The organism is Dyella sp. (genome assembly GCF_036384435.1).
In the GTDB taxonomy this organism is placed as follows: Bacteria; Pseudomonadota; Gammaproteobacteria; order Xanthomonadales; family Rhodanobacteraceae; genus GSA-30.
In genome coordinates this window covers 1-57495 of record NZ_DASVMI010000174.1, presented here as the reverse complement: position 1 = coordinate 57495, position 57495 = coordinate 1, and the positions used below count along the sequence as shown (strand labels likewise).

55 protein-coding genes (1 of these 55 only partly in view) are annotated in these 57495 nt (G+C 61.5%); 45 read left to right on the top strand and 10 right to left on the bottom strand.

Going from position 1 to position 57495, the window contains the following annotated elements; all coding sequences use genetic code 11:
- Positions 1-96 carry the beginning of a signal recognition particle-docking protein FtsY gene (ftsY, locus tag VF436_RS18540; protein WP_330905526.1) on the bottom strand. It extends 1053 nt beyond the left edge of the window, so 96 of the gene's 1149 nt are visible here — the first part of the coding sequence; the start codon lies at positions 94-96; its stop codon lies off the left edge, out of view.
- Positions 97-185: 89 nt separating this feature from the next.
- Between ftsY and rsmD the strand changes: the two genes are divergently transcribed.
- The 7 genes from rsmD (at position 186) to VF436_RS18505 (ending at position 6366) form a co-directional block, all read left to right on the top strand.
- Complete coding sequence (gene rsmD / locus VF436_RS18535) at positions 186-755, top strand: 16S rRNA (guanine(966)-N(2))-methyltransferase RsmD (protein ID WP_330905525.1); 570 nt, start codon at positions 186-188, stop codon at positions 753-755.
- Between the two features lie 135 nt (positions 756-890).
- Positions 891-1415 carry a pantetheine-phosphate adenylyltransferase gene (gene coaD / locus VF436_RS18530; RefSeq protein ID WP_330905524.1) on the top strand — a complete coding sequence of 175 codons (525 nt, stop codon included), beginning with the start codon at positions 891-893 and terminating at the stop codon, positions 1413-1415.
- Between the two features lie 36 nt (positions 1416-1451).
- Positions 1452-1958, top strand: a complete 507-nt coding sequence (locus VF436_RS18525) for a hypothetical protein (RefSeq protein ID WP_330905523.1) — start codon at positions 1452-1454, stop codon at positions 1956-1958.
- Between the two features lie 313 nt (positions 1959-2271).
- Complete coding sequence (locus VF436_RS18520; RefSeq protein ID WP_330905522.1) at positions 2272-2532, top strand: YfhL family 4Fe-4S dicluster ferredoxin; 261 nt, start codon at positions 2272-2274, stop codon at positions 2530-2532.
- Positions 2529-4247, top strand: coding sequence for a gamma-glutamyltransferase (gene ggt, locus VF436_RS18515; protein ID WP_330905521.1), 1719 nt, complete (start codon positions 2529-2531; stop codon positions 4245-4247). The genes VF436_RS18520 and ggt overlap by 4 nt, the downstream gene beginning before the upstream one ends.
- A 230-nt stretch (positions 4248-4477) precedes the next feature.
- Complete coding sequence (locus tag VF436_RS18510; RefSeq protein WP_330905520.1) at positions 4478-5332, top strand: MBL fold metallo-hydrolase; 855 nt, start codon at positions 4478-4480, stop codon at positions 5330-5332.
- On the top strand, positions 5329-6366 hold the full coding sequence (locus VF436_RS18505; protein ID WP_330905519.1) for a TMEM43 family protein: 1038 nt from the start codon (positions 5329-5331) through the stop codon (positions 6364-6366). Before VF436_RS18510 ends, VF436_RS18505 begins: the two co-directional genes overlap by 4 nt.
- 193 nt (positions 6367-6559) lie before the next feature.
- Here VF436_RS18505 and VF436_RS18500 read toward each other — a convergent pair whose 3' ends face one another.
- The 5 genes from VF436_RS18500 to VF436_RS18480 form a co-directional block, all read right to left on the bottom strand.
- Positions 6560-7834 carry an EAL and HDOD domain-containing protein gene (locus VF436_RS18500; protein ID WP_330905518.1) on the bottom strand — a complete coding sequence of 425 codons (1275 nt, stop codon included), beginning with the start codon at positions 7832-7834 and terminating at the stop codon, positions 6560-6562.
- 117 nt (positions 7835-7951) lie between these two features.
- Positions 7952-8398 (bottom strand): flagellar protein FlgN, encoded by a 447-nt coding sequence (locus VF436_RS18495; protein WP_330905517.1) that lies wholly within the window; start codon positions 8396-8398, stop codon positions 7952-7954.
- Positions 8399-8401: 3 nt separating this feature from the next.
- Positions 8402-8716, bottom strand: coding sequence for a flagellar biosynthesis anti-sigma factor FlgM (gene flgM / locus VF436_RS18490; RefSeq protein WP_330905516.1), 315 nt, complete (start codon positions 8714-8716; stop codon positions 8402-8404).
- A gap of 120 nt (positions 8717-8836) precedes the next feature.
- Complete coding sequence (gene flgA, locus VF436_RS18485) at positions 8837-9562, bottom strand: flagellar basal body P-ring formation chaperone FlgA (RefSeq protein ID WP_330905515.1); 726 nt, start codon at positions 9560-9562, stop codon at positions 8837-8839.
- Complete coding sequence (locus VF436_RS18480; RefSeq protein ID WP_330905514.1) at positions 9559-10869, bottom strand: methyl-accepting chemotaxis protein; 1311 nt, start codon at positions 10867-10869, stop codon at positions 9559-9561. Before VF436_RS18480 ends, flgA begins: the two co-directional genes overlap by 4 nt.
- A 435-nt stretch (positions 10870-11304) precedes the next feature.
- Between VF436_RS18480 and flgB the strand changes: the two genes are divergently transcribed.
- The 11 genes from flgB to flgL all read left to right on the top strand — a co-directional run bounded on the left by flgB (position 11305) and on the right by flgL (position 21793).
- Positions 11305-11700, top strand: coding sequence for a flagellar basal body rod protein FlgB (gene flgB, locus VF436_RS18475; protein ID WP_330905513.1), 396 nt, complete (start codon positions 11305-11307; stop codon positions 11698-11700).
- On the top strand, positions 11700-12137 hold the full coding sequence (gene flgC / locus VF436_RS18470) for a flagellar basal body rod protein FlgC (RefSeq protein ID WP_330905512.1): 438 nt from the start codon (positions 11700-11702) through the stop codon (positions 12135-12137). The genes flgB and flgC overlap by 1 nt, the downstream gene beginning before the upstream one ends.
- A 13-nt stretch (positions 12138-12150) precedes the next feature.
- Positions 12151-12846, top strand: a complete 696-nt coding sequence (locus VF436_RS18465) for a flagellar hook assembly protein FlgD (protein WP_330905511.1) — start codon at positions 12151-12153, stop codon at positions 12844-12846.
- A gap of 42 nt (positions 12847-12888) precedes the next feature.
- Complete coding sequence (gene flgE, locus VF436_RS18460) at positions 12889-14118, top strand: flagellar hook protein FlgE (RefSeq protein WP_330905510.1); 1230 nt, start codon at positions 12889-12891, stop codon at positions 14116-14118.
- Between the two features lie 22 nt (positions 14119-14140).
- Entirely contained in the window at positions 14141-14881 is a 741-nt protein-coding gene (gene flgF, locus VF436_RS18455) for a flagellar basal-body rod protein FlgF (protein ID WP_330905509.1), read from the top strand.
- 134 nt (positions 14882-15015) lie between these two features.
- Positions 15016-15801: a flagellar basal-body rod protein FlgG gene (gene flgG / locus VF436_RS18450; RefSeq protein ID WP_330905508.1), complete on the top strand. Its 786-nt coding sequence runs from the start codon at positions 15016-15018 to the stop codon at positions 15799-15801.
- The gene (flgH, locus tag VF436_RS18445; RefSeq protein WP_330905507.1) at positions 15798-16484 is read left to right on the top strand and encodes a flagellar basal body L-ring protein FlgH; all 687 of its coding nucleotides are present in this window, start codon (positions 15798-15800) and stop codon (positions 16482-16484) included. The genes flgG and flgH overlap by 4 nt, the downstream gene beginning before the upstream one ends.
- A complete protein-coding gene (locus VF436_RS18440) occupies positions 16484-17617 on the top strand; it encodes a flagellar basal body P-ring protein FlgI (RefSeq protein ID WP_330905506.1) in 1134 nt (377 codons plus the stop codon). The genes flgH and VF436_RS18440 overlap by 1 nt, the downstream gene beginning before the upstream one ends.
- Before the next feature lies 1 nt (position 17618).
- Positions 17619-18662: a flagellar assembly peptidoglycan hydrolase FlgJ gene (gene flgJ, locus VF436_RS18435; RefSeq protein WP_330905505.1), complete on the top strand. Its 1044-nt coding sequence runs from the start codon at positions 17619-17621 to the stop codon at positions 18660-18662.
- A 20-nt stretch (positions 18663-18682) separates the two neighbouring features.
- On the top strand, positions 18683-20563 hold the full coding sequence (gene flgK / locus VF436_RS18430; protein WP_330905504.1) for a flagellar hook-associated protein FlgK: 1881 nt from the start codon (positions 18683-18685) through the stop codon (positions 20561-20563).
- A gap of 3 nt (positions 20564-20566) precedes the next feature.
- On the top strand, positions 20567-21793 hold the full coding sequence (gene flgL / locus VF436_RS18425; RefSeq protein WP_330905503.1) for a flagellar hook-associated protein FlgL: 1227 nt from the start codon (positions 20567-20569) through the stop codon (positions 21791-21793).
- Between the two features lie 303 nt (positions 21794-22096).
- Here the strand turns inward: flgL and VF436_RS18420 are convergent, their stop codons facing one another.
- From VF436_RS18420 to VF436_RS18410, 3 genes are read right to left on the bottom strand one after another with little or no spacing between them, the layout of a single operon-like run.
- Positions 22097-25633: a glycosyltransferase gene (locus VF436_RS18420; protein WP_330905502.1), complete on the bottom strand. Its 3537-nt coding sequence runs from the start codon at positions 25631-25633 to the stop codon at positions 22097-22099.
- A 30-nt stretch (positions 25634-25663) separates the two neighbouring features.
- Complete coding sequence (locus VF436_RS18415; protein WP_330905501.1) at positions 25664-26236, bottom strand: acyltransferase; 573 nt, start codon at positions 26234-26236, stop codon at positions 25664-25666.
- Positions 26233-27372 (bottom strand): DegT/DnrJ/EryC1/StrS family aminotransferase, encoded by a 1140-nt coding sequence (locus VF436_RS18410; RefSeq protein ID WP_330905500.1) that lies wholly within the window; start codon positions 27370-27372, stop codon positions 26233-26235. The genes VF436_RS18415 and VF436_RS18410 overlap by 4 nt, the downstream gene beginning before the upstream one ends.
- A 380-nt stretch (positions 27373-27752) precedes the next feature.
- Here VF436_RS18410 and VF436_RS18405 point away from each other — a divergent pair, with 380 nt between their 5' ends.
- The 13 genes from VF436_RS18405 (at position 27753) to VF436_RS18345 (ending at position 41238) form a co-directional block, all read left to right on the top strand.
- Positions 27753-28955, top strand: coding sequence for a flagellin (locus VF436_RS18405; RefSeq protein WP_330905499.1), 1203 nt, complete (start codon positions 27753-27755; stop codon positions 28953-28955).
- A gap of 646 nt (positions 28956-29601) precedes the next feature.
- Complete coding sequence (gene fliD, locus VF436_RS18400; protein WP_330905498.1) at positions 29602-31068, top strand: flagellar filament capping protein FliD; 1467 nt, start codon at positions 29602-29604, stop codon at positions 31066-31068.
- Between the two features lie 18 nt (positions 31069-31086).
- Complete coding sequence (fliS, locus tag VF436_RS18395) at positions 31087-31530, top strand: flagellar export chaperone FliS (protein ID WP_330905497.1); 444 nt, start codon at positions 31087-31089, stop codon at positions 31528-31530.
- Complete coding sequence (locus VF436_RS18390; protein WP_330905496.1) at positions 31530-31832, top strand: flagellar protein FliT; 303 nt, start codon at positions 31530-31532, stop codon at positions 31830-31832. The genes fliS and VF436_RS18390 overlap by 1 nt, the downstream gene beginning before the upstream one ends.
- 100 nt (positions 31833-31932) lie before the next feature.
- On the top strand, positions 31933-32484 hold the full coding sequence (locus tag VF436_RS18385; RefSeq protein WP_330905495.1) for a PilZ domain-containing protein: 552 nt from the start codon (positions 31933-31935) through the stop codon (positions 32482-32484).
- A 384-nt stretch (positions 32485-32868) separates the two neighbouring features.
- Complete coding sequence (locus VF436_RS18380; RefSeq protein WP_330905494.1) at positions 32869-34305, top strand: sigma-54 dependent transcriptional regulator; 1437 nt, start codon at positions 32869-32871, stop codon at positions 34303-34305.
- A 139-nt stretch (positions 34306-34444) separates the two neighbouring features.
- Entirely contained in the window at positions 34445-34780 is a 336-nt protein-coding gene (gene fliE, locus VF436_RS18375; RefSeq protein WP_330905493.1) for a flagellar hook-basal body complex protein FliE, read from the top strand.
- A 54-nt stretch (positions 34781-34834) separates the two neighbouring features.
- Positions 34835-36532, top strand: coding sequence for a flagellar basal-body MS-ring/collar protein FliF (gene fliF, locus VF436_RS18370; RefSeq protein WP_330905492.1), 1698 nt, complete (start codon positions 34835-34837; stop codon positions 36530-36532).
- Positions 36522-37532, top strand: a complete 1011-nt coding sequence (gene fliG / locus VF436_RS18365; RefSeq protein WP_330905491.1) for a flagellar motor switch protein FliG — start codon at positions 36522-36524, stop codon at positions 37530-37532. Before fliF ends, fliG begins: the two co-directional genes overlap by 11 nt.
- A complete protein-coding gene (locus VF436_RS18360) occupies positions 37532-38182 on the top strand; it encodes a FliH/SctL family protein (RefSeq protein ID WP_330905490.1) in 651 nt (216 codons plus the stop codon). The genes fliG and VF436_RS18360 overlap by 1 nt, the downstream gene beginning before the upstream one ends.
- On the top strand, positions 38182-39537 hold the full coding sequence (gene fliI, locus VF436_RS18355) for a flagellar protein export ATPase FliI (RefSeq protein WP_330905489.1): 1356 nt from the start codon (positions 38182-38184) through the stop codon (positions 39535-39537). Before VF436_RS18360 ends, fliI begins: the two co-directional genes overlap by 1 nt.
- Positions 39534-39956, top strand: coding sequence for a flagellar export protein FliJ (gene fliJ / locus VF436_RS18350; protein ID WP_330905488.1), 423 nt, complete (start codon positions 39534-39536; stop codon positions 39954-39956). Before fliI ends, fliJ begins: the two co-directional genes overlap by 4 nt.
- 61 nt (positions 39957-40017) lie before the next feature.
- Entirely contained in the window at positions 40018-41238 is a 1221-nt protein-coding gene (locus VF436_RS18345) for a flagellar hook-length control protein FliK (RefSeq protein ID WP_330905487.1), read from the top strand.
- 84 nt (positions 41239-41322) lie between these two features.
- Here VF436_RS18345 and VF436_RS18340 read toward each other — a convergent pair whose 3' ends face one another.
- Entirely contained in the window at positions 41323-45417 is a 4095-nt protein-coding gene (locus tag VF436_RS18340) for a dermonecrotic toxin domain-containing protein (RefSeq protein WP_330905486.1), read from the bottom strand.
- Between the two features lie 537 nt (positions 45418-45954).
- Here VF436_RS18340 and VF436_RS18335 point away from each other — a divergent pair.
- From VF436_RS18335 to VF436_RS18270, 14 genes are all read left to right on the top strand, one after another.
- The gene (locus tag VF436_RS18335) at positions 45955-46455 is read left to right on the top strand and encodes a flagellar basal body-associated FliL family protein (protein WP_330905485.1); all 501 of its coding nucleotides are present in this window, start codon (positions 45955-45957) and stop codon (positions 46453-46455) included.
- 13 nt (positions 46456-46468) lie between these two features.
- The gene (gene fliM / locus VF436_RS18330) at positions 46469-47488 is read left to right on the top strand and encodes a flagellar motor switch protein FliM (RefSeq protein WP_330905484.1); all 1020 of its coding nucleotides are present in this window, start codon (positions 46469-46471) and stop codon (positions 47486-47488) included.
- A gap of 26 nt (positions 47489-47514) precedes the next feature.
- Entirely contained in the window at positions 47515-47823 is a 309-nt protein-coding gene (fliN, locus tag VF436_RS18325; protein WP_330905533.1) for a flagellar motor switch protein FliN, read from the top strand.
- 27 nt (positions 47824-47850) lie between these two features.
- Complete coding sequence (locus tag VF436_RS18320; RefSeq protein ID WP_330905483.1) at positions 47851-48228, top strand: FliO/MopB family protein; 378 nt, start codon at positions 47851-47853, stop codon at positions 48226-48228.
- Positions 48228-48971 (top strand): flagellar type III secretion system pore protein FliP, encoded by a 744-nt coding sequence (gene fliP / locus VF436_RS18315; RefSeq protein ID WP_330905482.1) that lies wholly within the window; start codon positions 48228-48230, stop codon positions 48969-48971. The genes VF436_RS18320 and fliP overlap by 1 nt, the downstream gene beginning before the upstream one ends.
- Before the next feature lie 222 nt (positions 48972-49193).
- Positions 49194-49463: a flagellar biosynthesis protein FliQ gene (fliQ, locus tag VF436_RS18310; protein ID WP_330905481.1), complete on the top strand. Its 270-nt coding sequence runs from the start codon at positions 49194-49196 to the stop codon at positions 49461-49463.
- Positions 49460-50230: a flagellar biosynthetic protein FliR gene (gene fliR, locus VF436_RS18305; RefSeq protein ID WP_330905480.1), complete on the top strand. Its 771-nt coding sequence runs from the start codon at positions 49460-49462 to the stop codon at positions 50228-50230. Before fliQ ends, fliR begins: the two co-directional genes overlap by 4 nt.
- A 4-nt stretch (positions 50231-50234) precedes the next feature.
- Positions 50235-51374 carry a flagellar biosynthesis protein FlhB gene (flhB, locus tag VF436_RS18300; protein WP_330905479.1) on the top strand — a complete coding sequence of 380 codons (1140 nt, stop codon included), beginning with the start codon at positions 50235-50237 and terminating at the stop codon, positions 51372-51374.
- 14 nt (positions 51375-51388) lie between these two features.
- The gene (flhA, locus tag VF436_RS18295) at positions 51389-53479 is read left to right on the top strand and encodes a flagellar biosynthesis protein FlhA (RefSeq protein WP_330905478.1); all 2091 of its coding nucleotides are present in this window, start codon (positions 51389-51391) and stop codon (positions 53477-53479) included.
- A gap of 19 nt (positions 53480-53498) precedes the next feature.
- Positions 53499-53624: a hypothetical protein gene (locus tag VF436_RS18290; RefSeq protein ID WP_330905477.1), complete on the top strand. Its 126-nt coding sequence runs from the start codon at positions 53499-53501 to the stop codon at positions 53622-53624.
- Entirely contained in the window at positions 53621-55114 is a 1494-nt protein-coding gene (gene flhF, locus VF436_RS18285; protein WP_330905476.1) for a flagellar biosynthesis protein FlhF, read from the top strand. The genes VF436_RS18290 and flhF overlap by 4 nt, the downstream gene beginning before the upstream one ends.
- Positions 55115-55133: 19 nt before the next feature.
- Positions 55134-56093 (top strand): MinD/ParA family protein, encoded by a 960-nt coding sequence (locus VF436_RS18280; protein ID WP_330905475.1) that lies wholly within the window; start codon positions 55134-55136, stop codon positions 56091-56093.
- Entirely contained in the window at positions 56090-56860 is a 771-nt protein-coding gene (locus tag VF436_RS18275; protein ID WP_330905474.1) for an RNA polymerase sigma factor FliA, read from the top strand. Before VF436_RS18280 ends, VF436_RS18275 begins: the two co-directional genes overlap by 4 nt.
- 112 nt (positions 56861-56972) lie before the next feature.
- Positions 56973-57380, top strand: coding sequence for a chemotaxis response regulator CheY (locus VF436_RS18270; protein ID WP_330905473.1), 408 nt, complete (start codon positions 56973-56975; stop codon positions 57378-57380).
- Positions 57381-57495: the final 115 nt, after the last annotated feature.

Below are 57495 nucleotides of genomic sequence, written 5' to 3'. Positions count from 1 at the left end.
GATAGCGTCGATCGGCGCATCCTCCGGCGTGGCGGGGGCTTCCTGGGACGGCGCCGCGACCGGGTCTGCTGACTTCTTCTTCCAGAACTTGAGCATCGGGGTGGGGATTCAAAGACAATAGGACGGATGTTATCACCGACACTCATACCCACCGCTGAGCGCCCGGCCATCCTCGGGAGGTGCGCATGACTTCGGCTCCCGGCAAGATTCGCGTGATTGGCGGGCGCTGGCGCAATTCGCGTATCGAGGTGCCTGAATTTCCGGGGCTGCGTCCCACCACCGAGCGTGTTCGCGAAACCTTGTTCAATTGGTTGATGCCCGTGATCGAGGGGGCTCGTTGCCTGGATCTGTGCGCTGGCACCGGGGCCCTGGGCATCGAAGCGCTTTCGCGGGGCGCCGCCAGTACCCAGTTCGTTGAACCACACGCTCGGGTCGCCCAGGCCCTGCGTGACAACCTGACTCGGTTGAAGCTACCCGGTGGCGATGTCAGTACCGCCGACGCGTCGGCCTTCCTGCACACTGCGCCACGTTCGTTCGATGTGGCGTTCCTCGATCCGCCGTTCGCATTGAATCTGTGGAGTGTCCTGGCCGACTTGCTGGAGCAGGGCCACTGGCTGGCGCCGGCGGCCTGGATTTACGTCGAGTACCCGACCGGTCAGCTTCCTTCCCTTCCGTCTACCTGGCGACTGCATCGGGAGGGAAGGGCAGGAGAGGTGGGTTATGGGTTGTTCCGGCGCCAGGCCAGCAGGGCGTAGCACCTGTTGCAAGGGCCGCCGCGTGCGCGGGCTGCCGGGGGCGGTTGGTGGATTTGCCGCTTGTTCACAACCCCTCACCCCTGGCGCCTAAACCAGCTAAGCTAGCGCTCCTTTTTCACAGAACGACGATTCTTCGTGGACAAGCCAGCGGTCAACCAGCGTCTTGCCGTCTATCCGGGGACGTTCGATCCGATCACCAATGGCCACGCCGATCTGGTGGCGCGTGCCGCGCCGCTGTTCGAGCGGGTCGTGGTGGCCGTGGCCGAAAGCCCGAACAAGGGCAAGGGGCCCGGATTCAGCCTGAACGAGCGCATCGCGCTGGCGCGTCTGGCGCTGGCGGACCTGCGTAACGTCGAAGTACGTGGTTTCGATTGCCTGCTGGCCGATTTTGTCGCCGATATCGGTGCGGGCGTGATCATTCGTGGCCTGCGCGCGGTATCGGATTTCGAATACGAGTTCCAGTTGGCGAGCATGAATCGTCATTTAATTCCGCAGACCGAGACACTGTTCCTCACGCCGGCCGAGCAGTACAGCTTCATCTCGTCCTCGCTGGTGCGCGAAATCGGCCGTCTGGGCGGCGACATCTCCGGTTTCGTGCATCCGGCGGTGCAACAAGCCATGCGCCAGCGCTGGCACAAGAGCCTGTCCGATCAGGCTTAAAGTCCAACCCACATAGAAACTCTCAAGGTGATCATCATGCGTAAGTTCGTTCTCGCTGCCATCCTCGCCCTTACCGGCGCCGTGGTCCTGACCGGTTGCAACAAACAGGGCGACGACCAGCAGGCCGCCGCGCAGCCGCAGGCGCAGAAGGTCACCAAGCCGACCGATCCGAACGATAGCGCCGCGTGGAACGCCTATCTCGGCCAGATCGTCACGCAGAACATGCAGGGCATGACGGCCGATCGTCCCTATGCCTACCTGGTCAACGCCGGTGACAGCGACGAAGACAAGGCCAAGCGTGATCGTCAATTGCAGGCCATCCAGGACGTGATCGCCCGTGGCGTGCTGCCGGGCAACATGGTGGTGTTCGCCGGTCCGGATTCGACCAAGACCGCCGACCTGGTCGTCGAAGCCTTCAAGACCGCCAAGCCGGGCTCGTTCAAGGACGTGATCGTGCTGTTCATTGGTGACAAGGCCGACCAGCAGCGCGTGACCGACGTGTTGCAGCCGACTGCGGCGCAGATTCGCTTCGTGCAGATGTAAAGAGACCGAGGGGCTCCTGGCTCTTCACAATGGGGGCGGCTTCAGCCGCGACGGGCCCTCCGAGGGGCTCTCGCGTCTGGGACCGCTCCCATTTTCTTTTTCGCCACCTGAGCATGATGTCAGTTCTCGCATCCAGCCCTGCGGCCAAGGCCGGGAGTCAGGCCATTGCGCCTCTCATGCCTTGGCCGTCGTCGTCGGGCCACAGGGCGGTTCCAGGTTGGTTGTCAGCGCTTCCTCTTGTCTGGGCCGCGCGTCGCGCCCACATCGACCATTCCGGAACGAGCACCGTCCCGCGTCATGTAAACTGAACACCATGTCCCTGAAAATCCTCGATACCTGCGTCAACTGTGACGTCTGCGAACCAGCGTGCCCCAACAAGGCCATCTCGCTCGGCGAGGAGTACTACGTCATCGATCCCGCGCTGTGCACCGAATGCATCGGCCATCACGATGAGCCGCAATGCGTGGTCGTGTGCCCGGTCGAATGCATCGAGAAAGATCCACAGCATGCCGAGACGCAGGAGCAGCTCGAACTGAAATACCAGCATCTGATGAGCAAGGAGAATCAAGCATGAGGTTGATCCATTGGCGCGCGCTCGCATTGGGCCTCGTGCTGAGCAGCAGCGCGGCGTTTGCCACCGATGCCGCTCCGCAAGCCACGCCCGCCACGTCGCATGACATGCGCGATAAGCCGGGTCATGCCGCGATCGCCAGCGCCAATTTCCATGCCACGGAAGCCGGGATGGAAGTGCTGTCCAAGGGAGGCAATGCCTTTGATGCCGCCGTGGCAGTTGCCGCGGCACTGTCGGTCACCGAACCGGAAAGCTCCGGCATCGGCGGTGGCTTCATGGGTGTGCTGCATCGGGCATCCGATGGCCGTGACATTTTCATCGATGCGCGCGAAACCGCGCCGGCGGCGGTGGACAGCAAGGATTACCTCAACCCCGATGGCTCGCCCAATCGCGACCATTCGTTGAATGGTCCCCTCTCGGCTGGCATTCCCGGTGAGCCGGCCGGTCTTGTCTGGTTGGCCGAGCACTACGGCAAGGTGTCGTTGAAGGTATCGTTGGCACCGGCGATCAAGCTGGCACGCGATGGTTTCAAGCTTGATCCGCGCTTGGCCGAGTCGATCGCCTCGCGCCAGAAAGACCTGCGTCGCTGGCCCGCTTCGACGGCAAAGTTCCTGCCCAATGGCAAGGCGCCGGCCGAGGGCGAGCTGTGGCGCGACCCGAATCAGGCGCGCACGCTGGAGAACATCGCCGAGCATGGATTGGCCGGTTTCTACACAGGTGACAACGCCAAGGCGATGGTTGATGCGGTGAAGGCCGCAGGAGGCCGCTGGACCCTCAAGGACCTGGCCGATTACCGGGTCAAGGAGCGCGATCCGATCGTCGTCAACTACCGAGGCTTTCGCATCGTCACCGCGCCGCCGCCGTCTTCCGGTGGCGTGGCGATTGCCGAGATCCTCAACATCCTCTCCGGCTACGACCTGACCCAGCTCGACGAAGCCCATCGCACGCATCTAGTGATCGAGGCAATGCGTCGCGCGTTCCGTGATCACAACGATTACCTGGGCGATCCGGATTTCGTGAAGATCCCGATGGACATGCTGCTGTCGCCCTACTATGCCGCAGGCTTGCGCCAGACCATCCTGCCGGACAAGGCAACGCCCTCGTCGATGCTGCCGTCCTCCGGTGGCAACGAGCCGGGCATGCACACCACGCATTTCTCCATCATCGACGCCGAAGGCAACATGGTGTCGATTACCTCGACGGTGAACTACGTGCTCGGTTCCACCTTCGTGGCTGGCGATACCGGCGTGCTGCTCAACGACGAGATGGATGACTTTGCGCTGGTGCCCAACAAGCCCAACGTCTACGGCCTGTTGGGCAGCAAAGCCAATGCACCCGAGCCGGGCAAGCGCATGCTGTCGTCGATGTCGCCGAGTATCGTCATCGGCCCGGATCGCGTGGGAGTGATCGGTTCGCCGGGCGGTTCAACCATTATTACCCAGGTGCTGGAGGGCATCCTTGCCTTCATCGACGGTAAGAGCGCCACGCAGATCGCCGCTCAGAAGCGTTATCACCACCAGTTCCTGCCCGATCGCGTGGATGTCGAAGACGGCGTTTTCGACAAGTCGACTGCCGATGCGCTCACCGCCATGGGCTACCAGCTCAAGCCGCGCGAGCCCTGGGGCTTCATGAACGTAGTGACCTGGGACCTGAAAACGCACAAGCTCGATGCCGCCAGTGACCCGCGCCGTCCGTCCGGACTGGGCAAGGTGCACTGAGGTCGTCCAGGGCAGCATGCGAGAGGCCAGGGACGCGCAGCGAGGGCACGATAATGCGACAGGCGTTACTGATATGCAGCAAAAGTGCACTATGACGTGGATGCTCGAAGCCATCATGCGTGTGGGTGCCCTCGCTATTCAACCCTCGCTCTTCGACGTCCTCGACGCTCGCCCTGAAACTTTCCGCCATAGCGACTGAGATCGCCCCCGCCATAGAGAGCGTTGTTGCCATGCAAATGTGGTCCCTCATCGGTAACTCCCAGCGCCTGGATGGCGGGGCAATGTTCGGCAACGCTCCCAAGGCACTGTGGTCGCGCTGGATCGCCACGGATGAGCAAAACCGCATCCCGCTGGCGTGCCGTTGCCTGCTGGTGAAGGATCTCGATGGCAGGAACGTGCTGTTCGAGACCGGCATCGGCGCATTCTTCGAGCCTGCGCTGCGCGAGCGTTATGGCGTGGTGGAAGCGCATCATGTCTTGCTCGATTCACTGGCCGAGGCCGGGCTTTCGCATGAAGACGTCGACGTCGTGGTGCTTTCGCACCTGCATTTCGACCATGCAGGCGGGTTGCTGGCCGCATGGGAGGAAGGGCAGGCGCCACGTCTGCTATTTCCCAAGGCTCGCTTCGTGGTAGGTGCCGAGCACTGGTTGCGCGCACAACATCCACATCCGCGCGATCGTGCCTCGTTCATTCCCCAGTTGGGTGCCCTGCTCGAGCAGAGCGGGCGACTGGAGCGAGTCGAGGGCGAATACTCCCAGGTCCTGGGCAAATCGGTGCGACTGAGCTACTCGCAAGGCCATACGCCTGGCCTGATGTTGGCCGAGGTCGGTGGTGTGGTGTTCTGCGCCGACCTTATTCCCGGTCGTTTCTGGGTGCACCTGCCCATCACCATGGGCTACGACCGCTGGCCGGAAATGCTCATCGACGAAAAGCAGGCTTTCCTGGACGACAAGCTGGCGCGGAACGTGCGATTGTTCTTTACCCATGACCATGATTGCGCCATGGCCCGGGTGACGCGCGATGAGCGGGGGCGTTATGGTACGACCGACGAACAACGCGAACTGAAAGGGTTGGTCATCGCATGAGTCCTGGCCGATTGGGCGAACTCAATTCCTCGCTGTGGATCCAGCGCGGCATCGCCGCGGTGCTGCTGCTTGCCGGCCTGGGGCTGGTCGCCATGACCGAAAAGCACATGGTGGCGCAGTCGGCAGCCGTCGGGCGGCATGGCGGAAAAATCCTGGACCTGGGTGGCGATGGGCGCGTCGAGGCCGGGCAATACGGTCACATGGTGCGCGTGGCCGGCAAGCCGCAGGTGATCGAGGCGCCATATGACCCGGATTTCAACCAGCACGCCAACGTGCCTGTGCTGGTGCGCCATGTCGAGATGTTCCAGTGGCGTGAGGTGCGCATCGGTGACCAGGTGCACTACGAGGTGGACTGGGTCGATCACCCGGTCGATGCCAGCAAGTTCGCCCAGCCGGGCGGCCATGCCAACCCAGGTGCGTTTCCGATCGAAGGCAAACAGTTCGACGCGGGCCTGGTGCGCATGAATGGCCTGGCGTTATCCGCGACCTTGCTGCATGCCTTGCCTGGCAGCCAGCCGCTGGAGCCGGACACGAAGAGCATGCCAGCCAACATGGCGGCCACATTCACGCTTCACGAAGGTCACCTGGTCACCAGCGCCAAGCCGGACCATCCGCGTCTGGGCGACATCCGCGTGAGTTGGGAGGTCGTACCCAGTCAGGTGGTGACGATTTTCGCGCGCGTCGATGGCGACCGCCTGGTGCCCGCCCAAGGGGCTGCCGACGGCAAGGGCTATGAGGTGCAGATCGACGACCGTAGCCTGGACGAAGTACTCCCCGATGTCCCTGAGGCCCCGGCATTCGTCTGGCCGCGCCGCATCGCCGCGTTGTTGCTGGGCATCGTGGGGGCCTTCTTCGCCTTGCAGGGCCGCCGGCGAGAACCCCTGCTGGCCCTGGGCATCGGCGTAGCCGCCGTTGCCGCGGTCGCCTGCGTGTGCTGGCTGGGCGAAGACCTGGCCGCCACCGCCGACTGGCTCGTCGCCTCCCTGGCCGGTGTGGCGCTAGCGGCGTGGCGGGTGATGAAGCCGGCTATTTAGTCGCGTGAGGTCGCCCGCTTTGCGGGCTGTGCGGTCGGCCACTGCGTAGCCTGTGAAGTCGGCGCGCTACGCGGCCTGTAGAGTCGCTCAGCGTCGTTCGCTGTAAAGCGTTGAGGAGTAAGAGCGCAGCCTGCGGAACTCCGCTCTTGCTCCTTCTGTTTACACTTTAAAGGCTGCTTAGCAGCCGACCTTGCTAACTCGGTCTTTGCTCGGCGAACGAATACACATGATCGGCCCAGCGGGTGGCTTCCAGGTAGATGCCCGCCATGCGGCGGATCTGCTGGGGCTGGGCGCCGCTATTGCGCAGGTCACCGGCTTCCCACTGGATGACCTGTTCGAGCAACGGCGCGAACGGGCCGCGGCGATCAATCAGGACAGCGCGAATTTCCGGCGCAAGCGGGACATGCTCGAGCAGGAAATCCATCGGCGCGCACATCAGCGTTTCCAACAGCGAGAACAAGCCGGCGGTGAAAGCCATCTCGCGTTCCGAGCGACTCATGCCCTGGGCCAGTTGCTCGCACATGTGTGCGCGGATCAGCGCGGCACGCAGCAGTTCCGGCGGACGATCGTTCATGCCGCTCAGCGCCATGGTGCTGATCCAGTTGCGCATGCGGGTCAGGCCGAAAAAGATCGCGGCCTGCTCGACCGACTTCAACTGCTTGGGCAGCGCGAAGTAGGCCGAGTTGACGCATCCGAGCAACTTGTAGCTGAGGATGGCGTCGTTGCGGATGACTTGGCCAAGCTCGACAGGGCCGGCCGATTCCTCTTCTAGTGCACGCAACAGGCGCAGCACGCTCAGACGATTGGCGGTCAGTACCGGCACGTCCACTTTTTCGGGAGTCAGCAGGTAACCGCCCTGGATGGCCGCGAACGGCAATTGCAGGCAAAGCTCATGGGTGGCATGTGTTTCCACGTGGCCGGCGATAACCTGCAAGCCGCGTGCATGCAATTGCTCGCAGTGCGCGCGCAACGTGCCCGCATCCAGCCGTGAGGCATCGATGCGCACGAATCGAACGAAGCTCAACAGAATGTTGGCGCCGCGATCGCCTCCTACTTGGGGTATGGGCTGGTCAGCCAGGTCCAGCAGGAGGGCGCAGCCGCGCTGCGACAGCATTTGCAGGCGAGCCATCATGGCTTCGTCGTCGGTCCAGGCCGAATCGATCACCAGGCCGATGCGCGGGTAGCGCAGAACCAATTCGGATTGCTCCATCACCAGATCGCGCGACAAGCGGATGAATACGCGATTGTCGCGGGCAAGACGGGTCACCGAGCCGTCGACAATGGTCGACAGCACGCGGCGCATCAGGTTGGCTTCGTCGTCGCCATCGCCCTGGATGATCAGTTCATAGGCCACCAGCTGGTTTTCGCGATCCAGCATGGGAACGCGGACGACCGGTAGCGGGACTTCGTTGAAGGTGGCGGCTAGATAGGCTTCAGGCACGTTGCTGGCAACAGTAGTGTCACTCATGAAAATTCATCGATGCTTGTCCGGACCGCGACGCAGCGGGCTCGCGATTCGTGCCAATCATTCCCACCGTCGCACGGGCGCATGCCGCGACGGCCCCCGATAACAACCCAGCCAGGCTCAGGCTTGCGCCAGCGACACCGAGCGGAAACCGCCGCGGACCCTACCTGTTGGGTTGTAGACGTCGACTTCATCCTTGCCGCCCGTGAGAACGGCCAGGGCGCGCCTGACGTGTTGAAGCCTTTGTTCGACAATGTCGCCATTACGCTGGTTGGCCTGTTGACAGGCCGCCAGCGACTTGAGGATGCCCGACCAGGTTTGCTGATGGATGTCACTGGGCGAATCCATGTTGTGCGACAACTGCACGCGTTCGGCATCCAGTTGTTCAAGCGCATGCATCAGGCGCTGCTTCTGCTCCCCGGCACGATTGAGTGCCTCGGCATCGGCTTGGTCCAGGGCGGCGCGCTCGTCGCTCAGCACCTGCTCCAGATCGGCGACAGCGCCTTGCATCTCAGCCAATACGGCTGACAGCGCATCGTGCATTTCGGCCAGCAGCCGGGCACCCATGGCTTACTGGCCAGAAATCTGGTTGTTGAGCGAGATCAGGCGATCGGCGATACGAGCCGGATCTGGCTTGTAACTGCCGTTGGCCAGCGCGGTGCGAATCTGATCGACTTTCTGTTGGTTGACCTCGCTGCTCTTGTCTGCTTGCGCGGCCTGGGTCAGGGCGCGGGCTGAGTCGGTCAGCTTGACGCTGTCGGTCGCGGGTGCCGAAGCGGCCGGCTTGGCGTTCGCGGACGAAGCGTCCTGCGCGCTGGCACCGTTCTGGCTGCTTTGGGCCTGCGGGAGCACCGGCAGTCCGTTGGAGGTGATCGTGGTGTTCATGGCGGTTCTCTTATGCCTGACACGAAGGGATTCGGGTCTTGCCAGTCAAAGCTATCGGCGGACTTGAGAGGAACTTTAGCCCCCTTGAGCCGCCGGTCGGACAGATTAATGCAAAGTGCGTCACGGAAGCGCCTCAACCAGCCCTGCGTCGCGCACGATAGCGTCTACGGGCTTCCCGGAGCTGTCGTTGCGCACCCGCAGGCGGGCGCCGGTGTCGCCGCTGCCAAGGGCAGTGCCGGTGGCGCGTACTTCGATGCCACTGATGCGCGCAATCATCTGCACGTGGTCACCCGCGCGAACGGTCTGGCGGCCGCCCAGGGCGGCCGGGGTGAGTACGGTATTGGCCATCACGGGGCGAGACATCGACCGATCGAGCAGCTGGTCGAGTGAGTCGATGTAACCGTAGCCCAGGCGGGTGATGTCGCGCTCTTCGCTTCGTACGTCGGCTGCCGTCACTCCGTCGCCGCGTTGCAGAGGGTGGATGGTCACCAGCACATTGCGGAACAACTGCAATTTCACCGGCACGCGGATGTGCCAGCCGCCCGCGATGGGGCAGCTGATTTCCACAGCCATGCGAGCGGACGGGCGCGCTTCATTGGCGACGCTGCCCTTGGGTGAGGAGGGGCAATCGGGCAATTGCAGGCGAGAATCGAGTTTGTCGGCCTGGACGACTGCCCGGTTGCCAGTTGCTACGAAATGTTCTCGCAGGGTTTTCTCGGCGATCTGGCGCAGGCCTTCCGACGACTGCGTGGCTCTTGCCGCTGGCGCTACGCACAGCCATGCGCCCCCGCACAGCGCGAACGCCATGGCCAGGTTGCCAGACATGGCTATCGTACGTGGCTTCATACAATCGCGTCCCCCAGCAGATGGCTCAGGTGCTGGTGAATGGTTTCGCGTTCGGCCTCGACGCGGCTGGGATAATCGGCCGCGTGTTTGAGGTCGCCCTGGCCAAGCAGGGCCACGAAGGTGTCGGTGTGTTCACGCAGCCGGCGCCCGGCGGCTACCAGTTCGTTGGCGGCAGGGTGCGTGGCGTGCTTGTCGCTGAGGCGATTCATGACGTGGTCGAGCACGCTGGTGTCGAACCAGCGGCGATCGAGCGCGGCCGGTTCGTGCAGCGCCAGCTCCATCGCTTGACGCAACCCCTGGATGGATTCGCGCAGGCTCAGGCTGAGGCCGGCCAGCGAGTGTTCGGCATCCTGGTCGAGCCAGCCCAGGCACATGCGGTGCGACAGCACGCAGGCGCGGTCGAGCGCCTCGGCTTGGCGGCGCGCCTCGACCGTACGCTTCTGCAAAGCGCCAAGCGCGGCCTGCGCGGTCGTGACGCGGGCAGCCTGGGCATCGGTACTCTGCTGCAGGCTCTGCAAGCGTGCGATAGCGCCTTGCAGCACCTCGGCGCCTTCACGCAGCGTGGTACCGGTATGATTGATGCGATCCTGCGCGCTCTCCAGGCGTTGCATGCCTTGCTGCACGTCAATGTCCAGTTGCTGGGAGAACTCGCCGATCGAGCCGGTCATGGATTCGATCTCACCGGTCGCCTGTCCGGTCTTTTCGGCCAACTGCTTGACCTCATCGGCGACCACGGCAAAGCCCTTGCCGGCTTCGCCTGCGCGCGCAGCTTCGATCGCCGCATTGAGCGCCACCAGGTTGGTCTGGTGCGCGATGTCCTTCACGCTGGTGGTCAGCTTTCGGATCTGGGCCACCTGTTCGGCCAGGCGAGCCTGGTTCCGGTTCATGGCCGATAGCGCGCTACGTAGCAGACGCAACTGGCCATCGACCTCAGTGACTGTGGCCGCGCTATGGCGCGTGGTTTCGCGCGCCTGGTCGATGCCATGCGCTGTCTGCTGCAGGCCCGACGAAATCCCGGCGCCGCTGTCCGTCAAACGTCCGACGCTGGCGCGGCTCTCGGCCGTGGCGCTTTCCAGCGCCTCATGCTCGCGCAGCAAAGCCTGGGCGGCATTCAACATCAGGCTCTGCTGTTCCACCGCTTGCAGCGCGACGGCCGCCGGCTCGACCGGCGCAGTCAGCGCCAGCAGCGGGGCCAGGGCCTGTGCCATCGCTGGGTTTTCGCGCGACAGCCGCTCGACCAGCTCCTTGTCGCCATGGGCGGCGGCCTTGGCCAGGTCGGCAAGTTGTTTGCTGCGGATGAAGCTCATGGAGAGGCACGTTCCCGATAAGAAGTCTCGACTCCCCGGATCGGCAGGGGAGGGCTGAGCTTGAGGAAGCAAGGCGCATGCCACTTGGCCGCCGAGGGTTGGCCTGTGAGGCTGGCTGCTGCGCAGCCTGTAAAAAGTTAAAGAGTCAGGACCAGGGGCGGTGGGTTGAGGAGGATGGGAAGGCGTGGTCTTTGGCTCTCCCTGTTACCTTTTGCTGTTTACAGGCCGCGCAGCGGCCGGCTTTACCTCCCTAGAGAGCTAAAGTCTTGGAGGGCGGCGCCGATAACACGTGCAGGAGTCGCGTCGGAATTTCGACTCCTGATGCTCGCCTGAGTCGGGCTCACCCCTCGCAAATCCAGCTGCCAAGCCATTTTCCAGAGCGTGGCACACATATTGCCTCAAGCCTCACGCGTAGACCGCCGTGGGGAGCTTGGTATGGCACAGATCAACGACAACTTGTTCGGACTGCATACCCAGGCCCTGGGGCTGTGGCAGAAGCGTGCCGAAGTGTTGGCGGGCAACATGGCCAATGCCGATACGCCTGATTACCTCGCGCGGGACATCGATTTTCGACAGGTCCTGAGCCAGGCCGGCAGCGGGAAGCTGGCCATGAGCACGCCGACACAAGGACAGATCGACCCGACCGCCGGCGCCGCCGACCAGCTTTCGTACCGCGTGCCCACCCAGCCGTCGATGGATGGCAACACGGTCGATACCCAGGTCGAACAGGCCGCTTTTGCCGGCAATACCGTGCACTACCAGGCTAGCCTCAGTTTCATCACGGCGCAGATTCACATGCTGCGCACAGCCATTACCGAGGGCCAGAGCTGATGTCCTCCCTGTTCAAGATTTTCGATACCGCCGGTACCGGCATGGCCGCGCAGTCGACGCGGCTCAATACGGTGGCCAGCAACCTGGCCAATGCCGACACCGTCAGCAGTACGCCCGAGGCCGCTTACCGTGCCAAGGAGCCCTTGTTCGCGACCTTGCACAGCAAGGCGTTGCAATCGGCGGGCGCGACATCGCAAAGCGACGGTACCGACGGCGTGCAGACGATCGGCGTGAGCGAAAGCCAGGCTGATATTTCCTCACGCTACGAACCGGGCAATCCCATGGCCGATGCCAACGGCTATGTCTATGGCAGCAACGTCAACCCGATCGACGAACTGGTGAACATGATTTCCGCATCGCGCTCGTACCAGAACAACGTCGAAGTCATGAATACCGCCAAGCAACTGATGCTCAAGACGCTGGATATCGGCAAGTAACCCGGACAGGCAAATGACTACCGTCAATACCAATACCTCCACACAGACTACGGGCGGCACTGGCAGCTCGAGTTCATCGTCCAGCACGGCCACTTCGGCGTCGGTAAGCCAGGCCGATTTCCTGAAGTTGCTGACCGCGCAGCTTCAGGCGCAGGACCCGACCAATCCGATGGACAACTCGCAGTTTGTGGCGCAGCTGGCGCAATTCAGCCAATTGCAGGCCACGCAGGATCTCAACACCAACCTGCAAGCGTTGAGCACCAGCGTCAACAACTCGATGCAGACCTCGCAAGTGATCAACTCGTCGTCGCTGCTCAATCGCGAAGTGCTGGTGCCGGCCACCAGTATGACGTTGGACAGCAGCGATTCGGCCGGTGGCGCGCTGAATTTCTCCGCCGCCGGCACGGCCACAGTGACTATCAGCGATGCCGCAGGCAATGCGATCCGCCACATCACGGTGACCAATGCCAGCGCGGGCTTGTCCCAGTTCACCTGGGATGGCAAGGACGACAGCGGCAACGTGGTGTCCAACGGTTCCTATTCGCTATCGGCAAAGGTCACCAACGCCGATGGCAGCAGCGGTACGGCCGACACGTATGTGGCTGGCAAGGTCTCGGGTGTCGGCTTCGGAGGGAGCAGCGTTGGCACCTATCTCCAAGTGGCTGGTGTAGGCGGTGTTCCGCTGAGCCAGGTCGCGCAAATTCTCTGACGCGACGCGTCCGAGCGCTTCACCTTTCCGAGGAACTAATGCATGGCTCTGAACCAAGCACTCAGCGGTATCAACGCCGCCCAGTCAAGCCTCAACGTCATCGCTAACAACATCTCCAACTCCGAGACGGTGGGCTTCAAAGGCTCGCGCGCGGAGTTTGCAGACGTGTACGCGGTGACCGGCCTGAATCTCAATGCCACCGCGGTCGGTGGTGGCGCGCGTCTGTCCGATGTGGCACAACAATTTACCCAGGGCGATACCCAGACTACTGGCAACAGCCTGGACATGGCGATCAACGGCAATGGTTTTTTCGTGCTCAACACGGGTGCTGGCATCGCATATACCCGCGCGGGCGACTTCAAGAAGCTCGATGACGGCACCGTGGTCAGCAACGATGGCTACAAATTGCAAGTGTACCCGCCGACCGGCAATGGCTCGTTCGACATGAGCACGTTGACCAACTTGAAGCTGGTGACCTCGCAGAGCACTGCCAGCGCTACCACCAAGGCCAGCATCGTGGCCAATCTGCCGGCCAGCGCCGCTGACCCGACGGTCACGCCGTTCAGCCCGACCGATGCCAACAGCTACACCAATGCCACCACGTTCTCGGTATTCGATTCACAGGGAGGCACGCACCAGGCGACGGTGTACTACGTCAAGACCGGCACCAATACCTGGGATACGCACCTGTACGTGGACGGCCAGTCGGCCGATACCACGCCGCCGCAGCAGCTGACCTTTGATTCGTCCGGGCAATTGGCCACGCCGACCACGGGCACGCTCGCGTACAACTCGATCAACCTCGGCAACGGTTCCAACCCGATGACGCTGACGTTGAACTTCGCCAATACTACGCAGTTCGGTACCGACTACACGCCGGGCACGATCACCAAGGATGGCTCCGAGGCCGGCACACTGACCAATATCGACATCGACAGCAAAGGTGTCGTCACCGCGCACTACTCCAACACCACCAGCTCGGTGCTGGGTCAGGTCGCCATCGCCAATTTCTCGAACGAGCAGGGGCTACGTCAGCTGGGTAACACCAACTGGGCGGCCAGCAGCGATTCGGGTACGGCGGTGATGGGCACCGCCAACACCGGGCAGTTCGGCAGTATCGAAGCCGGTCAGCTGGAGTCGTCCAATACATCCGATACCACCGCGCAGCTGGTCAACATGATCCAGGCGCAGCGTTCCTACCAGGCCAATGCGCAGGTGCTGTCGACCGACAACACGCTGTCGTCGGCGCTGTTCAACGCCGTTTCGCGCTAACCACTAGCATCGAGGGGCTGCCATGGACCGTTCCGTATATGTCGCGATGACCGGGGCCACGCAGATCATGCGTGCCCAGGATGCCGTTGCCCACAATCTGGCCAACGCATCCACGGTCGGTTTCAAGTCGCAGCTCGATGCATTCCAGAGCGTGCCCGTGCTCGGCCAGGGGCTGGGTACGCGCATCAATGCCGTGGCCCAGGGTATCGGGGCCGATACCGCGCAAGGGCCCATCAGCACGACGGGACGTTCGCTCGACGTCTCGTTGCAGGGTAGCGGCTGGATTGCCGTGCAGACCCCCGATGGCGGTGAGGGTTATACCCGGGCCGGCGACTTGCAGATGACGGCCGATGGTGGCCTGACCGACTCGCGAGGTAATCCCGTGCTGGGTAACTCCGGTCCAATCAACCTGCCTGACACGGCCAAGGTCGTTATCGGGAGTGATGGCACGATCTCCACCGTGCCGCTCGGGCAAGGACCTGAGACCATCGCTACGGTCGACAGGATCAAGCTGGTCAATCCCGATGCTGCCCAGATGCAGATGGGCAGTGATGGCCTGATGCACATGAGCGATGGTAGCCAGGCGGCGAACGACGATACGGTGCGTCTGACTTCCGGCACTCTGGAAGGCAGCAACGTCAATCCTTCGACGGAGCTGGTGAAGATGATCTCGCTGTCACGGCAGTACGAGATGCAGGTCAAGTCGATTCGCACCTCCGAGGACGATGCCGACTCGGCCAAGCAGTTGTTGCAGGCAAGCTGATAAACCCCTTTTTTGTGGTGTTTTTGCATCTTTCGAGCACTTTTTTCTCGACTCGCTACAAAGCCTTTGCCATGACCGGGCTGTATGGCATGAAGGTTGCCTAAAGCTTCATCGAACTCTTTCGGAGCGAACCCATGCTTTCTTCCCTGTGGATTGCCAAGACCGGCCTCGATGCGCAGCAGACGCGCATGGATGTGATCTCCAATAACATCGCCAACGCGAACACCACGGGATTCAAGAGCTCGCGCGCATCGTTCCAGGACCTGATCTACCAGAACAAGGGTCAGGCTGGCGGCCAGACCACCGAACAGACGCAGTCGCCTACCGGGCTGATGCTCGGTACCGGCGTGAAGATCGTCGGTACGCAGAAAATCTTCACGCAGGGCAATCCCACCCAGACTGGCAACTCGCTGGACTTGGCCATTGGTGGCAACGGCTTCCTCCAGGTAAGCATGCCCGATGGCAGCATCGCCTATACCCGCGATGGCGCATTGCACCCGGACCAGAACGGACAGCTGGTCACCAGTGACGGCTATCCGCTTGAGCCAGCGATCACGCTGCCGCCCAATGTCGGTTCGGTCACTATCGGCACCGATGGCACGGTCACCGTGACGGCTAATGGCACGACCACGCCGCAGACCATCGGCACGATCCAACTGGCCGATTTCGTCAATGCCGCCGGCTTGCAACCGATGGGCCAGAACCTCTACCTCGAAACCGCTGCCAGCGGCACGCCGCAGACCGGGCAGCCTGGTCTGAACGGCATGGGCCAGCTTAACCAGGGTTCGCTGGAATCTTCCAACGTCAACGTGGTGGAAGAGATGGTCAACATGATCGAAACCCAGCGTACCTACGAGATGAATTCCAAATCCATCAGCAGCACCGATCAGATGCTGCAGGACCTGACGGACAAACTATGAGCACGATCGTCTTTTCGCGTTTCGCTCTCGCCGCGCTGGTCATGGCCGCGCTGGCTGGCTGCGCCATGGACGCGCCGCAAAAGGACGATGCGCAATGGGCCGCGACGGCGCCGATCGCCCCGGAGGCCGCTCCACAGGCCGATGGCTCGATCTATCATGATGCGCAGAACATGGAACTGTTTTCCGACCCTCGTGCGCATCGAGTGGGTGACATTCTCACCATCACGCTGATCGAAAGCACGCAGGCCAGCAAGAAATCCGAGACCAGCACCAGCAAGACGGATAAGAGCGGCATCGACGCGCCCACCATCCTTGGCCAGTCGTTGAAGTTCGGCGGCAAGGCGGCCAACATCTCCACCAATGCCGCGCGTACCTTTGACGGCAATGGCAGCAGCAGCCAGAGCAACCAGCTTACCGGGCAGATCACCGTGACCGTAGCGCAGCGCCTGAGCAACGGCAACTTGATGGTGCGTGGCGAAAAGTGGCTGACCATCAATCAGGGCCAGGAGCTGGTGCGCATCTCCGGTATCGTGCGCGCGCAGGATATCGGCCAGGACAACAGTGTGCCGTCCACGCGCGTGGCCGATGCCCGCATCACCTATGCCGGTCGCGGCACGCTTGCCGACGCCAATACCAAGGGTTGGCTGTCGCGCTTCTTCAGCTCCAAGTGGATGCCCTACTGATGAATACGCGCCTGGTGATCGGTCTGATCAAGCACGTCCTGGCCAGTACCGCTGCCGCGGTATCGCTGTTGATCGCGGCCAATGCACATGCAGACAAGGTGCGCGACCTGGCGCAGGTCGCCGGCGTGCGTAGCAACCAGTTGATCGGTTACGGGCTGGTCGTGGGCTTGGACGGTAGCGGCGACCAGACCACGCAGGCACCCTTTACCACGCAAAGCCTGGAAAACATGTTGCAACAGTTCGGTGTGACAGTGCCTGCCAACGCCCGCCCCCAGCTTAAGAATGCCGCTGCGGTCACCATCACTGCCGACTTGCCGCCGTTCGCCAAGCCCGGTCAGGTGATCGATGTGACTGTGGCTTCCATCGGCAATGCCAAGAGTATTCGCGGTGGCGAGCTTTTGATGGCTCCGTTACGCGGCGCCGATGGCAATACCTATGCAATCGCCCAAGGCAGCGTGGTGGTCGGTGGGATCAGCGCCCAGGGCAAGAGCGGTTCCAGCGTGCAGGTGAACATCTCCGCCAGCGGCCGCATCCCCAATGGCGCCACGGTAGAGCGCAGCGTGGCCTCGGCGTTTGGCCAGAGTGCTGACCTGATGCTCAATCTCAACACGCCAGACTTCGTGACGGCGTCGCGTATCGTCGATGCGATCAACCGCATCTACGGTGCGGGCACTGCCCGTGCGCAAGATGGTGGCTCGGTGGTGGTACGTGGCCCGGTGGATCCTTCGCAGAAGGTGGCCTGGCTGGGTGCTATCCAGGGCATTGATGTGACACCGGGCGATGCACCCGCGCGCGTGGTGGTCAACTCACGCACCGGAACGGTGGTGATCGGTTCGGACGTGCGTGTCAGTGCCGCCGCAGTGGCTCATGGCGCCATCCAGGTCACCATCAGCGAACAGCCGGCGGTCAGCCAACCCAATGCCTTTGGTGGTGGGCAGACGGCCGTTGTGCAGAACAGCAGTGTCTCGGTGAGCGAAGACGGCGCCCACATGTTCAAGTTCGGCCCTGGGGTGAGCCTGGATTCGATCGTTCGCGCGGTCAACCAGGTCGGCGCGGCGCCGAGCGACCTGATCTCCATCTTGCAGGCGCTCAAGCAGGCCGGTGCGCTGCATGCCGAACTGGTCGTGATCTGACATGGCCGTCAATGACGCCACCTTGCAGAGCGTCAACACCTGGACAGACCTGTCCGGGTTCACAGGCATGCGCGCAGCCGCGCAGGGCGATGCCAAATCGGCGTTGCCGCAGGTCGCCAAGCAATTCGAATCAATCTTCACGCAGATGATGCTCAAGTCGATGCGCGATGCAGGCATGGGCGACGGGCTGACCGATAGCCAGGCCGGTGACTCGTGGCGCGACATGTTCGATCAGCAGCTGTCGATCAACCTGTCCCAGCATGGCAATGGTCTGGGTATTGCGCAGATGCTGGTCAAGCAACTGGGCGGCCTGAATGGGCACGGTAGCGGGAGCGGTGGCGTGACGTCAGCCGATGACCTGCAAAAGCGTCTCGACAATGCGGCCAGTTCTGTCCAGGCTGCGGCGAACAAAGTCGAGCCGTTCCTACCGCAGGATGCGGCCGACTTCGTTACCAAGCTTTTGCCGCATGCCCAGGAGGCAGCCAAGAAGCTCGGCGTATCCGTGCGTGCGGTGCTTGCGCAGGCTGCCCTGGAAACGCAGTGGGGCAAGCACATGCCGCACGGCGGGGGCCAGACCAGCAACAACCTGTTCGGCATCAAGGCCGGCTCCAACTGGGATGGCAAGAAGGTCGCTGTTTCGACTCTGGAGTACGAAGACGGCTTAGCGGTACGCAAGCAGGCCAATTTCCGGGCTTACGACAATGCGGGCCAGTCGTTTGCCGACTACGCGCGCATGATCGGCGAAAACCCGCGTTACGCCGGTGCCAAGGGCCATGGCGACGACGTGCTGGGTTTTGCCAAGGGCTTGGTTGCTGGCGGCTACGCTACCGATCCCAGCTACGCCCACAAAGTTGCGGCGATCGCCAATGGCCCCATCATGCGCCAGGCCTTGGCCGCCGCCGAACAGGCCGCGCAGAAGGCCGCCAGCCTGGCGGGCAAGGCCGCTTCAAGTGCGACCGACGCGGTAACCGATGCCATGGGACGGGAAATCGACCAGGCGATCGGCGTGCTCAAGAATGCCGTCAATTTGCCGACACCTCTCTAGCAAAGCCTTAGGACCGTTTCATGGCGAACATGCTCAACATCGGTGTTTCCGGCCTCAACGCGGCGCAAGTCGCTTTGAGCACGGTCGGCAACAACCTCGCCAACCTGAACACGGATGGCTACAGCCGCGAGACCGTGATTCAGTCCGAACAAATCGGCCAGCCCAATGGGCGTTACACCATCGGTGGCGGCGTCAACGTCGAGTCGGTACAGCGTGCCTATAGCAGCTACCTGACCACGGCTGTCTGGCAGCAGAATTCGAGCCTGCAACGCGCCGATACGTACAATAATCTCAATACGGCCCTCAATGGCGTGCTGACGGGTAGCGGTAACCTGCAAGGCAGCCTGGACGATTTCTACGCGGCTTTCAGTACATTGGCCAACTCGGCGGGTAATTCCTCCAGCCGCACGGCATTGCTTGGCAGTGCTGGCTCGACGGCCGCGCTGTTCAACACGCTGGGGCAGCAGCTCAACGCCCAGCAAACCCAGGTCAACAGCCAGATCAGTAATACCGTCAACAGCATCAACGACGCCGCGTCCAAGATCGCCAGTCTCAATGCGCAGATTCGCCAGACGGCGCCGGGCCAGGTGCCCAACGCCATCCTCGACCAGCGCGATAGCCTGGTGAAGTCGCTGTCCGGCTATGTGGGTATTTCCACGGTAGCCGAAGACGATGGCAGCATCAGCATCTATACGTCCAGCGGGCAGAGCCTGGTGGCCGGCAACAAGTCGTTCGCGATGTCAGCGGGTAACAATGCTTATGATCCCGGCCAGACTGATGTTTTCGATAGCGCCGGCAACGACACGACGACCAAACTGAGCGGCGGCAGCCTCGGAGCACTGCTTGATTACCGCAACAATGTGCTCAACCCGGCACAGAACCAGCTTGGTCAGGCCGCTGTCGCGCTGTCGTCCAGCATCAATGCACAGCAGGCAAAGGGCCTGGATCTGAGCGGGAATCTTGGTTCACCGATCTTCAATGCGCCCACGCCTACCGTACTTGCCTCCTCACGCAATACCGGTACGACCACGGTGTCGGCAAGCATCAGCGACGTTTCCAAGCTGACCGCCTCTGACTACACGCTCAGCTATGACGGTACGGCATGGAACCTGCGTACCAGCAGCGGCCAGAGCGTGCCGACGACGACTAACCCCGATGGCAGTTTCTCCGCCGATGGCCTGACGTTCAACGTTGGCGCCGGCACGGCCCAGGCGGGCGACAGCTTCGTCATTCAGCCGACTCGCGATGCCGCCACGTCGTTGAAGGTGGTGCAGACCGATCCCGGCAAGATTGCCGCGGCGGCGGCGCTGACCGCCACGCCGGCAAGCAGCAACAATGGCGGCGCCAAGCTCAGCTCGATCAATGTCACCGATTCGGGCAATGCCGCGTTGCTGAGCAATGCCAAGGTCACTTTTACATCGGCTAGTGCCTACCAGGTGACCGATGGCAGTGGCAACGTACTTGCGTCGGGGACGTATACGGCCGGACAGCCGATCACCGCCAATGGCTGGAGCCTGACATTGACGGGCACGCCAGCGGCCAATGACAGCTTCAACATTGCCGCCAATAGCAATGGCTTGAATGACAACTCGAACGCCTTGGCCATGGCGGCACTTGCCGACGGCGGCGTTCTCAACGGCGGCAAGACTTCCGTACTCGATTCGTATGCCAACCTCACCACCTTCATCGGCACCGCTGGTAGTCAGGCAGCGAGCAATCTGAGCACGCAGACCAGCCTGTACAACCAGGCCATGAGTGCTCAGCAGAGCGTCTCTGGCGTGAACATGGACGAGGAAGCGGCCAGCATGGTGAAGTATCAGCAGGCCTATCAAGCGTCGGCCCAGATCATCACCACGGCGCAGACCATTTTTGCCAGCCTGCTGCAAGCGGTCCAGGGGTAAGCCATGCGAATTTCCACAAGTTGGCAATATCAGCAATCGGTTACCACGATGCTCAACCAGCAAAGTTCGCTGGCCACGACGCAGAATCAGGTGACCACCGGCAAGCGCATCAACGTGGCATCGGACGATCCGGTTGGCGCGGCGCAGGTGCTGAGCCTGAATCACATTCTGGACAGCAATGCGCAGTACACCACCAACATCAATGCGGCCAATACGCGACTGACCACCGAAGGCGGCGCGCTCGATTCGGTCACCTCGCTGCTCGACCGCGCGCGCACGCTGGCACTGGGTGGTGTCAACGGTACCTTGTCCCCAACCGATCGCCAGAACATGGCGACGGAGCTGTCGCAGATACGCGACCAACTGGTGCAACTGGCCAACACCACGGACAACTACGGTTCGGCCATTTTTGCCGGCACTAGCACCACGACAGTGCCGTTCGCCAAGGCGGCGGATGGTTCGGTGACATACAACGGCAATGATGGCCAGTTGACCACCGCGGTGGGATCGAGCCTGCAAATTGCCATTGGCGACGCAGGCGACGGCATCTTCATGAACCTGCCGGCGGGCAATGGCTCGTTCGTGGCCAGCGCGGGCAGCGGCAATACGGGCACCATGATCGTCGGCGACAGCAGCGTGACCGACACTAATACCTGGAATGCAGCCAAACTTTCCACGGGCGGCGCGATCAATATCACGTTTGGGAACGGTGGCACCTGGACGGCGACCGATGCCAGCGGCAACGCGATTCTCGACAGCAGCGGCAATCCGGTCACCGGCTCCTACAGCGATGGCGGCAATGTCAGCTTCGACGGCTTTTCCATCGGCCTGAGCGGTACACCGTCCGCGGGCGACACGATTAGCGTGCAAACCAACCAGTCGCAGGACATCTTCTCGGCGTTCAATAACGTCATTTCGGCGCTTGGCGGTGGCGATAGCGATACGCAGTTGGCCAATACGATCAACCGGCAGTTGGAAACGATCGACCAGACGCAAAACGCGGTGACCAACACGCAGGTCAAGATCGGCAATCGTCTCAATACACTCGATCAGCAGAGCACCGCTTATGCCGATCTCAATGTGACCTATACTTCGGCTTTGCAGAGCGTACAGGATGTCGATCCCTACACCGCCATCAGTAACCTGTCTTTGCAGTCATCGGCCTTGCAGGCCTCGCAACAAGTCTTTGCCCAGATGAAGACGATGACCCTGTTCAACTATCTGAAGTGACGGGCAATCGCGACAGCGCTCAGAAAGCCACGCCTGCAGGAGTGACTTCAGTCGTGGAGCACGCCTTGACGAAGTCGCGGCTTGGAGGTTCAAACAACCCCAACCTGCGACAGCATCGTAGATTGCGTCGCGAATAAATTCGCTCCTGCGAACGAGGTGCTTTGCGGTTCAACCGTAGAGCGCGTCTCGTCCCTGTTAGGCGCGCTCCCGTGACTCTTGCTTGACCCGTTGTCCCGTTACAGCGCTGCGGGCACGGCTTTACAGCGAGCGAGCTCGCGCTTCCAACTCGACGTCCCCAAGCATTCAACCAGGCGTCCACGCGTCGCGCCATTCCACCAGGTTCTCGCCCGCCAGCATCCAGTTGCGCAATACCGCTTCACGCAGGCGATCGCCTGCCCAGGCCAATGCGTCGCGATCGGCCAAGTGCGCGCGAATGGCACCGATCCAATCCTTGTAGCGATTCTTCACGCGTGTGACTGGCAGGTCGTCGCGATAGCAGGCGATGTCGCTGCATACGACCGGGAAGCCGCAGATGCCGTATTCAAGAAGGCGCAAGTTGCTCTTGCAGGCGTTGAACAGGTTGTCCTCCAGCGGGGCCACGGCAAGATCGAGCTTAAGCGCGGCCAGGCGTGCCGGGTATTGGTTGATGCGTACCCCTGGATGGAATTCCTTGACGTATGGCTTGAGCTTGTCCGGGCACATGCCCATGAAGACCCAGTCCACCTCATCGGCCAGATCCCGCACGACATCAGCGATCAATTCCAGGTCGCCTCGGTGACTGATACCACCGGCCCAGCCGACGCGTGGCCTTTCACGCGGCGCGCGCGAGACGTCCAGGTTGGACCACCAATCCAGCGGCAAACGATTGCGAATGACCCGGATGTCCGAATGCAGCGAGCTGAAGGCATTGGCCAATTCGGGCGTGGACACTACGAAACGATCGACCATGCCCATCGCGCGACGCAGTGATTTCTGGATGTCCTTGGGCATGTCGCCGCGGTGTGCGCTCTTGAGTGGCAGATTAGTCAGCAGGTCGTCCAGTTCATAGACGCGGAAGGCGCCGGACATATCCGCGACCTGACCGATCGCATCCAATTGCTCGTCCGACAGCTGGCGCTGGTACACGATGACCTGGGGATCGATGCGCTCGATCGTCGTGGGCAGGTGCAACCGGTCGCTCACGCTTCCCTCAATGAGTCCCGCCTCCTGCATCGCCGTGAAAGGATGGCGGATGCGGTAATAGCCACATCCGTTGGCATCGGCGGGATGGGCCAGGATGCGCGGTGCAAGCGGCCTGGCAAATGGTTGCCAGGCCATCTCGCGTTGAGGCGAGAGCAGAAAGCCCTCATCGTGCAAGCTGAGGTTGATGTTATAGGCCGGATCGCGCGCCAGCAGCGGCAACCACTTGCGATACATGGCTCGCTGCTCGCCCCGGAACCGAGTCAACTTGGCTTCCTGCGCGGTGGTATCGACCTTGTTCTGGCTGACACTGCCTTCGTGCATCAGGCGCGCGTAAGGCGTCCAAACACTCAGGTAGCCGGCAGCACGTACCTTCAGGCAAAGGTCAACATCGTTATACGAGACCTTGAAGACTTCTTCGTCCAGGCCGCCGACTTCCTCATATACGGATCGGCGAATCATCAGGCAGGCGGCGGTGACGGCAGTGTAATTCTGGTCCACTTGCAGGCGTTGCATGTAGCCAGGCGCGTCTGGCTCGGCGCCGATGAAGGGGTGATCGGCCGGGCCACGCAACCCCAATACCACGCCGCCGTGCTGGATTCGCCCGTCCGGATAGTGCAGTTTGGCGCCGACGATGCCGACTTCGGGTCGTTGCGCGTGATGCAGCAGGGCTTCGATCCAGTCGCCTTGCAGGATGGCCGTGTCGTTGTTGAGCAGGATCAGATATTCGCCGCGTGCCTGGGCTGTGGCGAAGTTGTTGATGGCCGAATAGTTGAATGGATGCGGGTAGCGCAGTACGCGGACTTGCTGGCTGCCCAGTTTTTCGATGCCGTCCAGATAGGCGCAGGCCGCTGGATCGCGGCTGTCGTTGTCCACGATCAGCAGTTCATAGCGAGGATAGCGCGTACGGTCGATGAGGCTATCGATGAGGCCATTCAGCATAGGTAACTGGTCGCGCGTCGGTACGATAATCGACACCAGTGGCTTGTGCTCGTGGATATAACGTATGCGATTGACACCGGGAAGGCCTGCGGACTGCATTTCGTGGGCTACGCCCAGGCGGGCAAGGTGCGCCTGTACCACACGCGGCGATTGCTCAGCCACCTCGGGCTGGCTCATCCACTGCGCATGCGCCGTGCCGGCGTGATAGATCACCTCAGGGATATGCGCCACGGCCGGCAGGCCGATCTGTTCGATCACCCGGAATGCAAAATCCACGTGCGCAAGGGGGCCGTACGCATCGTTCCAGCCGCCTAACGCGACAAATAGCTCGCGTCGTACGGCCAGCGTGCGTCCTATGTATGGATAGCTACGCAACAAATCCAGATTGATGTCTGGCTTGAACAGGGGTTGTTCGTAGCCATCGCGTCCCTGCGCATCCTCGTCCACGTACCAGCAGGCCAGGTCCGGTTGCGCCTGCACGTGATCGGCCAGGATCAGAAGGGCATGTTCGTCCAGTTCGTCGCCCGCCCACAGCGGTAGCAACAGGTCGGCGGTGCTGGTGTTTGCCCATGCATCGAATGACCCTATGCCATCGCCAGCCAGGGCATGGACGCGGATGCCTTGGGCCAGTTCAGGCGCATGATTGGAGAAAACGTGGACATTGAAGGTGTGGTGCGTCTGGGCTGCCAGGCTCTCAAGGCTTCGGCGCAGTGCAGGGACATCACCGTGCGGGTCGATCACGGCTACGTCGATGGCGACCGCTGCGTTGCGCTCGGTGGCTTTCACGACCTGCGGCCGATTCAGGCGCAGTCGTGAGCGCCATTCTCGATAAGCCTCGTCAGGACTGAGCACTCGACGGGTAAATGTGATGGCACCTTCGTCGGCGACGACGTCAGCACGGAAATAGTCACCGTGATGCACCGCCGTGATGTCAGGCAAATGAGTGTGGCGTACCCCCATGTCGAGCAGGCGTTCCCACAGATCCCAGTCGCCTGGATAGAAATATTTCCAGCATCCTCCGTTGTAGCGGAAGGTCTTCAGGCCGGCGTGGTACAGGCTACCGATGCGTGAAATACCGCCATGAGCGGGCAACTCGTTGCCCACCACACCTTGCTCGCGGCCGTTGTCGTCGTAGAACTGCACTTTGCCGTGGGCCCATTCGGATCGCTGTGCTTGCGCGGTCCGCAATAGGTGGGCCAGGTGGTCGGGAAGGAATTCGTCATCGTCATCGAGATGGGCTATCCACGCACCCCGTGCGACACGCAGGCCGAAATTGACCGGCTTGGTGCCTGCGACGTACCACAGAGGTCCCTTGTTGGCCGGATACCGTCCGCGGCGCTTGAGATTATGGAAGTGTACGCGGGGATCGCCCGCCGCAGCCTCGTGTAGCAGGGCAGCCTGGTCGTCGTTCATCTGATCGCCGATGATCAGCAATTCCCAATGCCTGTAACTTTGCCGCAGCACGCTGGGCAGGGTGCGCTCGATAATGAGCCTTGCACGGTTATAGGTGGGGATGATGACCGAGATCAGCGGTTCGTCCGCATAGGCGCGCGCATAGTCTGGGTGTTGCCGGATGCGCTCCAGCCGTGCCGCATCACCGGAGCGCAGGCGCTGTTTCTCGCGAGCATGGTGCTCGCGGAAGAACTGCTGCATGAGTTCGAGGCTACGCTGGGCCTGCAACAGCTGGGATTGGAGGATGGAAGGTTCCGGTCCGCTCATGGTCTATTATCTTTTGGGTGGGCGTCGAGGTCAGGCCGCGTGTTCGAACGGATGGCTGGCCGCCAGTGCTGCCTCTTGCGCCAGAATGGCTTCACTAGGACGGTCGCGGACGCGGCGAGCCGGCGCGCCGACATAGACACCCCAGGGTTGCAGGTCGCGGTTGACCAGGCTGGCTGCCCCGACAGCTGTGCCGTCACCGATTTCCACGCCGGGCAGGACGACCGTATTGGTGCCGATCAAGGCGTGTCGCCCTACCATCACATGCGATCGCATGACGCTGCGATAACCTTCGGGAATGGTGGGATTGGTCAGGCCACCACCGAGGAAGTCGTCAGAACCGGTGATGATGCGTACGCCCGACGACAGCCCGCTGAAGTCACCCAGCACAAATTCGCCACCGCCCGTAATCGAGCAGAACGAAGCGACGTGCACGTGGCTGCCGATGACGCTCGGCGCACGGGCATAGATCATCACGAAGTCGTCAATAATGATGTTGTCGCCCAGCGTCAGGTGCTCGGCACCCAGGATCCGGGCGCCAGCGTAGATCTTCACGTTGCGGCCGATCTTGCGAAAACCCAGGGTCGAAGGATCGATAAGGTTCATGCGTATTCCTTGTGCTGCACATCAGCATGGATGAGCTCGGCAAGTGCCCGGGCAACGCGTTGCATCTGTTCTTCACTGATATCCAGGAAGAAGGGCAGGCCGATCAGGCGTTCGGCAAGCTCATGCGCGATGGGCAACGGGCCGACGGCAAAGTTGGCGAAGGCGGGGTGATGGTCGAGCGTGGGGCAATACCACTGGCGTGTCTCGATCCCTTGTGCCAGCAGGGCAGGTTGCAGATTGCGGGCGCGAATGCCCGCGGGCAGCAGACCGACCAGGATCGGATAGATGCCCTGCTCAGGGCGTTGTTGCATGCCCAACATTGCACAGTGTTGCTGGAGGATGCCCTGGTAGCGCGCCTGTACCGCCCGTCGGCGTTCGGCCACGATCGGCCACTGGTCCAGCGCGGCATGCGCGACGGCGGCGTGGTATTCGCTCAGCTTGCCGTTTTCGCCGGCAACGAAGACCTGGCTGCCGCGTTCGAGATCGATACCGAAGTTGCTCAAGCGGCGCACGCGCGTGGTGAGATCGCGGTCGTGGCTGACCACCATGCCGCCTTCGCCAGCCGCCAGCGCCTTGGTGGCGTGCAGACTGAAAACCACGTGACATCGCCGGCCGGTACGTTGATTGCCGAAGGCGCCAGCGGCATCGATGATCACCGGAATGCCGGTTTCCTCGACGAAACGATCCCATGCATCTACGTCCTGTGGGTTGCCGAACGTGGCCACCGGCATGACGGCATCGATCCGATGGCGCGATGCATAGGCGCGCGCGATCTCGGGAGTGAGTAACCAGGTGGCCGTATCCACGTCGCCGATGAGTGGGCGGTAGCCAGACCGGATCACCGAGGTGGCAGTCGCCACGAAGGTCAACGCGGGAAGCAATACGCGCGCACCTGGGGGAAGTTCCAGCGCGCACAGCGCCAATTCCAGGCCAGCGGTGCCATTTGATGCGGTGATCGCCGTGGGCGCAACCGCACTGGGCGCAAAGCTTGCCGCGAAGCGTTGTTCGAGCTGAGTCACCAGAGGGCCGAAATTCGTATACCAGCGGTTGGCGTCGATCTGGCGCAGATAGGGAATCAGCGCGTCCGTGTCCGGCAACTGCGCCACCAGCAGGGGAATGCCCGAGGTCGTGCTCATGCCGGTCTGGCCTCCCTAAGAAAGGTGGTGTCGGCGGTATTGATCTTTGGCATGTCGCGCCCTCCGAAAAGCCAAGCAAGCGTCCTGGTACAAGCCTTTCGCGTGACGGATTCCCGACACGCGACGGTTATCGAGGGTTAGGGAGCAAGCTTGATGCCAAGAAGGGCCGAGCCTCGGCAGGCAGCGGGGCAACTTGAGGGATTAAATGGATTTTTCTCGGGTGAAAAAGGCTTTGCGAGGCCAAAAAAAAGCAAGCGAGCCTCTAAAGAATGCCGGGCGGGCGCCGAAAACTTCCCTGAGGCGGATGGCATCCCATCGGAACCCCGCCGGATCGGCATTCAAAATTTGACCGGCGTGCCCGGTTCGCAGGAGTCCTACCCATGTCTCTCGTTATCAATACCAACGTTTCCTCGCTGACCGCGCAGAACAACCTGTCCAAGTCGCAGAGCGCCCTGGCCACCGCTACCCAGCGCCTGTCCTCGGGTCTGAAGATCAACAGCGCCAAGGACAACGCCGCCGGTTTCGCCATTTCCACCCGTTTCTCCACCCAGATCGGCGGTATCGGCCAGGCCAGCTCCAATGCGTCGGACGCCATCTCGCTGGCCCAGACCACCGAGTCGGCTCTGGACGAAGTGACGTCCAATCTGCAGGCCATTCGTGACCTGGCAGTACAGTCGGCCAACGGCAACTACACCGCCGATGACCGCAAGGCGATCGATACGGAAGTGCAGCAGCGCCTGTCGGAAATCACCCGTATCGCCAACCAGACCGATTTCAACGGCACCAAGGTGCTGGACGGTTCGGCCGGTACCCTGTCGTTCCAGATCGGTGCGAACGTCGGCCAGACGATCTCGATCAGCCTGGGCGGCGGTGCCAAGACCAGCCAGCTGGGCAAGGTGTCGGAAGTCTCGACCGGCGATATCTCGGGCGCCTTCAAGGATGCCAGCGGCAACGCCACCACCCTGGACCTGTCCAAGATCAGCCTGACCGGCTCTGATGGTAAGTCCGTGACCCTGAGCGGCACGGCCAGCAGCCTGCAGGACGTCTCCGATGCGATCAACGCCGCCAACGTCCCTGGCACCAGTGCCGCGGTCAGCGCCGACGGCAAGGGCATCAACGTCTATTCGACGGGCAGCCTGACGGTCAACGACACGGGCGCCGCTTCGGGCACCGCCAGCAGCACGGGCTCGATCTTCGCCAATGCCACCTCGGTCAATGGTTCAGGTACGCTGACCACCTCGGGTACGGCCGTCACGGCTGCCGCCAGCGGTAGCTTGCAGGGCGGTGACGTGCTGAGCGTGGACGACGCCAATGCGCTGATCTCGCGCATCGACGTGGCTCTGAGCTCGGTGTCCACGCTGACCTCGAACCTGGGTGCCATCCAGAACCGTTTCCAGTCGACCATCTCCACGTTGAGCGCCGAAAAGGACAACCTGACTGCTTCGCAGTCGACGATCCAGGACGCGGACTTCGCCACTGAAACGGCGAACCTGAGCAAGGCGCAGATCCTGCAGCAGGCTGGTATCTCGGTGCTGTCGCAGGCCAACTCGCAGCCCCAGCAGGTGCTCAAGCTCCTGCAGTAACAGAAGCAAGGGAATCGCCGGCCCAACCCGGCCAGTCCTGTAGTACCTAAAAGCCTCCGCCTTTCCGGCGGGGGCTTTTTTTTGCCAGAAGCAAGTGATCAGCAGCGAAGAGCAAGAGTTTGCAGACACGCCGGTCTTCCTCCTGACTATTTACAGTCGCCAGCGGCGGCCACCTTACAGGTCGCTTAGTGATCGGCTTCCCCGAACCCACCGTGGCGTCGATTTTTCGACGCAAGGCGTCCACGGCCGCTATGCCGGGCCGAGCGTCATCGGTTCATCGAAAAACCCGTGATTTTTAAGGGTTTCGTGCGCCGGTCGGCAGCCGCGAACATAACTTGAGAGGGCTGGCATCGCTCTTGCTAACTGTCTCACGACTCAGTGTGTTCGACGGAAAAACATCACCAAAACCCTCAAGAATTGACCTGTTGCGCCGAAAAACTTCGTGAGGCGGATGGCATGCCATGGCACCGTCATGGATCGTCCGGCTGGAGCTTCGTAACACCGGGCATATCGAGATAGGCACGGTGCGTGCGGCTACCCCGGCTACCGTTTTTTCCTTTGATCGCACGACTATCTGTTGTATGTGCAAGCGTTGTTCCGACTGAGCGAAAGCTGTTGGACTTCGCTCGGAAACTGAAGGATTGTCATGACTACCACTACCAGCGCAACGTCCGGCAACAGCAGTCTCACTTCACTGCTCAATGCGCTCGGCGGAAGCGGCTCCAGTTCGTCTTCGTCCAGCAGTTCATCCAGTTCGAGCAGCGCGGGCAACCCCAGCGCGCCAGGCATCGGGTCGGGTCTGGACGTCAATACGATCGTCACCGCGCTGGTCAACGCCAAGAAAGCGGCTTCGCAAGACCAGATCAACAACAAGACTAACCAGATCAATGCCGAGCTGACCGGCCTGAACTCGCTCAGTTCGGCGCTCAGTACCTTGCAAGCTGCACTGGCCAAGCTGACCACGACCAGTACCTTCGCCAGTTACGATGCCGCGGTTACTGATACCACGATTGCCAGCGCCACCACGCTGAGCAACGCGGTGCCCGGCAGTTACACGCTCAATGTCAGCCAGTTGGCGACTGCCCAGAAACGTTCCAGCGCCGTGCTGCCAAGCACGCAGGCAGTGGGGCAGGGGTCGTTGACCATCGGGGTGGGCGCCAATAGCTTCAATATCGCCGTGTCCGACACAGCGACCCTGGCCGATATCGCCAGTTCGATCAACAAGGCCTCCAATAACCCGGGTGTCGTGGCGACCGTGGTCAATGGGACCAGCGGTACCCAACTCCTGCTCAGTTCAAGCAAAACCGGTGTCGCCAACGGCTTCACCATCAGTGCCAATGCCACCAGCAGCGATGGCTTGCAGGCACTGGCGACCCAATTGGGCACGGCCGGCAACAACGAAGCGCAGGATGCCAAGCTCAACATCGACGGCATCGACGTCACCAGTGCCAGCAATAACGTGACCGGCGCGCTCAATGGCGTGACCATTGCCTTGACCAAGACGGGCACAACCACACTCAACGTGACCCAGGACAACAGTACCGCGCAGACTGCGATCCAGGGCTTTGTGGATGCCTACAACGCCTATAACACGGCCGTGCAGTCGCTCGATTACAACTCCAGCACCAAGGCGACCGGTGCCTTGTTCGGCGATACCACGATGAACTCCGTGGAGCGTTCGGTTTCCAGTGTGATCAGCAATGCGGTGCGCGGCAACAGCATCGGTACGCTCGCCAACCTGGGCATCACGCGCAACGTCGATGGCACCATGTCGCTGGATTCGGGCAAGCTCACGGCCGCGCTGACCGCCAATCCCAATGCGGTCCAGGATCTGTTTGCAGGCACCAACGGCTACGCCACCAAGCTCAACACTGCCCTGGACGCCTATACGTCGAGCTCCGGCATCATCGCCACGCGCGTGAAAAGCCTCAACGACAGCCTCAATCAGCTCGGTACGCAGCAGACTGCCCTGGACAATCGCATGGCGCAGTACCAGACCCAGTTGCAAAAGCAGTACACCAACCTGGATACGCTGATGTCTTCGTTGAACAACACCAGCAGTTACCTCACCACTGCCCTGCAACAGCTGTCGAACTCCAGTAGTTCCAAGTAAGTCAAGGGAGACCAGGAAATGACGTACGGACTCATGCGCAAGGCCAGTTCGATGTACCAGCAGACCGGTGCGCGCGGCGGCGTGGAAGATGCCGATCCGCATCAGCTGACCGCCATGTTGCTCGATGGGGTGCTGGACCGTATCGCCCAGGCGCGCGGCCATATCCATCATCGTGATGTCGCGGCCAAAGGCATCGCGTTCTCCAAGGCGCAGGCCATCATTGCCGAGCTGCGCAGCAGCTTGAATCACGAAACCGGGGGCGATCTGTCACGGCGGCTGGCATCGCTGTATGAATACGTCACCCGTCGCCTGTTACAAGCCCAGCTCAATAATGATCTGGACGCGCTCGATGAGGCGGCTCGCCTGCTGATGCCGATCCGCGACAGCTGGCACGCGATCCGTGAGGGTTACCTGGCCCAGCGGAGCGAACAGGCCAAGACCACGGTTGCGGCCAGCGCGTGATGGAACAGACCCATATCCCGCTTGAGCTCGCCTATGAGCTGAGCCTGCAGGCGCTGGAGGCGGCTCGCATGGGCGATTGGGAGCGTGTCCAGGAGCTGACGCCGCAGCGTGATGCCCAACTGCGTATGGGCCATCCGCGTGATGAGCGCAGTGCCGACATCATCCGTATTCTGATCGAACACAATGCGCAGCTGATGGACTTGGCCGACGCGGCCCGTCACGAGGTCAATGCGCAGATTCAGCAACAGAAGTACTCCCACCGCGCGCTCAGCGCTTATATAGCGTCTTCCGATCAACCGTGAGCCGGGCCGGTTCCCGCATGGCGGCGTGCGCGCCGGGTGCATCAACCGTTAGGCTGCCAGCGCTGGCGTCGCCGGACGCCTCCTCACCCCCGGGGGCCTGATGCAAATCGATACTTGGCAGGATTTCTCTGAACGCGTCAGCTATGAGGATCGGCTGCACCTGTGCTGCGCCGCACTGGGCGAGTGGGACGAACAGCGTCAGTCCCAGATCCGTGAACGCAATCTGCATGTGCTGGCTACGCTCGATTCGCTTGAGGAGCGTCGTGCCGACATCGACGAGGAGGCGCCCCTGGTGCAGGAACTGGCCAGGATCGACAACAAGCTCAATGTCCTGATGGATATCGTCACCCGGCTACTGGTCCCCGAGAGCATCCTGCCGCCGCGCCAGTCGATCCGTCTCAATGCCCTGGGCGCGCTCGTACCCAGTCAGGTGCTCCCCCCCGTTGACGGCCCGGTGCTGTTGACCCTGCATGTGGATGCCTGCCGGGCTCTACCGCTGGAATTTTCGGCCCAGGTGACGCACAGCGCCACTGCCGACATGACGCTCCTGGTCTTCGATGGACTGGGTGACGCCGTGCTGGAGGGGTTGGAGCGCTTCGTCTTTCGTCATCATCGTCGCAAAGTGGCCGAAGCGCGTCAGTCGCTGACCTGACCTGCCTGGGCAGGTAACGGAAATGTGATCCTTTCCCATCGAGCTCATGTGATGCAGATCACATTATGGGCACCGCGCGCACGTGTATTTCATCTGAGAACGACGTCTTACTGACGCTATTTGGCTGTCCAAATGCCGGTTGGGAATTGTTTTTTTCTCAATGGAAACATGGGGATTGCTCTCTTTGTAAACGTTTTCCCCGGGGTGTGTTCACAGTCGTGAAATAGCCTTGACGTCGATGCCATGGCACGGGCGCGGCAAATTTGGCGCAGCTCTTGCCATGTCTCCGCTAAGTCGGTGACGGATAGCCGACACGGCACGGGGGTCGCAACGCAGAACGGACATCGGCGTATGTGATGAACAGTAACGTTGGGAATCGCATCGATGGATACCGCCAATTTTCTGGTGATTGAATCTGACCAGGGCCGCGCTGATGCCGTGATGTCGGCATTGCACTTCCTGGGCTATCGTCCGCAACTGGAATCGGAACTGTCCGATCAGGCGACGGCCGAACAGGAATGGCGTGCCGTATACGTTGGCCACGTGGTCGACGACAACAAGCTGCAGCGCCGGCTCGGTGAGCTCGGTTCGCAGGCCGCGGCCATTCCTCTGCTGTTGGCATCGGACTCCTCCCAAAATATTCGCCTGGCAGGCAACGACTCCCCCTTTGCCGGCCGCGTCGAGCATCTGCAGTTCCCGTTGCGCTATGAGCAGGTGGCCGAGGCCATGCGCAGCCTGCATGCCCGACAGATCACCGCCTCTCAGGGGCGGGCACGCTTTGTCGGCCGATCCTCCCCGATGGCCCGGGTCAACGCCCTGATTCGTCAAGTTGCGCCGTTCGATTCGAGCGTGCTGGTGCTGGGTGAGTCGGGTACGGGTAAGGAGATGGTTGCCCGCACCGTTCACGAGTGCTCGCCGCGTCGCGACAAGCCGTTCGTCGCCATCAACTGCGGTGCGATTCCCGCCGAACTGCTGGAAAGCGAGCTGTTCGGTCATGAAAAGGGTGCGTTCACCGGCGCCATCAGCACTCGCAAGGGGCGTTTCGAGATGGCTGAAGGTGGCACGCTGTTTCTGGACGAGATCGGCGACATGAGCTTGCCGATGCAGGTCAAGCTGCTGCGCGTATTGCAGGAGCGCATGTATGAGCGCGTAGGTGGTAACAAGACCCAGCGGTGCGACGTGCGCATTATCGCCGCCACGCATCGCAACCTTGAGCAGGCGATCGCCGATGGCCGCTTCCGTGAAGACCTCTTCTATCGCTTGAGCGTGTTTCCGCTGGAGATGCCCGCATTGCGTGAACACCTGGATGATCTGCCCGAGCTGATCGAGGAATTCAACCAGCGCCTGCTGCGCCGCGGCTTGGACGGCGTGCGCTTCAGTAACGGCGCCATGCACGCTTTGCGCGGTTACAACTGGCCGGGCAACGTGCGAGAACTGTCCAACCTGGTCGAGCGACTGGCCATTCTGTACCCGCATGGCGAAGTGCGCGCGGCCGACCTGCCTGAGAAGTATCGCGGCACTTCCAGTCATGAAGAGGTCAGTGGTGTGGCCCTGATGTCGCTGATGGATGATCGCCATGTCATCAGTGCGCCGACCAACGGCCCGATGCAGACCATCGATTCGGCCATGCAGTTGCCGGAAGGCGGACTGGACCTGAAGGATCACCTGGCCGATATCGAGATCGGACTCATCCGTCAGGCGCTTGACGCGACCGACGGTGTGGTAGCGCACGCGGCCAAGCTGTTGCGCATGCAGCGCACGACGCTGGTGGAAAAGCTGCGCAAGTATGGTCTGCAGCCGATGCTCTCCGCACACGGTTGATTGCTTGAAAAGTACTAGTTTTAAAGGGTTTTAAGGTCGTGCTCGGTAGCATGTGCGTCGTGACTTCGACACGTGACGGAAGGCTGGCACGGCTTGTGCATTCAACCCCTTTGAACACCTCACGCGTTGGGATTTCGACATGAGCCAGATCGACGTCAACAGCCTGCTCTCGCAAATGCGCCAGATGTCCTCGCAGGTGCGCATGTCGGAAACTGCGCTGCGTAGTGTGGCTCCGACGGCGGCACCGCAAGGCATGGATTTCGGCGCGCTGCTCAAGCAGTCAATCTCCGCGGTCGGCGAGTCGCAGATGCAGGCAGGCCAGATGGCTGCCAGTTTTGAACGCGGTGATCCCGGGTCGGACCTGGCTCGCACGATGGTTGCGGTACAGAAGGCCGATCTTTCCCTGCGTGGCGTCACCGCCGTGCGTAGCAAACTGATCGACGCCTACAAAGACATCATGAACATGGCGGTCTGATCCTGACGGATCGACGTTTCTCTTTTCCACTGACGCACTGACCGAGCAGCCTACATGGCCGATACCGCCATCGCGCAGCCCGCCTCGAACGGCGCGCGCCTTGACCCGCTAAAGCAGCTTGCCCGCAGCCCGGCAACGCGCCAGCTCATGCTGCTGGTCGGCGTCGCCCTGGCGGTGGCGATCGGCGTCGGTGTCGTGTTGTGGTCGCGTGGACCAAACTATGCGTTGCTGTATGCGGGTCTGGATTCGAAGGATGCCGCGGCAGTCACGCAGGCGCTGCAAGCGAGCAATACCCCCTTCACCTTGAGCCCGGATGGCAGCTCCATCTCGGTGCCAGCATCTGATCTGGCTGCAACACGTTTGAAGTTAGCCTCGCAGGGCTTGCCGCAGGGCAGCGCCGGTACGAATGTGCCGGCCGCTGACTCTCCGTTCGGCATGAGTGACCTGGCCGAGCGCACCCGTTACCAGCAGATGCTGGAAACGGATCTGGGCAACACCATCGCTGGCTTGCAATCGGTGCGCGCGGCGCGTGTGCACCTGGCCTTGCCCAAGCCGTCGGCATTCATTCGCGATAACCGTCAAGCCAGCGCCTCGGTGCTGCTTACGCTGTATTCCGGCCGCCAGCTCGATGCCAGCCAGGTGGCTGCCATCGTGCACTTGGTGGCCTCCAGCGTGCCAGATCTGGACCCGCGCCAAGTATCGATCATCGATCAGCAAGGCCAGTTGCTGACCGTGAGTGATCCCGACAGCGCCAGCGCGATTGGCGACAGCCGGCTGCGCCTGGCTACGCGACTGGAAAACACTTATGCCCAGCGCGTGGAGGACTTGCTCACTCCGCTGGTCGGTCCCGGGCGGGTGCGTGCCCAGGTATCGGCAGACATGGATTTCAGCCAGACCGAAAAAGCCACCGAAACCTACGATCATGAACACCCGTCACTGCGCAGCGAGCAAACCAGTAGCGAAAAGCATCAGGAGCCAGCCGCCAGCAACGCCATCCCCGGAGCGCTGAGCAACCAGCCGCCCAACACCGTCGCGCAGCCCACCGCAGCCAAGCCCGGTGCTGGCGCCAAGACCAGTCCCGGTGCGACCACTACCGCGCAAGCAAGCGGACCCAGTTCCAGTTCGAGCAGTGCCACGCGCAACTACGAGCTCGATCGCACCATCAGTCACGTGAGCGATCCCGCCGGTCGCCTGGCGCGCTTGAGCATCGCCGTGTTGGTCGACAACAAACCGGTGGGCAATGATCCGACCAAGAGCGTGCCGTTCACACAGCAGGAATTGCAGCACCTGACCGACCTGACCAAGAACGCGGTCGGCTTCGATGCGCAGCGCGGCGATACTGTCACGGTGATCAATCAGCCGTTTCACCAGGGAGTGACTGACGACAAGCTGCCGCCGGAACCCTTCTGGCAGCGTCCGGGCATGATGGATCTAATCAAGCAAGGCGTGGGCGTGCTGGTGGCCTTGATCGTCGGCTTCGTGTTCCTGCGTCCGATGATGAAAGGCCTGCTCAAGGGGCCGGCACCGACGGCCATGCAGCCGGCGTTGGCGGCACCGATTCCAACGGTATCCGTGCGTCTGGACGACGATGACGACGAGGTTGCCGGTAATGGTGCTGGGCGTACGCGACTGGGTTCGCCGCAGGCGATGGCGTATGAACAGAAGATCGGCCTGGCGCGCCGCATGGTGGCCGAGAACCCCAAGCAGGTAGCGCAGGTAGTCAAGAATTGGGTGAACGAAGATGGCGGCTGAACATCATCAGGCCAGCGGCGCGCAGCGCGCGGCGATCCTGTTGCTCACCCTGGGTGAGCAGGATGCCGCTGAAGTGCTCAAGCATTTGTCCGCCCGCGACGTACAGGCAGTGGGCACGGCCATGGCCGCGCTCACCAGCGTTTCACGCGATCAGGTCGAAAGCGTGCTCAACATGCTCAACGAAGAACTGGGACGGCAGACGGCGCTTGGTGTCGGCACCGAGGAGTACATCCGCAAGATCCTGGTCAACGCATTGGGCGAGAGCAAGGCGGGCGGCTTGATCGACCGCATCCTGCTTGGACGTAGCAGCAAGGGCCTGGAATCGCTCAAGTGGATGGAAAGCCGCGCGATCGCCGAAATGGTCGGCCTCGAGCATCCGCAGATCATTGCGCTGGTGCTGGCGCATCTTGAGCCGGATCAGGCTGCCGAAGTCATCGGTTATCTGCCGGCGCGTACGCGCTCTGATGCAGTCATGCGCATCGCCACGCTCGACGGCGTGCAGCCGCATGCGCTCAATGAGCTGGATGAGATCATGGAACGTCAGTTCTCCGGCAATACCAACAAGCTCAAGTCAGCCAATGTCGGTGGCCTGAAAGCTGCCGCGGACATCCTCAATGCGATGGAAGCCAGCCGCGAAGCTGAGCTCATCGCAGCGATTCGCCAACACGACTCGAGCTTGAGTGGGCGCATCGAGGAACTGATGTTCGTGTTCGATGATCTGGCCGAGCTTGACGATCGCAGCATGCAGACGTTGTTGCGCGAAGTGCCGTCTGCGCGTCTGGTGGTGGCATTGAAGGGTGCCGAACCGGGTGTGCGTGAAAAGATCTTCGCGAATATGTCCCAGCGTGCAGCCGACATGTTACGCGACGACCTGGAAGTCAAGGGGCCGGTGCGCTTGTCCGAAGTCGATGGTGCGCAAAAGGAAATCATGGGCATTGCCCGCCGGCTGGCTGATTCAGGGCAGATCAGTCTCTCGGCCAGCGGTGACGAGTTCGTCTGATGAAGCCTATCCTCGCACGCGAGTTGCTGCAGGATTTCACGCGCTGGTCGCCGCCCCACGTCGGCGACGATCAGCCATCTGCATCCGAGCCTGCCGAGGAAACGCCGCCGCGCCCCACGGTCTTCGAACTCGAGGAACTTGAACGGCAGGCGCGCGAGGAAGGTTTCATTACCGGGCTTGCGGAAGGCCGTGCCAAGGCGGCCGAAGAATTGCGCGAGCAGCGCGCTCGGCTCGATGCCTTGTTTGAGTCGGCTGCGCGGCCCTTGCAGATGCTTGACGAGGTGATTGAGCAGGAGCTGGCCCGCCTGGCCATGGTGGTTGCCCGCCGCGTACTGGCGCAGGAATTACGCATGGCTCCAGAGTTGGTCGTGCGAGCCGTGCGCGAGGCAGCGGTTTTCCTGCCATTGGCCGAACGCGAACTGCGTGTGCGACTGCATCCGGATGACGTCGCGCTGATGCGTGAACTCGATGCGGTGGAAACGGCGTGGCAGTTGTTACCCGACCCGTCACTTGAGCGTGGCGATTGCCTGCTCGAAAGCGGCCGTTCCCGATTGGACGCACGCGTGGAAACGCGACTGTCGGCGGTGGTCGACGCCGTGCTCGGGCCGGACGCCGATAGCGACGATGCGGCCGACGAGGTCATCGCCTGATGGACATTGCCGAGCGCCAGCAGCAATGGCGACATAAACTGGCGCGACGCCGGCAACGAGCCGAAACGGCGCAGACCCTTTTGGTCGAAGGGCGTCTGCGTCGCGTCGTGGGGCTGACGCTTGAGGCTGAAGGCTGCGAGGCGCCCCTTGGGGCGCGTTGCCTGGTGGCGACGGCGGAAGGTGCTGAACTGGATACCGAAGTCGTCGGGTTTGCCGATGAGCGGCTCTTGCTGATGCCGGTGGGAGATATGCACGGTGTGCTACCCAACGCCCGGGTGCGTCCGTGCGTGCACGTCGGGGGATTGCCGGTCGGTGAAGCCTTGCTGGGCCGCGTTGTCGGTGCAGATGGCATCCCGCTTGATGGCGAAGGTCCGCTCGATACCGACGAGCATGCCGGCTTGAAGAACGAGCCGATCAATCCGATGGCACGTAAGCCCATCGACACGCCCCTGGATGTCGGTGTACGCGCGATCAATGCGTTGCTCACGGTCGGTCGCGGTCAGCGCCTGGGCCTGTTTGCTGGTTCGGGTGTGGGCAAATCCACATTGCTAGGCATGATGACGCGCTATACCAATGCCGATGTCGTGGTCGTTGGCCTGATCGGCGAGCGCGGTCGCGAAGTGAAGGAATTCGTCGAGCATACGTTGGGAGCCGAGGGGCGTGCCCGCGCGGTGATTGTCGCCGCGCCCGCCGATGCGCCACCGCTCAAGCGTCTGCGTGGTGCCCAGTACGCCACCGCCATTGCCGAATGGTTTCGAGATCGCGGCCAGCGTGTGCTTTTGCTGATGGATTCGCTCACGCGTTACGCCCAGGCCCAGCGCGAAATCGCGCTGGCTATCGGTGAGCCGCCCGCGACCAAGGGCTATCCACCGTCCGTATTCGCCATGTTGCCGGCGCTGGTCGAGCGCGCAGGCAATGACGCGGAAGGGCGTGGTTCGATTACTGCATTTTATACGGTGCTTACCGAGGGCGACGATTACCGTCACGATCCGATTGCCGATGCGGCTCGCGCCATTCTCGACGGTCACATCGTGTTGTCACGCGACCTGGCGGAGGCTGGCCATTATCCGGCGATCGATATCGAGGCATCGATCAGTCGCGTGATGCCCGCCGTGGTCGAGCGTGACCAGATGCGCGCGGCGCAGCGTTTTCGCCAAGTTTATTCGGCCTATCGGCAGCAACGTGACCTGATCGCCGTGGGAGCCTACCAAAAGGGTTCTGACCCGCAGACGGACCGTGCCATTGCCATGTGGCCGCACCTGCGTGATTTCCTGCAACAAGAGGTGGATGAGCCGATGCCGTTGAGTGCCGCTGTCGAGGCCTTGCAGACGATCGCCAGGGAGGCCGGCGCATGAAATCTCGTGCCGCCCGATTGCAGCCAGCCGCCGATCAGGCGCGCGAACGCCAGGAACTGGCGTTGCAGCGCCTGGCCGAGCAACAGCAAAAATTGGCAAGATCCGAGCAGCAACTGGCGGAACTGCACCGATACCGTGACGAATACGCGACCAACACGGGTGATCTCAACGTCACCGCGTTGCTCAATCGCCAGCGGTTCGTGGAGAGAATCGACCAGGCCATCGCGCAGCAGAGTGGTGAAGTGGAGCGTAACAAGCGATTGCTTGAGCATGCCGGTGGTCTATGGCGGGAGGCGCATGCGCGCGAGCGGGCGCTCGATAGCGTGATAGACCACCATCGCGAGCAGGAGCGCAAAAGCGAAGAACGGCGCGAACAATCGGAGATCGATGAGCGCATGCAGTATCGCCGACCTCGGTGAGACTGGCGCGATCCTTGCTGCGCTTCTGCACATGCCTTCCTTTCGCCAAAACGATGACGCCATGACTGCCAGTGTTCCGTTGCCCGTCACCGCTGCTCCTTCGCCCGCGCCGATGACGTCTACCTCGTCATCATCGTCGCCAATGCGGTCCGGGCAGGACGACAGTTTCGACGATCGCCTGGATGCTGCGCGACGCCAGCAGCAATCGGGGCACCCGCCACAGGACGAAGCGAAGGCTTCGTCAGGTGACGAGGCGCCGGCATCCAAGTCCCATGGCCATGTCTCAACGCGCGGTGCCAAGAAAGCCGTGGCCAATGAAAACAACACCGATGGTGATGACGGCATCAATGCCGCAAGTGTCATGTTGCAGTTGATTGGCCAATCAGCACCGGCTCAGTCGCCTGTCATCGCATCACCGGCAACAGGGACGGATGTCGCCGCCGCGGCGCCATCTGGCATGCCGGCCCTGGCGCTCAGTCTGCAATCTGAGCCAGTTACGGATGCGCAGATACCCCAAAATTCCCCCGCAACCCAGTTACAGGCGAAGCTATCGGGCCTGCCAGCGAATCTGTTTCCCGCCAATCCGAAGCTGGCCGGTCTCGGCAAGGCCGATGCCATCGACGACAAGAGCTTGGGCAAGCCTGGGCAGGACGATGGCAAGCAGATATTGAACAAATCCGCGGACAGCCATGCTGACGCGTTGAATGTGGCTACCGCGTCGGCCGTCCGGAGCAACGGGGCAGCCGACGACACGAGTAGCGACGCAATAACCCAGGCTTCTCCACACAAGGACAATGATTTTTCTGCGCTACTTGGACTATCCGGTTCGCAGGCGAGCGGCTCCGTTGCCGCACCTGCGCATGTCGTGCAGATGCAGTCGCCGCTCGACAGCAGTGGCTTTGCCCAGGAATTGGGGCAGCAGGTCGCCTGGATGGGAGGGCACGATATCAAGGAAGCGCGGATTCGCCTCAATCCCGAGGAGCTGGGCGAGCTTGAGGTCAAAGTCAGCGTCGAACATAATCGTGTGGATGTGGTTTTTGCCGCGCAACACCCGGCTGCGGTGACGGCGGTACAGCAGACGCTTGGGCAATTGGACACCATGCTTGCGGGCCAGGGCTTGTCGCTGGGGCAGGCGCAGGTGGGGCAGCAACAGCAATCGTTCTCTGGATCGACCTCCGGTCGAGGCAGGACCCAGCAAGGCGACGGTGACGTCAACGACGCGGCAGTCGAGGCATCGCCTCTACGCCGTGTGGCATTGGGTTTACTCGATACGTTCGCCTGAGTGCAGGAGCCGCACCGTTCCTACGGTGCGGCTCCATATGCGACGGGGTCTACCGTGTGGCATCAGACGTATGACACCACGCGGTCAATAAACAGCCTGGGGGGTGCCGTCGAAGGGATTGAAGACCTTCTCCGGAAGCCGGGTCGGGAATGACATATAGACAAAAAGTACGCCGTCTTTCTCTTTCGTGGCCATCACTTTCATCAGGGTGTCTGGCGCGACGGCCACATGATCGGGGAGATGACCGGTCGACAGATTCTTCTTGGGAATGCTTTCGTCGAAGACGTACATCACGCGCTGGTTGGCTTCTGCAGGGCCTGTGTGATCGGCCCAGCGATCCCAGGCAAAGGCATTAAACGGCTGAGTCGATGCCGACTGAATGCCAGTATCCATGAAGGTCTTGCCAACGCCATTTTTCAATTTCGCCGCGCCTTTGGCTGTGACCATGGCGCGGCGATAGGCTTTGCCCTGGAAGCTGTTCATCTGCTTGAGTTCACCGAGGAAAGCAGTGGTAGCCGGCGTCGTCTGTCCGTTGCGCAAAGGCGCGTTGATTTCCCTTTCTCCAGCTTCGTTGTATTCGTTGATGCTCTGGTGTGTTTCGGCGTTTGAAGTCTGCAACAACGACGTCAGGCTGGCTGCGCTATCTCGCCGTTCGGTTTCGGATAGATCATCGGCGGTGCGGGGGTTGTCCAGAAATGCCTTCAACTGGGCCTCTGCATGGGCATACTTGCCACGAGTTGTGCTCAGGGATGGGCCGCCACCCTCCAGTCCTGGTTGGTCGACGATTTCCCACAAGCCGTAGGGGGTGCTTTTAACGGGATTGGAGCTTTTGAAGCCAAATGGATTGTCCGGATCGACAATCACCTTGGTGCCTAGTTGCTTATCGTCGCGAACCTGGAAGAACTCGTCAGCAATCTTGATGTATCGATTGCCTGAGGTGTCCAGATAAAGAAATGTCGAAGGATCGAACCTCAGCCGGCTTTCATCGACCCTTGCACGAGGGACGTCATGTGCGGGTATGACTTCACCTTTGCGAATGATGTCATAATTGATGGGGGCGGCTGGATCAATGACATATTTATCGTTGAGTTTGTAAATGCTTATGCCGCGTTTGATCTGCACCTGGATGCCTGAAAACCGCTCCAGTTCTCCATCTTTGGTCTCTCTCCAAAGATAGCCGTTAAAGTTCGTGTCCACTTGCGCAAAACCCTGGTCGTCATATCGGATCTCGTACGAAGCTTCGACACTTCTGAAATTTACGTCTGGGATGAGCAAATCCTTGAACAAAGCTTCAATGGCATCATGGCTGAAGGTTTGCGTTGCGACTTCCGATATTCGCGCTCTCAAGTCCGGGTCAGGGATGTGAGTTTCCAACTGAGCAATTTTTTGCGCTGGGTAACGGGAGATATCGGACGGGGCATTGCTCAGTTGAATCCTGCGGTCTCCTTCAGATTTCAGGATGATGGTGTAGTCATTCCTGAAAAGGTCCGCCTTGAAGACGCCAGAATATTTCACATCACCCTGTTCGCTCAGTTGTGCAAGTTCATCTCCTCTTGGCTGAAAAGTCGACTTTTTGTCTACCCAAGATACCGAGAACTGATCTGTCAGGCCTGGCCTGGCTACAGAGCCCTGATACGAGGCCTCCGGGATGGGTTGATCGCGCAGTAACGTATCAAATACACCAAGCTTGGGCCAGCGCAGGCCAAAGCGCTGCGATACTGGCTTTGTTGTCGGCCGAGAGATACCTGGGGAGGCCTGGCTGGCGCCAGGCTTGCCTCCCCGGCCCGATAAGGGAATGCCGATCCTGACTTTTCCGTCGGGACCTCGTTGACGAACGAGCTTTTGCAGAAAGCCTGGGGAATGAACCCTGCCGGGGTCGCGGGTTGGTTTTACGCCGCCTCTCGCCAGCATGGCCGGGTCGGGCAGCAACCCGGTGAGCGCGGAAAGACCATACTCTCTGGCTGAATCGGTGTCGCCTTGTTGCCATGAAGAGTAAGCATTCAATAGTCTGTGTGAGACATCGGACAGAACGATCACTGGACCAGCATAGGGAACAAAACTCAGTATCCCTTTTGCTATTTGAACAAAATCTTTCAGATTCTCTAATTTTTTTTCTTTTTTTGAGATCGTCTGGCTGTCGGTGGCCCTTTTTAATTGCAGTAGCTTGGCGTGGCTTGCTTTGTCGAAAAAGTTGCCTTTTACGCGGCGCAGTTCTGTTCTTGCAGCCGACGCCCCCTTGTGTATGCGGTTGATGAAGAGATCCAATTGCTTTTTATCGTAGATAGGTATTCTGGATCTTAGAAAATCTTGCCATGACGCTGCTGGTACAGCACTTTCTCCTCCGTGCCCCGACGGCATCTCGAGTTCGTCTTCAGTCTTGCTGGAGATCGCCTTGAGAAATGTCGCCATCTTTGAATTGTTGTCAAAAGTACGGAAGTTCTTGCCATCAGGTGCGCCGGGCATGAAGACAATGAGTTTGTTGGAGCCGCGTTGCGTGAAGATGAACACGTCGATCAAGCTGTTGCCTTCGATCAGCAACTCCTGAAACTCCAGCGGAGAGGTCTTGTTCGATTGTTGAGCATCAATGAATGCCGATAGCAAGCGATACTCGTCGTCAGAGATATCTCCATTCATCTTGGCATAAAGGATCTCATAATCCAGGTTGGCCTTGTTGAGCTTCATGAGCTCTTGCGAGTGCTTGAGTTTTCCGGTCTCAGGTACCACCAGTCTCCTGTCGAGCATCGCATTGTATTGCTCGCCTAGATCCAACTGCTTGGACAACTGGGTCACATAGTCGGCCGTGAATGCCGCCGGAACCGGTTCGCCATCCGAAGAGGATATCCGTGCCTGGGAAAAGTCGGGGACGAGCTCGGGGAGCTTGTACTGGAGCGCCGTGACTAGTGGAATTTTGGGCCAGGATTCAGGAGGTGTCTCCATGGCACCTGCGCCCGGTGGCATGAATGACTTTGAGGAGGGTATGGCTACGACCAATCTATTGATATTTATTTTTTCGGATAGATCGTTCCTGATCTTCTCACGTATTTTTCTGGATGAAAATTGATTGAGGTTTGGAACATCGCCAGCAATTTTGACGTATTCGTTCTCCTTGGTCTTGTAGATGGTGAGAAGCTGGATAAGATGCTTATACTCAGGATGGTTCTTGATTTTATCCGGGATGGTGCTTTCAACGAGCAGCTGATTGTCTCGGATGGTTTCCAGCTCCATGGATTGTTCGCCCAAGGACGTGCTGAAATACTTGTTGATCGGTTGCGGTGTGCCGTCACTTTCCGAGATAACTTGCTTGTATGCGCTAAATTGGCTCTCGGCCACATATGAGAAAACGTTGCCATTTATGGGTTTAACATGGAATGAGAGTTGCGGCTGACCAAGGGCATCGACAGCAATGCTTGATCTCAGTTGCTCCGCCGTCTCGTGAGGGAGTTGATCAAGCAGGGCTGTTGTAAACGTGCTGTCTGACTTCAGCTCCCTGGTAAGCCATTGTTGAGCCTGCTCCAGGGTCTGGAATTCACGAAGTCCTCCTTGTTCGCCAGGAATATGCAGCACGGCAGTGCCTGTAGCGCGTGGCGAATGACTTTGATGAGCCGTCATGGCCACGATGTTGAGGGGTACATGGCTGGTAATGCCATCTATATCTGTAGATTCAAACGTGAGTCCGTACGTGCCTTTGGCCACGCGATCCTTGGCGTCAGGCCGAATCAGGATTTGATTCACCACGTCGTACCCATCCAGGGTGAGCTTGTCGTTCTTGTGGAGAAAGTCAGCGTTCTCGCGGATGGATTTCGTGATCTGGTCCTGATGTTGTTTTTTGGGGCTGCCTACCGTATTGCTGGGAGCCAGCCATTGTTGGTCGAGATCGGCGAGCAAGGTCTGTCTTGCCTGGGCCTGTTGCGCCGGATCGCTTAATGGCACCCAACGCGCACGTGCTGTGCTGACATCGGGAAGCCCGGCCAGATAGGCAGGCGTTGCGTTGAGCATTCGTGAAGCTCGGGTGCCGTTGGGGGCGGAATGCTTGAGCAGGGCGCGGACGAATTGGGATCTTGAGAATGCGGTGCTGCGGCCGATTGGCGTGATGGCCAACGGGATACCTCGTGGTTGCCGCGAGGTAGTTTCGTCCTGAGTGGGCATTGCGTTTGGGGAGATGGCGCGATCGATGCGCATGGTGCACTCCTTGTGGGGCTTCTTGGGGTAAAGCGTGTAGCCCGAGCCTGGGTATCGTTCAGCTTGAGCGGGTTCGGTGCTGCAAGCCGGTAGCTGCGTGACTCGGCGATAACACAATGCTCGATTTTGCGCGGGCCGTGTGGTGGTTATTTATAGGAAATGCTTTCCGTAGTTTCAGCTCTGGTCGGCAGCTGCTTTTTCGGAGAACAGGTCGGTCCTGGACAGGCTCCCGTACGAGATGGGTCTCACCTCTCATGGTGGTTGATGTAGGTGACCAGTCCTGTCCGTTTATCTGCCTTGCCGCACGTCTTGCGGCGAGGCTTTTGTCCTATGCGGGAGGCGGCCTGCTCTGGCCCTCGGCGTCAGCAAGTGTCGATTTTCCGCCATAAGCCTCCCTTGGCGCTGTGGACAGGGTGTCAAGAAAGCGCCGCCATGCGGGCGCAAAGGGGCGCGGGCGGGGGCGGATTGGCTTGTTTCCGGAGGTGGCATGCAGATTGCTACGAGCCATTCAGGTTTTCACGACTTTCGAGGTTATTCATGGCCAAGGCCGAATCCCCTGTTGAAGCCCCTGCGAAATCGGGTGGCAATCGAGGATTGATCCTCATCTTGCTGGCGGCCCTGATCGTGGTTGGCGGTGTGGCTGGCTACGCGATCTTCGCGCTGCGTGGGCACGGTTCGGCAACCACCGGTACCGCAGCGGAGAAGCCGGAAAAGAAGACGCCTGAGCTTTACCTGCAACTGGATCCAGCCTTCGTCGTCAATTTCAAAAGTGACGAGCAGCAGAACTACCTGCAAGTGGGCGTCACGCTGATGTCGCATGATCCTGCCGCGATCGAGGCAGCCAAGAATGCCGATCCAGTCATTCGCAATGCCCTGGTTTTGCTGTTCAGCAGCCAGACCAGCGCCGACCTGAGTGACCTGCAGGGCAAGCAGAAGCTGCAGGCCAAGGCGCTCGATGCTGTGCGCAAGATTCTCAACGATCGTCTGGGTCGCCCGGGCATCGATGCGTTGTACTTCACCAGCTTCGTGATGCAGTGACGAGGGCCTTGCCATGAGCGACTTGCTCTCCCAGGAAGAGATCGACGCGCTGCTTAACGGCGTTGATGGCGGCACGGTCGAGACCGGGAGCGATGAGCCGCCGGAACCAGGTACGGCCATTTCCTATGATTTCACTCAGCAGGATCGCATCGTCCGGGGGCGCTTGCCGACCCTGGAAATGGTCAATGACCGTTTCGCACGCTTCTTCCGTACAGGCGTATTCAACGTGTTGCGCAAATCCTGCGAGGTGTCGGTCAACGGCGTGCGCATGGTCAAGTTCAGCGAATACGTGCATAGCTTGGCGGTGCCAAGCAACCTCAATCTGGTCAAGGTCAAGCCCCTGCGCGGTACTGGCTTGGTGGTGATCGAGCCGCGACTGGTCTTTTCCACGATCGATAACTTCTTTGGTGGTGACGGACGCTACCACGCGCGCATCGAGGGTCGCGATTTCACGCCCACTGAGAATCGCGTGATCCAGATCATGCTCAACGAGGTATTCACCGCGATGAGCGAGGCTTGGGCGCCAGTGCTGGCTTTGCAGTTCGAGTTCATCAACTCCGAGATCAATCCGCAGTTCGCCAATATCGTCAGCCCGACGGAGACCGTGGTGGTGTCACGGTTCCACGTCGAGTTGGACGGCGGCGGGGGGGAGATCCACCTGACGATGCCCTATTCGATGGTCGAGCCGATCCGCACGCTGCTCGATGCCGGTGTACAGAGCGATCGTATGGAGCGCGATGACCGCTGGATCGAGTGCTTGCACGAAGAAGTCATGGATGCCGAGGTCGAACTGTCCTCGTTGCTGCTGGAGACCCAGATCAGCATCGGTGACTTCCTGCAATTGCGCCCCGGGGACGTGATCCCAGTGCAACTGCCGGATCTGGCTACCGTGTTTGCCGAGGATATACCGATTTTTCGTGGCCGTTACGGACAGTCCAATGGACGTAGCTCCGTGCGATTCCAGGGACCTGCGGCGCGTCGTGGCATGCGCCTGGCCAGCAATGATTCCTTTACCGAGACCCACCCTGTATGACGCACTCCGACGCAGCCACGGCCGAAATGGCCGGCAATGACCTCGATGGTATCCATCGCCTGGGCGGTGAATCCGACGTCAACCTTGACATGATTCTGGATGTGCCAGTCACGCTGGCCATGGAAGTGGGACGTACCCGAATCAGCATCCGCAACCTGTTACAGCTCAACCAGGGTTCGGTGGTCGAGCTCGATCGTGCCGCGGGGGAACCGCTGGACGTGTTCGTCAACGGCACCTTGGTCGCGCATGGCGAGGTGGTGGTGATCAATGAAAAGTTCGGCATTCGCCTGACTGACGTGATCAGCCCCTCCGAGCGTGTGCGCAAGCTGCGCTGATCGATGGACATGGACATGGACATGGACATGATGCTTGCCCTTGTCGCCAGCACGCCCATCGCCGGTGCTCCCGACGTCAATGTGGGCGGAGAGCTCCTGCGCGTGGTGCTGAGCCTGGGCGCGATCATCGCGGTGATCCTTGCTGCCGGCTGGATGACACGGCGCATGCAGGGGCGTACCCAGCCCGGCGGCCGCCGTATCCGCTGCGTGGAGAGCTTTGCCGTGGGTGCGCGCGATCGTCTGCTGTTGGTGGAGGCCGATGGTAAGCGCCTGCTCATCGGTGCGGGGCAGGGAGGCATGCGCACCCTGCATGTCTATGAGGGCGAAGTCCAGGTGCCGTCCTCGCCTGCAGCGCAGAACGTGCCGAATTTTGGCGAGTTGCTCAATCGCTGGAAGCGCAAGTGATGAAATGCTTTCGTATGTTCCTGGTGCTGGCCTTGTTGTTTTCACCGCTGGCAGCCTTCGCACAGCAGTCGCCGGGTATTCCCGTGTTGACTGTGCAGAATGCCGGCGGCGCGCAGAACTGGACGCTGTCGCTGCAGGTGCTGGCGCTGCTGACTGTGCTGACGTTGTTGCCGGCCGTATTGCTGATGATGACCTCGTTCACGCGCATCGTGATCGTGCTCGGCTTCCTGCGCCAGGCGCTGGGCACTCAGTCCACGCCGCCGAACCAGGTGATCCTGGGGTTGTCGTTGTTCCTGACCCTGTTCGTGATGTCACCCGTGCTCAACAAGGCGTATCAGGATGGCTTGAAGCCCTATATGGATGGCCAGATGGCTGCCGAGCAGGCGTTGGACGCGACCACGGCGCCGTTCAAGCGCTTCATGCTCGATCAGACGCGTGACTCGGACCTGCAGCTGTTCACCAAGCTGGCCGGCGAGAAGCCTTACGCGAGCAAGGACGACGTGCCGCTGCGCGTTGCCATGCCTTCGTTCGTCACCAGCGAGCTGAAAACCGCATTCCAGATGGGCTTTTTGTTGTTCATTCCTTTCCTGATCATCGACTTGGTGGTAGCGAGCGTGCTGATGTCGATGGGCATGATGATGGTCTCACCAGTCACTATCTCGCTGCCGTTCAAGATCATGCTGTTCGTGCTGGTCGATGGCTGGTCGCTGCTGTTGGGTACGTTGGCGGGGAGTTTCTACTGATGACTCCGCTCGGTGTGGCTTTCGTCGGCGGCGTTGAAGCGCGGGCCGGGAAATGGGAGGCGTGTAGCGGGGACGCGAACGTCGAACACGCGGGCCGGCATTCATGGTGCGACAGTGCTCGCGCGGCGTGCCGCGGTGCGCTTCTATCGAACGAACAGGCGGCCCCACAACCGGCCTCTCATCGTCCCTGCATGATTACTTCGGTCTCCAGGACCTGACACCATGACCCCCGAATCCGTCATCGAGTTTGGCCAGCACGCCCTCTACGTGGCCATGCTCATAGCCGCTCCGCTGCTGCTCACCGCACTGGCGGTGGGTTTGCTGATTGGTGTGATCCAGGCGGCGACGCAGATCAATGAAATGACGCTGAGCTTCATTCCCAAGCTCATTGCGATGGCATGCGTGGGCCTGATCACCGGGCCTTGGATGCTGCGTACGATGGTGCAGTTCACGCGGCACCTGATCGAGGGGCTGCCGGGGGCAGTTAAGTGACCACGATCCAGCTTGTCCAACTGCAGGCGTGGCTGGGCGGCCTGTTGTGGGCATTCGGCCGCGTCAGTGGCATGTGCCTGGTGGCGCCGGTCTTCAGCGCGACGATGATTCCGATGCGTATTCGCCTTATCGTCGCCCTGGTTCTGACGGCCGTGCTGGCGCCACTGGCGCCCACACAGGTGGATCTGCTGACCGGCGAAGGTTTTGTGACCATGGCCTCGCAACTGCTGATCGGTGTGGCCATCGGCTTCGTGTTGCAACTGGCCTTCCAGGCCGTACAGTTCGGTGCGCAGTTGATCTCGCAGAGTATGAACCTGGGGTTTGCCGAATCGATCAACCCGCTGGCTGGTGGCAGCTCCGCGGTGCTCGGCCAGATCTACGGCCTGCTGGTGACGCTGTTATTTCTGGCCATGGACGGTCATCTGCATCTGATCCAACTGCTGGCCGATAGCTTCCATTCATTGCCGCCGGGCGTTGCCACGGTAAGTGCGGATGGTCTGCACGCCATTGCCTCGTTCGGTACGCAGTTTTTTGCCGGTGCCGTGCGTGTGGCCTTGCCGGCCATGACCTCCTTGCTGGTGGTAAACATCGGCTTCGCTGCGATCAGTCGCGCGGCGCCTTCCATGAACTTGTTCGCGGTGGGGTTTCCGATCACCGTGACGCTGGGCTTCATCGCCCTGTGGCTGTCACTGCGTAGCCTCCACGGTGCCTTCGATGCCATCCAGGAATCGGCCTGGTCGCTAATGCGCGAGCTAGTGGGAGGCTGAGACGATGGCCGACCAGGAGCAGGAAGATCGCACCGAACAACCCTCTGAAAAACGTATTCGCGAAGCGCGCGAAAAGGGTGACGTTCCCCGATCGCGAGATTTGTCCGGTGCTCTGGTCACGCTGGGGGCAATGAGCGCGCTGGTGTCGACCGGGCCGAGCGCGATGGAGCACATGCGCACCATCTATCGGCTTGGCTTGAGCTATTCCCGTGATGCGCTGTTTTCGGGCAACCTGGCCGGCCATGCCTTCTATAGCGCTGCGCATGAAGCGATCGCCATCGTCGCGCCGGTCGCCGCGGCAACTGTGCTGGCCGCGGTCGCCGCACCCACGTTGCTGGGCGGGCTGAATTTCAGCGCCGAAGCCTTGCAGCCCAAGTTCGAGCGCCTGGACCCGATTAGCGGACTCGGCAAGATCTTTGCCATGCGTGGCCTGGTGGAACTTGGCAAATCGTTGCTCAAGCTGGTGCTGATCGGGGCGGCGCTGGTGATCCTGATGCGAAACTGGCAGCCGGAGATGATGCAGACCGGACGGGGTGTGGTCGGGGTCGGTATCGCCCAGTCGATCAGCCTGCTCGGCAGAGCCGGATTGGTCTTCGGTGTGATCCTGGCGCTGCTGGGCGGAGTGGATGCGCTATGGCAGCGTTTCGACTACGGCCGACGGCAGCGCATGACCAAGCAGGAGCTGCGCGATGAACACAAGGAGCAGGAGGGCAGTCCCGAGCTCAAGGGACGCATTCGCCAGGTCCAGCAGCAGATGTCCCGTCGCCGCATGATGCAAGAGCTGCCCAAGGCCGACGTCGTCATCACCAACCCGACCCACTTCGCTGTCGCGCTGCAATACGACGACGGACGCATGCGTGCACCCAAGGTGATCGCCAAGGGCGTGGACGTCCTGGCACTGCAAATTCGGCACGTGGCCGCCGGCCATCGCATCCCCACCGTCGAAGCGCCGCCGTTGGCACGCGCTTTGTATGCGACTACCGATATCGGACGGGAGGTGCCTGCTGCACTTTACGTGGCCGTAGCCCAGGTGCTGGCCTACGTTTACCAAGTAAAACAGGCACTTGCGCATGGCGTGAGCCCGCCCGAGCCACCCCGGCCCGACGTCGATCCTGAACTGATGGGCCCGTATCGCGACAATTGATTGACGGATGACACATGGCCGCCGCTGGTGCTCTCGAAACTCTGAAACAAGCTGGACGCAGGGGAGCAGGCGCTCCGGTCATCATGCTGGCGATGCTGGCCATGATGATGCTGCCACTTCCGCCCTTCATTCTGGACATGCTTTTCAGCTTCAACATCGCCTTGTCGCTGGTGATCTTGCTGGCGGTGATCTACGTCATGCGGCCGCTGGAGTTCGCCGCGTTTCCCACCGTGGTGCTCATGGCCACGTTGCTGCGCCTGGCGCTGAACATCGCCTCGACCCGCGTGGTTCTGCTGCACGGCCATGACGGCCCAGGGGCCGCCGGCAAGGTGATCGAGGCCTTTGGCGAATTCGTCATCGGTGGCAACTTCGCCGTCGGCCTGGTCGTATTCGCAATCCTGACCATCATCAACTTCGTAGTGATTACCAAGGGCGCTACCCGCGTGTCGGAAGTGACCGCGCGCTTCACCCTCGATTCGATGCCCGGCAAGCAGATGGCGATCGACGCCGACCTCAACGCCGGCCTGCTGACCCAGGAACAGGCACGCGAGCGTCGCCAGGAAGTACGCGAGGAGGCGGATTTCTACGGTTCGATGGATGGTGCATCCAAGTTCGTTCGCGGTGATGCCACCGCCGGTATCCTGATCCTGCTCATCAATATTGTCGGCGGCTTCTTCGTCGGCGTCATGCAGCATGGCCTCTCGGCTGGCGAAGCGGCGCGCACGTACACGTTGCTCACCATCGGTGATGGCTTGGTGGCGCAGGTGCCCTCGCTGATGCTGTCGATTGCCACCGCCGTGATCGTCACGCGCGTGTCGCGTTCGGAAGACATGGGCAAGCAACTGGTCGGGCAGGTGTTCGGCCAGCCGCGTGCGCTGATGGTGGCGGGTGCCGTGCTGGGCGTAATGGGCTTGATCCCGGGCATGCCTAACATCGCCTTCCTGCTGCTCGGCGCCACCTGCGCCGGTTCGGCCTGGTTGATGATCAAGCGCAAGCGCGAGGCTGAAGAGCGCCTGGCCGCCCAACCCGTGGAAGCTCTGCCGGCACCACCCTCGGGCGAAAAGCTGGAGCTGGGCTGGGACGACGTCGCCAGCGTCGACCCAGTAGGCCTGGAGGTGGGGTACCGGCTGATCCCGCTGGTGGACAAGGCCCAGGGTGGCGAACTGATGGGGCGCATCAAGTCGGTGCGGCGCAAGCTATCGCAGGAGCTGGGTTTCCTGGTCCCGGCCGTGCACATTCGCGACAACCTGGACCTGGGGCCCAACGCATACCGCATCACCCTGATGGGCGTACCGATGGGGGAGGCCGAGGTTTATAACGAGCGCCTGCTGGCGATCAACCCCGGGCGCGTGCATGGCACCTTACAAGGCATCGCCACGCAGGACCCGGCGTTCGGCTTGGAGGCGGTGTGGATCGAGGCGGGCCAGCGTGATCACGCGCAGAGCCTGGGCTATACCGTGGTCGATCCGGCCACGGTGATCGCCACGCACATGTCGCACATCCTGGGCGGTCACGCGCACGAATTGCTTAGCCACCAGGACGTCCAGCAGTTGCTCGATCGTTTGGCCGCCAGCGCGCCCAAGCTGGTCGAGGACCTGGTGCCCAAGCGCCTGTCGCTGGGCGTGGTAGTGAAGGTGTTGCAGAACCTGCTTGCCGAGCGGGTGCCGATTCGAAATATGCGCAGCATTGTCGAATCCTTGGCGGAACATGCCGGCCAGAGTCAGGATCCCGGCGCACTGACCGCCGCGGTGCGCGTCACCCTGGGCCGCCAGATCGTCCAGGAGATCGCTGGCCTGGGTACCGAAATTCCCGTCATCACGTTGGCACCGGAACTGGAGCAGATCCTTATGGGTTCGCTTGGAAACGCAGGCGCGGCGGGCGCTGCGGTGGAACCGGGGCTCGCCGACCGCTTGCAGCAGAGCGTCGCCGAGGCCGCGCGACGCCAGGATCAGAGCGGCGAACCGGCCGTCCTGCTGGTGCCGCCGCAACTTCGTCCATGGCTCGCGCGCTTCACTCGCCACGTGGCACAGAACCTGCACGTACTGGCCTACAACGAGGTGCCTGACAACCGCCGGGTCCGGCTGGTACAGGCACTGGGTCGCTGATTTGAACGAGGGACGAGGGATGAGTAGCGAGGGCGTCACCATGAACCGGTATCGCGAATCCGCACAGACGGTATTTCCGCGCGGTATCGGCCGTGCGCCCTCGCTACTCGCCCCTCGTCCCCATGTCCTGGGTGCGCAAGCATGAAGATCAAACGTTTCGTTGCTGCCGACATGCGTCAGGCGATGCGCGAGGTCCGCGAGGAACAGGGACCGGACGCCGTCATCCTTTCGACGCGTCGACTCGATGACGGTATCGAGATCATTGCGGCGGTCGATTATGACGAGGCGCTGGTGCGCGAGGCTGCGCGCCATGGCATGCCCATGCCGGAGGCCTCCACGGCCATGCCGGTGGCGCCGCCCGCTGCCCGACCTGAACGCACGCCTCTGCTGACGCGGGCCAAGCAGGCGATGGCCGCAGCCACGCATGCGGCCGCGCCGGCATCCACTGCCGCACCTGTGCAGGCGAGTGCGCCCGAACCGCGGCCGCCGGTCGCCGCGCCGGTGGTCACACGGCAGCCCGACGCGACGCCGCCTGCCGCCCAGATGACCGCGCCGGTCGCGGCGCCCAGTGCGCCGCCGGTGATCGAACCGATGGTCCTGGCGATGCCACCGATACGTGAGACCTTGCCGCCGCAGGCCAGTGCCCTCCAGCCACCACAACCAGCGCGTGTGGAGCCAGCACCGATCCAGTCGATGCTCGAGCGCGCCGCGAAGGACAATGCACGCATGCGCGCCGAATTGGGCGATCTGCGTTCGATGCTGGAAACCCAACTGTCGAGCTTGGCCTGGAACGACATGGAGCGCCGTCACCCGCTTCGTGCGCGCATCCTGCGTGATCTGACGCGGCTGGGTATCGAAGCCGATGTCGCCCGTCAGTTGATTGACGAACTACCTGATCAGATCAGTACTGAACAGGCGCGCTATCTTCCATTGGGCGTGCTCAGTCGCAGCCTGGCGGTTAGCGGCCGCGACTTGGCCGCCACTGGCGGCGTGATCGCCCTGGTGGGACCGACCGGCGTGGGCAAGACCACGACGATCGCCAAGCTGGCGGCCCGTGCAGTGCTGCGCCACGGCGCGCAACAGGTCGCGCTGATCAGCACCGACAACTACCGCATCGGTGCCGCCGCGCAATTGGAGCACTACGGCCGGTTGCTTGGCGTGCGCGTATTCCCCGCGCACGATGCGGTAAGCCTGCGCCAGGTACTGACCTCCCTGCGTGGCCGTGCTGCCGTGCTGGTGGATACTGCGGGCGTGGCCGGTAACGATCCGCGCCTGCAACAACAGATTGAACTACTCCAGGATGTGGGCGAAGTGCGAGTCTGCGTGGCCATGGCCGCCAACACGCAGGCACAGGCGCTGGACGCCACGATTCGCGCCTACCTGCCGCTTAAGCCACAGGCCTGCATCCTGACCAAGCTGGACGAAACGCCCAACCTGGGCGGCGCCCTGTCCACACTGATCCGGCATCACCTGCCGCTCGATTACGTCACTGACGGCCAGCGTGTGCCCGAGGACATCGCCGCCGCCGATGCGCGCGCGCTGGTGTGTCGTGCGGCGCAGGCCCTGAAGACCGGCGGCGACGCCGAGGACGCCACTATGGCCGAGCGTTTCGGCCTCAGCATCGCGAGTGCATGACCCAATGGGAACCTTGGCAATGAATCAGGCGTGGGGTTTGCGACAGATGTTTCCAGCTTTGGCGGCGCTGCGCACGCGTGATGCCCACGTGAGTGAGCACCTGCGCGCGGACCAGGCGACGGGATTGAACCAGGGCGTGGCCCGTCCGCGCAGCCGCGCGATCACCGTCGCTGGCGGCAAGGGTGGCGTCGGCAAGTCGACCGTCGCGGTCAACCTGGGCATGGCACTGTCGATGGCCGGGCATCGCACCATGCTGCTCGATGCGGACATGGGGCTGGCCAATGTCGACGTGCTGCTGGGCCTGACTCCGGCACGTCACATCGGTCACTTGCTGGATGGCACCTGCACGCTGGCGGAACTGATTGTCACCGCGCCGCATGGCTTGCAGATCGTCCCGGCCGGTTCGGGTGCGCGCCGGTTGGCACAGTTGAGCAATCCCGAGCACGCGGCAGTGATCCGGGCCTTCGACGAACTGCCGTTGCCGCCGGAGTACCTGCTGGTGGATACCGCGGCGGGCGTGTCTGACAGCGTAGCGATGTTTGCCGCCGCTGCCGACGACGTGATCCTGGTGGTGTGCGACGAGCCGGCCTCGCTGACCGATGCCTACGCCTTGATCAAGGTGCTCAGTCGCGACTTCGGCGTGCGCCGGTATCGCGTGGTGGCCAACATGGTTCGCCACGCTGGTGAGGCCAAGCATCTGTTCGAAAAGCTTTCCCGGGTGAGCGACCGGTTTCTGGATGTGTCACTGGATTTCATGGGCCTGATCCCTCATGACGAGTACCTGCGCCGCGCCATCCGCCGCCAGTGCGCGGTCGTCGATGCCGCGCCAGGCAGCCGATCGGGACAGGCATTCAAGCAATTGGCGGGTGCGGTCGATAACTGGGGTAAACCCGAATACCCCAATCACGACCGGATCGCCTTCTTTGGCGGTCAGGCGGCTATGGAGCCGGACCTGGAAGGTATGGGGTGGGCGAGATGAGCGTGGCTTCCGAATATCTGCAACTCCAACGTGAAAGCACCGAAGACATGGTGCGTCAGCACGCGCCTCTGGTGCGTCGTATTGCCTATCACCTGATGGGCAGGCTGCCTTCGAGCGTGGACGTGGACGACCTGGTGCAGGCTGGCATGATCGGCTTGCTCGAAGCGGCGCGTAACTACGCGACGGACCGTTCGGCCAGTTTCGAAACCTACGCCGGTATCCGCATCCGTGGCGCCATGCTCGATGAGCTGCGCAAGACTGACTGGACGCCGCGCTCGGTACACCGCAAGTTGCGCGAAGTGACCGAGGTGGTGCGCCAGATCGAGAACGAGACCGGGGCCGATGCCACGGACGCCGACGTGATCCGGCGCATGGGCATCAGCGCGCAGGAATACCACCAGATCCTGGCCGATGCGACCAGTGCTCGGTTGCTCAGCCTGACCGCGCCGGACGATGACGAGGGTGGTACCGCGCTCGACGTGGTCGACCAGGAAGGCCTGGAACCCCAGGATCGTGTCGAACAGGAAGGTATGCGTGAAGCGCTGATCGAAGCAATCTCCGGCCTGCCCGAACGCGAACAACTGGTGATGTCGCTGTATTACGAACAGGAATTGAACCTGAAGGAAATCGGTGCCGTGCTCGGCGTGACCGAATCACGCGTGTGCCAGATCCACGGCCAGGCGTTGATCAGGCTGCGTTCGCGCATGAGCGGTTGGCGCGATGGTACCGATGGCGCGCCCAAAGGGCGCAAAGCTTCAAGGGGCTAGGGGCGAATAAAGAGGGCACAAGCTCGAAAGTGATCGACATGCGCGGACTATGCACCCTCGCTACTCGCTCGCCCCTGTCGACGAATCGAAACGCTTAGCGGAGAAAGCGACGTTGGACAAGAACATGAAAATCCTGGTGGTCGATGACTTTTCCACCATGCGGCGCATCGTTCGCAACCTGCTGGTCGAGCTTGGGTTTTCCAACCCGCTGATCCAGGAGGCCGAGGACGGCAACAATGCGCTGAGCATGCTCAAGGAAATGCCCTTCGACCTGGTGGTGACCGACTGGAATATGCCCAATATGACTGGCATCGACCTGTTGCGAGCCATTCGCGCCGAACCATCTCTGAAAGGCATGCCGGTGCTTATGGTGACCGCCGAGAACAATCGAGACCAGATCATCGCCGCCGCGCAGGCCGGTGTGAACGGTTACATCGTCAAGCCTTTCACGGCAATCACGCTGAAGGAAAAGCTCGACAAGATCTTCGAGCGGCTTGCCGCGCAGGGAGCCACCGCATGAACAGTTCGTCTTTGCTTCTTTCCGGACAGTCGCTGCCGGCCGAATTGCAGCAGTTGCTCAATAGTGCCGATCGCGCTGACTTTGAACTGGCTCTGGATGCGCTCGCGCGCCAGCG

Bases quoted from the DNA above. Each gene is read 5' to 3' on its own strand.
- rsmD (WP_330905525.1), top strand. From the start codon at position 186: ATGACTTCGGCTCCCGGCAAGATTCGCGTGATTGGCGGGCGCTGGCGC.
- VF436_RS18525 (WP_330905523.1), top strand. From the start codon at position 1,452: ATGCGTAAGTTCGTTCTCGCTGCCATCCTCGCCCTTACCGGCGCCGTG.
- VF436_RS18520 (WP_330905522.1), top strand. From the start codon at position 2,272: ATGTCCCTGAAAATCCTCGATACCTGCGTCAACTGTGACGTCTGCGAA.
- ggt (WP_330905521.1), top strand. From the start codon at position 2,529: ATGAGGTTGATCCATTGGCGCGCGCTCGCATTGGGCCTCGTGCTGAGC.
- VF436_RS18510 (WP_330905520.1), top strand. From the start codon at position 4,478: ATGCAAATGTGGTCCCTCATCGGTAACTCCCAGCGCCTGGATGGCGGG.
- VF436_RS18505 (WP_330905519.1), top strand. From the start codon at position 5,329: ATGAGTCCTGGCCGATTGGGCGAACTCAATTCCTCGCTGTGGATCCAG.
- VF436_RS18500 (WP_330905518.1), bottom strand. From the start codon at position 7,834: ATGAGTGACACTACTGTTGCCAGCAACGTGCCTGAAGCCTATCTAGCC.
- VF436_RS18495 (WP_330905517.1), bottom strand. From the start codon at position 8,398: ATGGGTGCCCGGCTGCTGGCCGAAATGCACGATGCGCTGTCAGCCGTA.
- flgM (WP_330905516.1), bottom strand. From the start codon at position 8,716: ATGAACACCACGATCACCTCCAACGGACTGCCGGTGCTCCCGCAGGCC.
- flgA (WP_330905515.1), bottom strand. From the start codon at position 9,562: ATGAAGCCACGTACGATAGCCATGTCTGGCAACCTGGCCATGGCGTTC.
- VF436_RS18480 (WP_330905514.1), bottom strand. From the start codon at position 10,869: ATGAGCTTCATCCGCAGCAAACAACTTGCCGACCTGGCCAAGGCCGCC.
- flgB (WP_330905513.1), top strand. From the start codon at position 11,305: ATGGCACAGATCAACGACAACTTGTTCGGACTGCATACCCAGGCCCTG.
- flgC (WP_330905512.1), top strand. From the start codon at position 11,700: ATGTCCTCCCTGTTCAAGATTTTCGATACCGCCGGTACCGGCATGGCC.
- VF436_RS18465 (WP_330905511.1), top strand. From the start codon at position 12,151: ATGACTACCGTCAATACCAATACCTCCACACAGACTACGGGCGGCACT.
- flgE (WP_330905510.1), top strand. From the start codon at position 12,889: ATGGCTCTGAACCAAGCACTCAGCGGTATCAACGCCGCCCAGTCAAGC.
- flgF (WP_330905509.1), top strand. From the start codon at position 14,141: ATGGACCGTTCCGTATATGTCGCGATGACCGGGGCCACGCAGATCATG.
- flgG (WP_330905508.1), top strand. From the start codon at position 15,016: ATGCTTTCTTCCCTGTGGATTGCCAAGACCGGCCTCGATGCGCAGCAG.
- flgH (WP_330905507.1), top strand. From the start codon at position 15,798: ATGAGCACGATCGTCTTTTCGCGTTTCGCTCTCGCCGCGCTGGTCATG.
- VF436_RS18440 (WP_330905506.1), top strand. From the start codon at position 16,484: ATGAATACGCGCCTGGTGATCGGTCTGATCAAGCACGTCCTGGCCAGT.
- flgJ (WP_330905505.1), top strand. From the start codon at position 17,619: ATGGCCGTCAATGACGCCACCTTGCAGAGCGTCAACACCTGGACAGAC.
- flgK (WP_330905504.1), top strand. From the start codon at position 18,683: ATGGCGAACATGCTCAACATCGGTGTTTCCGGCCTCAACGCGGCGCAA.
- flgL (WP_330905503.1), top strand. From the start codon at position 20,567: ATGCGAATTTCCACAAGTTGGCAATATCAGCAATCGGTTACCACGATG.
- VF436_RS18420 (WP_330905502.1), bottom strand. From the start codon at position 25,633: ATGAGCGGACCGGAACCTTCCATCCTCCAATCCCAGCTGTTGCAGGCC.
- VF436_RS18415 (WP_330905501.1), bottom strand. From the start codon at position 26,236: ATGAACCTTATCGATCCTTCGACCCTGGGTTTTCGCAAGATCGGCCGC.
- VF436_RS18410 (WP_330905500.1), bottom strand. From the start codon at position 27,372: ATGAGCACGACCTCGGGCATTCCCCTGCTGGTGGCGCAGTTGCCGGAC.
- VF436_RS18405 (WP_330905499.1), top strand. From the start codon at position 27,753: ATGTCTCTCGTTATCAATACCAACGTTTCCTCGCTGACCGCGCAGAAC.
- fliD (WP_330905498.1), top strand. From the start codon at position 29,602: ATGACTACCACTACCAGCGCAACGTCCGGCAACAGCAGTCTCACTTCA.
- fliS (WP_330905497.1), top strand. From the start codon at position 31,087: ATGACGTACGGACTCATGCGCAAGGCCAGTTCGATGTACCAGCAGACC.
- VF436_RS18390 (WP_330905496.1), top strand. From the start codon at position 31,530: ATGGAACAGACCCATATCCCGCTTGAGCTCGCCTATGAGCTGAGCCTG.
- VF436_RS18385 (WP_330905495.1), top strand. From the start codon at position 31,933: ATGCAAATCGATACTTGGCAGGATTTCTCTGAACGCGTCAGCTATGAG.
- VF436_RS18380 (WP_330905494.1), top strand. From the start codon at position 32,869: ATGGATACCGCCAATTTTCTGGTGATTGAATCTGACCAGGGCCGCGCT.
- fliE (WP_330905493.1), top strand. From the start codon at position 34,445: ATGAGCCAGATCGACGTCAACAGCCTGCTCTCGCAAATGCGCCAGATG.
- fliF (WP_330905492.1), top strand. From the start codon at position 34,835: ATGGCCGATACCGCCATCGCGCAGCCCGCCTCGAACGGCGCGCGCCTT.
- fliG (WP_330905491.1), top strand. From the start codon at position 36,522: ATGGCGGCTGAACATCATCAGGCCAGCGGCGCGCAGCGCGCGGCGATC.
- VF436_RS18360 (WP_330905490.1), top strand. From the start codon at position 37,532: ATGAAGCCTATCCTCGCACGCGAGTTGCTGCAGGATTTCACGCGCTGG.
- fliI (WP_330905489.1), top strand. From the start codon at position 38,182: ATGGACATTGCCGAGCGCCAGCAGCAATGGCGACATAAACTGGCGCGA.
- fliJ (WP_330905488.1), top strand. From the start codon at position 39,534: ATGAAATCTCGTGCCGCCCGATTGCAGCCAGCCGCCGATCAGGCGCGC.
- VF436_RS18345 (WP_330905487.1), top strand. From the start codon at position 40,018: ATGACTGCCAGTGTTCCGTTGCCCGTCACCGCTGCTCCTTCGCCCGCG.
- VF436_RS18340 (WP_330905486.1), bottom strand. From the start codon at position 45,417: ATGCGCATCGATCGCGCCATCTCCCCAAACGCAATGCCCACTCAGGAC.
- VF436_RS18335 (WP_330905485.1), top strand. From the start codon at position 45,955: ATGGCCAAGGCCGAATCCCCTGTTGAAGCCCCTGCGAAATCGGGTGGC.
- fliM (WP_330905484.1), top strand. From the start codon at position 46,469: ATGAGCGACTTGCTCTCCCAGGAAGAGATCGACGCGCTGCTTAACGGC.
- fliN (WP_330905533.1), top strand. From the start codon at position 47,515: ATGGCCGGCAATGACCTCGATGGTATCCATCGCCTGGGCGGTGAATCC.
- VF436_RS18320 (WP_330905483.1), top strand. From the start codon at position 47,851: ATGATGCTTGCCCTTGTCGCCAGCACGCCCATCGCCGGTGCTCCCGAC.
- fliP (WP_330905482.1), top strand. From the start codon at position 48,228: ATGAAATGCTTTCGTATGTTCCTGGTGCTGGCCTTGTTGTTTTCACCG.
- fliQ (WP_330905481.1), top strand. From the start codon at position 49,194: ATGACCCCCGAATCCGTCATCGAGTTTGGCCAGCACGCCCTCTACGTG.
- flhB (WP_330905479.1), top strand. From the start codon at position 50,235: ATGGCCGACCAGGAGCAGGAAGATCGCACCGAACAACCCTCTGAAAAA.
- flhA (WP_330905478.1), top strand. From the start codon at position 51,389: ATGGCCGCCGCTGGTGCTCTCGAAACTCTGAAACAAGCTGGACGCAGG.
- VF436_RS18290 (WP_330905477.1), top strand. From the start codon at position 53,499: ATGAGTAGCGAGGGCGTCACCATGAACCGGTATCGCGAATCCGCACAG.
- flhF (WP_330905476.1), top strand. From the start codon at position 53,621: ATGAAGATCAAACGTTTCGTTGCTGCCGACATGCGTCAGGCGATGCGC.
- VF436_RS18280 (WP_330905475.1), top strand. From the start codon at position 55,134: ATGAATCAGGCGTGGGGTTTGCGACAGATGTTTCCAGCTTTGGCGGCG.
- VF436_RS18275 (WP_330905474.1), top strand. From the start codon at position 56,090: ATGAGCGTGGCTTCCGAATATCTGCAACTCCAACGTGAAAGCACCGAA.